Annotated in this window: 49 protein-coding genes and 4 pseudogenes (1 of these 53 running past the window's edge); 19 read left to right on the top strand and 34 right to left on the bottom strand. The window is 68.1% G+C overall.

Translation table 11 applies throughout. The annotated features are described in order from the left end of the window. Nucleotides 1–394 carry the final stretch of a homoserine O-acetyltransferase MetX gene (metX, locus tag QQX09_RS06200; RefSeq protein ID WP_301132322.1) on the top strand. The gene continues 830 nt to the left of window position 1, outside the view, so only the last 394 of its 1,224 coding nucleotides appear in the window; its start codon lies off the left edge, out of view; its stop codon occupies nt 392–394. Between the two features lie 4 nt (nt 395–398). Here metX and QQX09_RS06195 read toward each other — a convergent pair whose 3' ends face one another. Next, on the bottom strand, nt 399–941 hold the full coding sequence (locus QQX09_RS06195; RefSeq protein ID WP_301132315.1) for a hypothetical protein: 543 nt from the start codon (nt 939–941) through the stop codon (nt 399–401). Between the two features lie 526 nt (nt 942–1,467). Beyond that, nucleotides 1,468–2,334 (bottom strand): dTDP-4-dehydrorhamnose reductase, encoded by an 867-nt coding sequence (gene rfbD / locus QQX09_RS06190; RefSeq protein ID WP_301132309.1) that lies wholly within the window; start codon nt 2,332–2,334, stop codon nt 1,468–1,470. A 62-nt stretch (nt 2,335–2,396) separates the two neighbouring features. On the opposite strand from rfbD, the gene QQX09_RS06185 reads away from it, so the two are divergent. Genes QQX09_RS06185 through rfbA form a run of 3 tightly spaced genes read left to right on the top strand, consistent with a single transcriptional unit; the run spans nt 2,397 to nt 4,892 of the window. Continuing rightward, nucleotides 2,397–3,008, top strand: a complete 612-nt coding sequence (locus QQX09_RS06185; protein WP_301132304.1) for a dTDP-4-dehydrorhamnose 3,5-epimerase family protein — start codon at nt 2,397–2,399, stop codon at nt 3,006–3,008. Continuing rightward, nucleotides 3,005–3,997, top strand: a complete 993-nt coding sequence (gene rfbB / locus QQX09_RS06180) for a dTDP-glucose 4,6-dehydratase (RefSeq protein ID WP_301132296.1) — start codon at nt 3,005–3,007, stop codon at nt 3,995–3,997. Before QQX09_RS06185 ends, rfbB begins: the two co-directional genes overlap by 4 nt. A gap of 34 nt (nt 3,998–4,031) precedes the next feature. Then, a complete protein-coding gene (gene rfbA / locus QQX09_RS06175; protein WP_301132288.1) occupies nt 4,032–4,892 on the top strand; it encodes a glucose-1-phosphate thymidylyltransferase RfbA in 861 nt (286 codons plus the stop codon). Nucleotides 4,893–5,189: 297 nt separating this feature from the next. Here the strand turns inward: rfbA and QQX09_RS06170 are convergent, their stop codons facing one another. The 6 genes from QQX09_RS06170 to QQX09_RS06145 all read right to left on the bottom strand — a co-directional run bounded on the left by QQX09_RS06170 (nt 5,190) and on the right by QQX09_RS06145 (nt 10,509). Further along, complete coding sequence (locus QQX09_RS06170) at nt 5,190–5,738, bottom strand: hypothetical protein (RefSeq protein WP_301132269.1); 549 nt, start codon at nt 5,736–5,738, stop codon at nt 5,190–5,192. A 345-nt stretch (nt 5,739–6,083) separates the two neighbouring features. After that, on the bottom strand, nt 6,084–6,362 hold the full coding sequence (locus QQX09_RS06165; protein ID WP_301132265.1) for a PqqD family protein: 279 nt from the start codon (nt 6,360–6,362) through the stop codon (nt 6,084–6,086). Beyond that, nucleotides 6,359–7,318, bottom strand: coding sequence for a hypothetical protein (locus QQX09_RS06160; RefSeq protein WP_301132259.1), 960 nt, complete (start codon nt 7,316–7,318; stop codon nt 6,359–6,361). Before QQX09_RS06160 ends, QQX09_RS06165 begins: the two co-directional genes overlap by 4 nt. Next, on the bottom strand, nt 7,315–7,608 hold the full coding sequence (locus QQX09_RS06155; protein ID WP_301132252.1) for a hypothetical protein: 294 nt from the start codon (nt 7,606–7,608) through the stop codon (nt 7,315–7,317). The genes QQX09_RS06160 and QQX09_RS06155 overlap by 4 nt, the downstream gene beginning before the upstream one ends. Continuing rightward, a complete protein-coding gene (locus QQX09_RS06150) occupies nt 7,605–8,972 on the bottom strand; it encodes an arsenate reductase/protein-tyrosine-phosphatase family protein (RefSeq protein WP_301132248.1) in 1,368 nt (455 codons plus the stop codon). Before QQX09_RS06150 ends, QQX09_RS06155 begins: the two co-directional genes overlap by 4 nt. A gap of 31 nt (nt 8,973–9,003) precedes the next feature. Further along, nucleotides 9,004–10,509, bottom strand: a complete 1,506-nt coding sequence (locus QQX09_RS06145; protein ID WP_301132245.1) for a tyrosine-protein kinase domain-containing protein — start codon at nt 10,507–10,509, stop codon at nt 9,004–9,006. Between the two features lie 1,923 nt (nt 10,510–12,432). Between QQX09_RS06145 and QQX09_RS06140 the strand changes: the two genes are divergently transcribed. The 8 genes from QQX09_RS06140 (at nt 12,433) to QQX09_RS06105 (ending at nt 22,061) form a co-directional block, all read left to right on the top strand. Continuing rightward, nucleotides 12,433–13,194, top strand: coding sequence for a polysaccharide pyruvyl transferase family protein (locus QQX09_RS06140; protein ID WP_301132236.1), 762 nt, complete (start codon nt 12,433–12,435; stop codon nt 13,192–13,194). Then, on the top strand, nt 13,194–14,660 hold the full coding sequence (locus QQX09_RS06135; RefSeq protein ID WP_301132227.1) for a lipopolysaccharide biosynthesis protein: 1,467 nt from the start codon (nt 13,194–13,196) through the stop codon (nt 14,658–14,660). Before QQX09_RS06140 ends, QQX09_RS06135 begins: the two co-directional genes overlap by 1 nt. A 324-nt stretch (nt 14,661–14,984) precedes the next feature. Further along, complete coding sequence (locus QQX09_RS06130) at nt 14,985–16,124, top strand: glycosyltransferase (protein ID WP_301132217.1); 1,140 nt, start codon at nt 14,985–14,987, stop codon at nt 16,122–16,124. Between the two features lie 577 nt (nt 16,125–16,701). Beyond that, nucleotides 16,702–17,235 (top strand): glycosyltransferase family protein, encoded by a 534-nt coding sequence (locus QQX09_RS06125; RefSeq protein WP_301132206.1) that lies wholly within the window; start codon nt 16,702–16,704, stop codon nt 17,233–17,235. A 127-nt stretch (nt 17,236–17,362) separates the two neighbouring features. Continuing rightward, nucleotides 17,363–18,262, top strand: a complete 900-nt coding sequence (locus tag QQX09_RS06120) for a glycosyltransferase family 2 protein (protein WP_301132199.1) — start codon at nt 17,363–17,365, stop codon at nt 18,260–18,262. Further along, on the top strand, nt 18,259–19,404 hold the full coding sequence (locus QQX09_RS06115; RefSeq protein WP_301132189.1) for a glycosyltransferase: 1,146 nt from the start codon (nt 18,259–18,261) through the stop codon (nt 19,402–19,404). Before QQX09_RS06120 ends, QQX09_RS06115 begins: the two co-directional genes overlap by 4 nt. A 53-nt stretch (nt 19,405–19,457) precedes the next feature. Then, on the top strand, nt 19,458–20,609 hold the full coding sequence (locus tag QQX09_RS06110; protein ID WP_301132179.1) for a glycosyltransferase: 1,152 nt from the start codon (nt 19,458–19,460) through the stop codon (nt 20,607–20,609). A 126-nt stretch (nt 20,610–20,735) separates the two neighbouring features. Continuing rightward, on the top strand, nt 20,736–22,061 hold the full coding sequence (locus QQX09_RS06105; protein WP_301132169.1) for an O-antigen ligase family protein: 1,326 nt from the start codon (nt 20,736–20,738) through the stop codon (nt 22,059–22,061). Between the two features lie 139 nt (nt 22,062–22,200). Here the strand turns inward: QQX09_RS06105 and QQX09_RS06100 are convergent, their stop codons facing one another. The 4 genes and pseudogenes from QQX09_RS06100 to QQX09_RS06085 form a co-directional block, all read right to left on the bottom strand. Beyond that, nucleotides 22,201–22,479, bottom strand: coding sequence for a hypothetical protein (locus tag QQX09_RS06100; RefSeq protein ID WP_301132161.1), 279 nt, complete (start codon nt 22,477–22,479; stop codon nt 22,201–22,203). Nucleotides 22,480–22,557: 78 nt separating this feature from the next. Next, nucleotides 22,558–23,196 (bottom strand): acyltransferase family protein, encoded by a 639-nt coding sequence (locus tag QQX09_RS06095; RefSeq protein ID WP_301132151.1) that lies wholly within the window; start codon nt 23,194–23,196, stop codon nt 22,558–22,560. A gap of 32 nt (nt 23,197–23,228) precedes the next feature. Further along, complete coding sequence (locus QQX09_RS06090) at nt 23,229–23,357, bottom strand: hypothetical protein (RefSeq protein ID WP_301132141.1); 129 nt, start codon at nt 23,355–23,357, stop codon at nt 23,229–23,231. Nucleotides 23,358–23,459: 102 nt separating this feature from the next. Then, a pseudogene (locus QQX09_RS06085) lies at nt 23,460–24,634 on the bottom strand (IS3 family transposase). 216 nt (nt 24,635–24,850) lie between these two features. Between QQX09_RS06085 and QQX09_RS06080 the strand changes: the two are divergent. Continuing rightward, a complete protein-coding gene (locus QQX09_RS06080) occupies nt 24,851–25,813 on the top strand; it encodes a glycosyltransferase (protein ID WP_301132131.1) in 963 nt (320 codons plus the stop codon). Between the two features lie 123 nt (nt 25,814–25,936). Here QQX09_RS06080 and QQX09_RS06075 read toward each other — a convergent pair. The 3 pseudogenes from QQX09_RS06075 to QQX09_RS06065 form a co-directional block, all read right to left on the bottom strand. Next, nucleotides 25,937–26,209: pseudogene (locus QQX09_RS06075) on the bottom strand (integrase core domain-containing protein); the annotation flags it as partial. 4 nt (nt 26,210–26,213) lie between these two features. Then, nucleotides 26,214–27,563 (bottom strand): annotated as a pseudogene (locus QQX09_RS06070) (IS30 family transposase). A 196-nt stretch (nt 27,564–27,759) separates the two neighbouring features. Next, nucleotides 27,760–28,577 (bottom strand): annotated as a pseudogene (locus QQX09_RS06065) (IS3 family transposase); the annotation flags it as partial. On the opposite strand from QQX09_RS06065, the gene QQX09_RS06060 reads away from it, so the two are divergent. Continuing rightward, complete coding sequence (locus QQX09_RS06060; RefSeq protein WP_436969051.1) at nt 28,560–28,847, top strand: hypothetical protein; 288 nt, start codon at nt 28,560–28,562, stop codon at nt 28,845–28,847. The pseudogene QQX09_RS06065 and the gene QQX09_RS06060 sit on opposite strands and share 18 nt — an antisense overlap. A gap of 77 nt (nt 28,848–28,924) precedes the next feature. Here QQX09_RS06060 and QQX09_RS06055 read toward each other — a convergent pair whose 3' ends face one another. The 3 genes from QQX09_RS06055 to QQX09_RS06045 are packed head-to-tail and all read right to left on the bottom strand — an operon-like array spanning nt 28,925 to nt 32,776. Further along, nucleotides 28,925–29,431, bottom strand: coding sequence for a hypothetical protein (locus QQX09_RS06055; protein WP_301132122.1), 507 nt, complete (start codon nt 29,429–29,431; stop codon nt 28,925–28,927). A gap of 54 nt (nt 29,432–29,485) precedes the next feature. Then, complete coding sequence (locus QQX09_RS06050; protein ID WP_301132110.1) at nt 29,486–31,249, bottom strand: DUF4012 domain-containing protein; 1,764 nt, start codon at nt 31,247–31,249, stop codon at nt 29,486–29,488. Nucleotides 31,250–31,291: 42 nt separating this feature from the next. Then, a complete protein-coding gene (locus tag QQX09_RS06045; RefSeq protein WP_301132097.1) occupies nt 31,292–32,776 on the bottom strand; it encodes a sugar transferase in 1,485 nt (494 codons plus the stop codon). Between the two features lie 128 nt (nt 32,777–32,904). On the opposite strand from QQX09_RS06045, the gene QQX09_RS06040 reads away from it, so the two are divergent. The 3 genes from QQX09_RS06040 (at nt 32,905) to QQX09_RS06030 (ending at nt 36,397) form a co-directional block, all read left to right on the top strand. Then, the gene (locus tag QQX09_RS06040) at nt 32,905–34,278 is read left to right on the top strand and encodes a tyrosine-protein kinase domain-containing protein (RefSeq protein WP_301132090.1); all 1,374 of its coding nucleotides are present in this window, start codon (nt 32,905–32,907) and stop codon (nt 34,276–34,278) included. A gap of 95 nt (nt 34,279–34,373) precedes the next feature. Continuing rightward, complete coding sequence (gene gmd / locus QQX09_RS06035) at nt 34,374–35,405, top strand: GDP-mannose 4,6-dehydratase (protein WP_301132081.1); 1,032 nt, start codon at nt 34,374–34,376, stop codon at nt 35,403–35,405. After that, nucleotides 35,390–36,397, top strand: coding sequence for a GDP-L-fucose synthase family protein (locus tag QQX09_RS06030; protein ID WP_301132069.1), 1,008 nt, complete (start codon nt 35,390–35,392; stop codon nt 36,395–36,397). Before gmd ends, QQX09_RS06030 begins: the two co-directional genes overlap by 16 nt. On the opposite strand, the gene QQX09_RS06025 is transcribed toward QQX09_RS06030, so the two are convergent. The 6 genes from QQX09_RS06025 to QQX09_RS06000 all read right to left on the bottom strand — a co-directional run bounded on the left by QQX09_RS06025 (nt 36,398) and on the right by QQX09_RS06000 (nt 45,136). Further along, nucleotides 36,398–38,161 carry a DUF4012 domain-containing protein gene (locus tag QQX09_RS06025; RefSeq protein WP_301132061.1) on the bottom strand — a complete coding sequence of 588 codons (1,764 nt, stop codon included), beginning with the start codon at nt 38,159–38,161 and terminating at the stop codon, nt 36,398–36,400. Between the two features lie 32 nt (nt 38,162–38,193). After that, nucleotides 38,194–39,969, bottom strand: coding sequence for a tyrosine-protein kinase domain-containing protein (locus QQX09_RS06020; protein ID WP_301132052.1), 1,776 nt, complete (start codon nt 39,967–39,969; stop codon nt 38,194–38,196). A gap of 117 nt (nt 39,970–40,086) precedes the next feature. Then, entirely contained in the window at nt 40,087–41,640 is a 1,554-nt protein-coding gene (locus QQX09_RS06015; RefSeq protein ID WP_301132029.1) for a hypothetical protein, read from the bottom strand. Further along, complete coding sequence (locus tag QQX09_RS06010) at nt 41,637–42,761, bottom strand: polysaccharide pyruvyl transferase family protein (RefSeq protein ID WP_301132018.1); 1,125 nt, start codon at nt 42,759–42,761, stop codon at nt 41,637–41,639. Before QQX09_RS06010 ends, QQX09_RS06015 begins: the two co-directional genes overlap by 4 nt. A gap of 3 nt (nt 42,762–42,764) precedes the next feature. Next, the gene (locus tag QQX09_RS06005; RefSeq protein ID WP_301132008.1) at nt 42,765–44,042 is read right to left on the bottom strand and encodes a lipopolysaccharide biosynthesis protein; all 1,278 of its coding nucleotides are present in this window, start codon (nt 44,040–44,042) and stop codon (nt 42,765–42,767) included. Continuing rightward, nucleotides 44,039–45,136 carry a glycosyltransferase gene (locus tag QQX09_RS06000; protein WP_301131999.1) on the bottom strand — a complete coding sequence of 366 codons (1,098 nt, stop codon included), beginning with the start codon at nt 45,134–45,136 and terminating at the stop codon, nt 44,039–44,041. Before QQX09_RS06000 ends, QQX09_RS06005 begins: the two co-directional genes overlap by 4 nt. A gap of 185 nt (nt 45,137–45,321) precedes the next feature. Here QQX09_RS06000 and QQX09_RS05995 point away from each other — a divergent pair, with 185 nt between their 5' ends. After that, nucleotides 45,322–45,870 (top strand): arsenate-mycothiol transferase ArsC, encoded by a 549-nt coding sequence (locus tag QQX09_RS05995; protein WP_301131988.1) that lies wholly within the window; start codon nt 45,322–45,324, stop codon nt 45,868–45,870. Between the two features lie 12 nt (nt 45,871–45,882). Here the strand turns inward: QQX09_RS05995 and QQX09_RS05990 are convergent, their stop codons facing one another. The 10 genes from QQX09_RS05990 to QQX09_RS05945 all read right to left on the bottom strand — a co-directional run bounded on the left by QQX09_RS05990 (nt 45,883) and on the right by QQX09_RS05945 (nt 56,591). Beyond that, on the bottom strand, nt 45,883–46,998 hold the full coding sequence (locus QQX09_RS05990; RefSeq protein ID WP_301131978.1) for a glycosyltransferase: 1,116 nt from the start codon (nt 46,996–46,998) through the stop codon (nt 45,883–45,885). 71 nt (nt 46,999–47,069) lie between these two features. Continuing rightward, nucleotides 47,070–47,345, bottom strand: a complete 276-nt coding sequence (locus QQX09_RS05985) for a hypothetical protein (RefSeq protein ID WP_301131970.1) — start codon at nt 47,343–47,345, stop codon at nt 47,070–47,072. Nucleotides 47,346–47,603: 258 nt separating this feature from the next. Further along, on the bottom strand, nt 47,604–48,893 hold the full coding sequence (locus tag QQX09_RS05980) for a glycosyltransferase (RefSeq protein ID WP_301131962.1): 1,290 nt from the start codon (nt 48,891–48,893) through the stop codon (nt 47,604–47,606). A 31-nt stretch (nt 48,894–48,924) separates the two neighbouring features. Next, entirely contained in the window at nt 48,925–50,394 is a 1,470-nt protein-coding gene (locus QQX09_RS05975; RefSeq protein WP_301131956.1) for a sugar transferase, read from the bottom strand. A 56-nt stretch (nt 50,395–50,450) separates the two neighbouring features. Continuing rightward, the gene (locus tag QQX09_RS05970; RefSeq protein WP_301131949.1) at nt 50,451–50,723 is read right to left on the bottom strand and encodes a hypothetical protein; all 273 of its coding nucleotides are present in this window, start codon (nt 50,721–50,723) and stop codon (nt 50,451–50,453) included. Nucleotides 50,724–50,965: 242 nt separating this feature from the next. Continuing rightward, nucleotides 50,966–51,433 (bottom strand): CAP domain-containing protein, encoded by a 468-nt coding sequence (locus QQX09_RS05965; protein ID WP_301131945.1) that lies wholly within the window; start codon nt 51,431–51,433, stop codon nt 50,966–50,968. Next, nucleotides 51,433–51,969: a YdcF family protein gene (locus QQX09_RS05960; RefSeq protein ID WP_301131937.1), complete on the bottom strand. Its 537-nt coding sequence runs from the start codon at nt 51,967–51,969 to the stop codon at nt 51,433–51,435. Before QQX09_RS05960 ends, QQX09_RS05965 begins: the two co-directional genes overlap by 1 nt. 37 nt (nt 51,970–52,006) lie before the next feature. Next, nucleotides 52,007–52,564, bottom strand: coding sequence for an SGNH/GDSL hydrolase family protein (locus tag QQX09_RS05955; RefSeq protein ID WP_301131931.1), 558 nt, complete (start codon nt 52,562–52,564; stop codon nt 52,007–52,009). Further along, entirely contained in the window at nt 52,555–53,721 is a 1,167-nt protein-coding gene (locus tag QQX09_RS05950) for a Gfo/Idh/MocA family protein (protein WP_301131922.1), read from the bottom strand. The genes QQX09_RS05955 and QQX09_RS05950 overlap by 10 nt, the downstream gene beginning before the upstream one ends. After that, nucleotides 53,721–56,591 (bottom strand): FAD-binding and (Fe-S)-binding domain-containing protein, encoded by a 2,871-nt coding sequence (locus tag QQX09_RS05945; RefSeq protein WP_436969050.1) that lies wholly within the window; start codon nt 56,589–56,591, stop codon nt 53,721–53,723. The genes QQX09_RS05950 and QQX09_RS05945 overlap by 1 nt, the downstream gene beginning before the upstream one ends. Before the next feature lie 252 nt (nt 56,592–56,843). On the opposite strand from QQX09_RS05945, the gene QQX09_RS05940 reads away from it, so the two are divergent. Further along, on the top strand, nt 56,844–57,530 hold the full coding sequence (locus QQX09_RS05940; protein WP_301131905.1) for a hypothetical protein: 687 nt from the start codon (nt 56,844–56,846) through the stop codon (nt 57,528–57,530). Nucleotides 57,531–57,671 lie beyond the last annotated feature (141 nt).

Raw genomic sequence — 57,671 nt, 5'->3', positions numbered from 1 at the left:
CCAGGACGGCGACGTGCTGCGCCCGGAGGGGATCTTCGCGGTCGAGTCCTACCTCGACCACCATGCGGACAAGCTCGCGCGGCGCTTCGACGCGAACACGTACCTGCGGATGCTGCACGCGATCAACACCCACGACGTGGGCCGCGGCCGCGGCGGGGTCGAGGCGGCGCTGTCGCGGTACGAAGGTGAGGCGCTGTTGGTCGCGATCGACTCGGACCGGTTATATCCGTTGTCGGACTCGGAGCGCCTCGCCTCCGCGCTCCCCCGCTGCGAGGGCGTGACCCTGCTGCACTCGGACGTGGGGCACGACGGCTTCCTCGTCGAGGGATCCGGGCTGGACGATGCGGTGCGCGGGGTGCTCGCGAAGGTTGAGGCGCGTATGGCGACGCGATAGAGAACTAGACCCGGGCGGGCATCGTCTTCTCGGCCGCGAGCGAGACAGTGCCCGTCCCGGCGCCCGAGTTCCCGAGGAGCGCTGCGCTGACCTTGCGCTTGCCGTTGCTAAGCGCGCTCTGCCAGACAAGCGTGAACGAGGTGGACGCTCCTGAACCCGCGTTCATGCGCGGCCCGGAGTACACGACGTTGACCAACTTCGCGTTTTTGCCCGGAACCCGCGGGAGGATCCAATCTCCGGTAGGCGCGGTGGCTGAGATGAGCGTCGCCGATCCGCGGGGCACGGCGACCGTGACGGTGAAGCCCGTTTCGAGGTAGGACATCGCAGGTCCGGCGCCGATTGCGACCGCGACCTTGGCGCTCACCCCGTCGTTCGCTGCCTTGGACGCGACAAGGTCGAGCGTGACTTCCGGCACGTCCGTGACGCTCGCGGCCGCCGGCGGCGACGCGGTCGCGATCAGGATCGCAGGCGTCACCCACGCGGCACCCTGAATGATGCGCCGGCGCGAGAGGGAACCAGAAGTCGTGGCGGAGTTCTCGAGGGTCATGGGGGGTGACCTGTCTTCCTCAACGGGGCGGCGCCCCTCAGCGAGCACCGCGGAAGGTCAGATTACGGCGTCATCCTAGGAAGAGTACGAATATCGGGCGCCACTCACGGCGCCCATGACTTCCGCGCGTCATGCGCAGGCCGTCGTTCAGGTCACACCGAGCGGGTCGCCTGGGCGGCGGAGACAGAACTTCCGGGCGTCGTGCCGGAGGCATCGAATGTGGCCGTCACGTGAGCTGTAGCACTGGCCGCGACGATGGAGATCCGAATCGCGGTCGTTGCTGAAACGGAGGAGAGCGTGGTCGGGTCCGTGTCGTCGAATCAGCGCACACCATTGTCAACGCCGGTCGCGGGCGTCGCCGCGGTCCTGCCCACGCCGTAGCCTGACACGATCGACGCATCGCTCGCGCCGATCCCGAGCACGCCGTCGTTCATCTTTGTCGCAGCGACGGAGGAGCGAATCTTGACGCCGGATACTGATGCATTCGCTGCGACAGCGTGGGCAACCTCAGAAGCGACCCGCTAGTTCAGTCGTGCGGCGCAAGAACTGCGGGCGCTGCCAGGGCCCAGCGCTCGCGCCAATCCCCGATGGGGGCGACCCCCGCCGCGGTGGATGCATCATGACCAAGCACGGACCAGGCCGGACGCGGCGCCGGCCGCACGAACGCGGTCGAGTCCGTCGGGGACACGATGTCACCGAGGCCCGCCACCGTGACGATCTCACGCGCAAAGTCGCACCACGACCCGGCTCCGCTGGAGGTCCCGTGGTAGATCCCTCGGGGTGCATCGACCTCGAGCAGCGCAACGATGAAGGCCGCCAGGTCGCGCGTCCACGTCGGCTGACCGATCTGGTCATCTACCACCGTGAGCGCACCTCGCTCGGCGCCGGCCTTCGCAATGGTCTTGGGGAAACAGACGCCGTGGGCGCCGTAGAGCCACGCTGTGCGAACGATAAGCGCATCAGCACTGCTCGCCTCAACTGCCTCTTCGCCCGCGGCCTTGGTCCGGCCATAGGCCGACAGCGGCGCGCGCGACGCGTCCTCGGCGTAGGGCTCCGAGGCATCGCCCGCGAACACGTAGTCGGTGGAGACGTGAACGAGACGCGACCCGCGCGCTGCCGCGACCGCGGCGACGTTGCCCGCGCCGAGCCCGTTGATGGCGAGCGCGATTTCCTCGTCCGTTTCCGCGTGGTCGACCGCCGTGTACGCCGCGCAGTTGACGATCACATCGCATTCGGGCACAGCAACCTTGAGAGACGAGAGGTCCGTGATGTCCGCATCTGCACGATCAATCCCAAGAACAGTTGCCCCGTGCTCGGCGACTACCTCGGCGAGATCACGTCCCAGCATCCCGTGTGCTCCCGTGACAACCCAGACCTGTCCGTCGATACGCATGGTCATGAAGTGTAAGGCGCCTAGTACCATGTCGGGGGCAGTCGGCGCCCTGAGGGGGGAAAGTGGAATATAGAGAGTTGAGAGTGCCCGGAGCGTGGGAGATCAACACCCGGCACTTCGGAGATGACCGAGGCGTGTTCCTCGAGTGGTTCAAGGGAGCGCTCTTCGCAGGCGCGTCGGGACACGACTTCACGCTTGCCCAGGCCAACTGCTCGGTCTCGGCCGCAGGTGTGCTTCGCGGGATCCATTACGCCGACGTCCCGCCCGGTCAGGCCAAGTACGTGACGTGCGCGAAGGGCGCGGTGCTCGACGTGGTGGTGGACGTCCGCGTCGGCTCCCCCACCTATGGCCAATGGGACTCGGTGCTCCTCGATGACGTCGACCGCAAGGCGATCTACATCTCCGAGGGCCTCGGCCACGCATTCCTGTCCCTCGAGGACGGCTCGACCGTGATGTATCTGTGCTCCACGCCCTATTCGCCAGAGCGCGAGCACGAGGTGAGCCCGCTCGACCCCGCAATCGGCATCGCATGGCCGACCACTGCGCGCGACGGGAGCCCGCTCACCTACGAACTCTCCGTGAAGGACCAAGCCGCGCCGAGCCTTGCCGACGCTGCCGAGCGTGGCCTACTCCCCGACTTCGCGTCCACCACCAATTGGATCTCCTCGCTGTGAAGCTGCTTGTCACCGGCGGTGCCGGGTTCATCGGCGCCAACTTTGTGCGCCTCACCCTCGACACGCGCCCCGACGTCACCGTGACCGTGTTGGACCTGCTCACGTACGCGGGGAACTCGGCGTCCCTGCCGGACGACCCCCGGGTGACGCTCGTCAAGGGCGACATCGCCGATCCGGAGATGGTCGACACGCTCGTGGCGGAGGCGGACGCGGTGGTGCACTTCGCCGCGGAGTCGCACAACGACAACTCGCTCGACGACCCCTGGCCGTTCGTCCACACAAACCTTCTCGGCACCTACTACCTCATCGAGGCCGCCCGCCGCCGCCAGACGCGCTTCCATCACGTCTCGACCGACGAGGTCTACGGTGACCTGGAACTCGATGACCCCGCGAAGTTCACGCCGGAGACGCCGTACAACCCCTCGTCCCCGTACTCGTCGACCAAGGCCGGTTCGGACCTGCTCGTCCGCGCGTGGGTGCGCTCATTCGGCCTCGAGGCGACTATCTCGAACTGCTCGAACAACTACGGGCCTGCGCAGCACGTCGAGAAATTCATCCCGCGCCAGATCACCAACCTGATCGACGGCGTGAAGCCGAAGCTCTACGGCGCCGGGCTCAACGTCCGCGATTGGATCCACGTCGACGACCACAACCGCGCCGTGTGGGCCATCCTTGAGGGCGGCCGATCCGGCGAGACGTACCTCATCGGTGCCGACGGCGAGGTCGACAACAAGACCGTCGTGGAGACAATCCTCGAGCTGATGGGGCACGAGCCTACCGACTACGAGCACGTCGCCGACCGCCCGGGTCACGACCTCCGCTACGCGATCGATGCGACGAAGCTGCGCGAGGAGCTGGGCTGGGAGCCGATGTACGGCGACTTCCGTTCCGGCCTCGCCGCGACCGTCGATTGGTACCACGAGAACGAGGCATGGTGGCGGGCTCAGAAGCTCGAGACGGAGCTCAAGTACCAGCGCCTCGGGCGCTGACGCACGCGAAGAGACGAGAGAGGGCAGGACAGCGATGAAGGGCATCATCCTCGCCGGAGGCTCCGGCACCCGACTTCACCCCATCACGCTCGGCGTCAGCAAGCAGCTGGTGCCGGTCTACGACAAGCCGATGGTCTACTACCCGCTGTCGACGCTGATCCTCGCGGGGATCGACGACGTGCTCGTGATCACGACCCCGCACGACGCCGAGGCGTTTGAGCGCCTACTGGGCGACGGCTCGCAGTTCGGCATCTCGATCTCATACACCGCGCAGGCCGAGCCGAACGGACTCGCGCAGGCGTTCGTGCTGGGCGCGGACTTCATCGGCGACGACTCCGTCGCGCTCGTGCTGGGCGACAACATCTTCTACGGTGCAGGCCTTGGCAAGCAGCTTTCGCGTTTCGCCGAAATCGATGGCGGCTCGGTCTTCGCGTTCCAGGTCTCTGATCCGACCGCATACGGCGTGGTCGAGTTCGACGAGGCGGGCAAAGCGATCTCGTTCGAGGAGAAGCCGACAGCCCCGCGATCCAACTACGCCGTGCCCGGGCTCTACTTCTACGACAACGACGTGGTCGAAATCGCGCGCAACCTCGCGCCCTCCGCAAGGGGCGAGTACGAGATCACCGACGTCAACAAGGTCTACCTCGAGCGCGGCAAGCTCCAGGTCGAGGTATTGCCCCGCGGCACCGCCTGGCTCGACACCGGCACCTTCGACTCGCTCCTCGAGGCGGCGGAATTCGTCCACACCGTGCAGCACCGCCAGGGGCTGAGCATCGGCTCCCCGGAGGAGGTCGCGTGGCGTCGCGGCTTCCTCACCGACGACGGCCTGCGGTCTGCAGCCGTCAAGTACGCGAAGTCCGGCTACGGCACGTATCTCGCGAGCTTGCTGGACTGACCTCTTTGCAGCGGTCGACGACGTTCTCTCCGAGCCTGGGTCATGGGCGCCGGCATAGGACCCCTCGGCCCGTCGAGGCGAGCTTGCACAGCGAGGCGGGCGACGCCACTCGTGGACGGCCCCAAGCGTGCGAGCACGCTAGAGCCTCCTAGTCAGACGACGCGCTGTGCCGAATGCTCGTGGAGGCGGGAAACGCGCGGGAGTCCGTGAACGAGAGACGGAATCCCAACCGCTGTTGCCTCGCGTTGACCCGCCTGACGAGCACCTCACAACTAGCGGTCACCGCCGCAAACGATTCTAGGCCGACGGGTAGAGCGTCAGCGGACCGATCACGGTGTTGCTCGGACCCCAGGTCGCTCGCAAGGTCACCTTCGTGATCGTGCCGAGGTTGGTGAATGCCCAGGTGAGGGCTGACGCGCCACCGTCGTTGAGCGATCCAGTGAGCTTCATCGAGACTAGCGCGTTCGCAGAATGCTTGGCATTACCCTTGCCTTCGACGTTGTTTTCGATCTGCGTCGACCAGTCATCGCTCGTGTCCTCGCCCGCCACCGGGAAGTACTCGAACTTCTTGTCCGGGTCAGGCACCTTGTTTGTTTCGATCTGAATCTCGAGGGAGTCGACCGCGTAGGCACTCGCGTCGTCGGCACGCTGAACCGTCAGCCCGCCGCTCGCGGCATAGGTCGCGCTAACGGCGGAAACGGTAGGGGCAAACTGCCCCGAGCCGTTCGCCCCGGCCGGCGCCGCCGTGGCGATAAGGATCGCCGGCGTCGCCCACGCGGCACCCTGCACCAATCGACGGCGCGAGATTCCTGCGCTGTCGCTTGTGTTCGTCGACTCGATTGCCATCATTACCCCTCAAGATCGGCATACTCGTCCCTCAACGAGCACTCACGTCGTAGAGAATAACGGCAGAATGCACACGTGACTGCGGTTCTCGACGCACGAAATCGCGACGTCGCGACTCACGAGGCGTGCATCACGGCGTAGCCGAGCATCGCCCCCACGAGCGCGAGCGAAGCGATGATCGCCGAGCCGGGAATCCCGCTGTGTTCACGCAACAGCCAGTTGCGGTGCCCCATCGGCGTATAGGAACGGTGCCGTCTCTTCCGCATGAGTCCCCCCGGACGCTCATCGGTTCATTGGAAGGCTGCCGAGCACAACCCGGGCTGCCAAGGTGCCGCGCGGCGAGGTTCACCCCTCCAGCACAAGGCCCAGCTCCACCAGCTGCGCGACGAATGCCTTCACGTCGACAGCGACGACGTCGCGGGGCGCTTCGTAGGCCTCCGCGAGCTCGTCCGCGATCTTCTCCACGGTGCGCGTACCGTCGACCCGCGTCCAGATCTCGAACGACGAGCCCCTGAACAGGTGCGGCGCCTGCTGTTCCGCCAGATGCCGCAGATTGAGTACAACAGCGACATCGTCGCGGACGATCTCCGCGAGCCCGTCGGCCCGGGCGAGGTTCTCGCTCATCGCGGATCCTCGTTCAGCAACGAACCGTCGGTCACGCCGCTCCGCGCGAGAATGCGGCCCCACAGGACCCGCGGCGTCGCGCGGAATCCGCGACCAACCCGCACCAATCGACCGCGCACGGACGCCGCCCGCCCGAGAGGCGTCTCGGGGTGGGACTTGCGGAACGATGCGTCGGTCGGCCAGATCATCCGCGCCACCAGTCCGGGCCGGTCACGCCATCGCGCGCGAGACACTATCGGGAGCCACTGCGCGAGCATCTCGCCTCGCCCTCCCACGCGCGCTCGCCACGCGTCGAGGGCGGCATCGCGCCCGTGCGGCATCGGCGCGGGGAGCGACGTACCGAGCCGCGCAAGTACCGGCCGCGCGGTGTCGATAGCGCCTGTGGCGATCGCGAGCGCGACAATATCTGCGCGCGCGGCCGCGTCCAACGCGGGGATCACCCGGCTGACGAGACCACGCACCTCTGCCTCGTGCCGCGCGGTCTGCGCGGGCGTGCGCAGCGCGTGAAGCGCGGCCACCAGGAACGCGCCCGCGCGGTCGACCGTGTCGACCTCGAGTCCGGCGAGTATCAACGGCTCGCGGCGCGACCAGAGTTCGTCGAATACCGCTTGGACCGGAGCGAGGAACCCCGGGAACTGCACGTGCGCATCGATGTCGCACGGCCAGCCGTCGTGGATCAAGGCGATCGAATGCGACGCCTTCGGACCGGGCGCATCACCAATCGGGCGCTCATGCCACCCACATCGTCCGAGCGCCCCGATATATGCCGCGAAGCCGTCGGGTGAGATCAGCACGTCTGCGTCGGCGCTCAGCCGTTCGGGACGGAGCCCGTGCAGCGACGCACTCGGTCCCTTCACCACGAGCGCGCGCACAGCTTCCCGACGCGCGACGCCGATCGCGAGCGCATGCGCGAGCGGCACTGCTTCCACCAGGGCAAACGGCGCGCTGTCAGTCACTCTGCCGACTCCAACGTCATCACGCCGCGCGGCACGAGCGCGAGCACGACCTCGCGCGCCATGTCTCCGGCGTCCCCACCCTCCGGCTCACCGAAGGCACACACCAACCGCTCGGCCAGCGCCACCACAGTGATCCCATGTCGCGCCGCCAGGACTGCCTCCGCCGCAAGGGGCGAGAGCAACGTGACGTCGTTGCCTGCGAGCACGAGCATCTCACCGCCGCGCTCGAGTGCGTCGTCCCACGAGGACCGGACCACCGCATCGTCCCGAAGGCGGTAGGCGTCGCTCATCGCGCCCCCTCGAAGAGCGACGGCATGAGCGGGAGCAGGTCGCGCGCCTCGCGGTAGCGGATCCGCACGAGGCCACCAATGGACTCGACCAGGTCCGCGAGCGTGTGGAGCTGCAGCGGCAGGCGGGACAGGTACGACACCTGCTCGGCGAGGAACGCGAGTCCGTGCAGTAGCGGCAGCTCCTCGACCACCGGCAAGGACGGCGCATCCTGTACGCGTTCGACCAGAGCGAGCCGTGCCAGCCGCAGCCGTCCCGGCGGTGGCGGGAGGAGGTCGAGCGATTCGGGCCCCCACTGATCCTTCATCGGTCCGGCGGATTCGAGCACCGAGAGCGGCTTCGGGTACGGAAGCACCGTGCGTCCGACGTCGACCGCGAGGGTCTCGTCGGTGACATACGCGTAGTGCGCGCCGAGCGTGCGCGCGATCGTCGTCTTGCCGGTTCCGGACGGTGCGACAAAGCCCACGACGTCACCCGTGGGCGAGGCGAGCCCTGCGGCGTGGAGCATCACGAGCGAACCGACACGCTGCTCGATCGCGCGCACCGTGATGGCCGGCGAGAGATGGTGCAGTGCACGGTCGACGTCGGGATAGGCGAGCACACCCCGGGCGCGCGCTGCAGTTAGCACTTCGGGATCAGGACCGACCATGACGTCGACCCGCACGTCCGCGTCGCCGCGCTCGACGAGGCAGCGGCTCCAGGCACGCCGCCCCGCGTCGGACAACGCGTCGCCGCCCGCTCCCTCGCAATGCACTGCGACGGTCACGCCGAAAGCGTCGACCAGGAAGGCCCCCTCACCGCCCCCAGGCGGCGCCACGGGTGCAGACGACGTGGGCGCCGTCGCGGCCCAGATGTCAGCGATCCGATCGGCGGCCTCGTTAATCCGGGCACCCACGGCGTGCGCTCGCTCCTCGAGCGACTCCCACGGCGGCAGGTCCCAGTCGGTGGGCACGTCGCGTCCGGTGCGGAGCCGCTCGAGCACGGTGGGATGCTCGTGCAGTGGCGAGGCGAGGCCGAGCCCCTCGTAGAGGCGAGCCACTTCCGACATGGTGAACGAGCGGCCCAGGGTGCGGGGGTGGCGACGCACCAACTCATCACGCTCGTAGCCGGTGCCGACGACGAAGAGGTCCGTCGCCTCGACCATCGCCTCGCTGAGGGAGCGCGCGGCGAAACCCTGCGCGCTGCCGCCGTGCGCCTGGATCACCTCGCGCGCGAGATCCTGCATTGCGACACCGTCGTCGGCGTTCAGCCCGGCCGACGTGATGCGTATGCGGTCGCGGCCTACGCCGCGTGCCCACAGGTGCTTGCGCAGGAGCCGCTCCCCCGCCGCCGAGCGGCCGGTGTTGGTGGCGTCGACGATCAGCACGCGGAACGCGGCGTCCGACTCGCAGGGCATGTCAGGCCCGGGGACGGTCGACTGGCTCGACGATTTCGTCGCAGCCCGGCAGCGACAATGCGTCGTAGTGCTTGCCACGTCGGGCGACGGCATGCTGTGGCGTTGCGGGGACCGATGCGGCGCCGTCGTTCTTCCCGTGCTTCCGGTCATCGCCAGCCGTGTAGTCGTACGCGTAGGCGTCCTTGTGGGCACCCTTGCGCGGCATGGCGTCGACGATGATGCCGAGCGCGCGGCCGTTAACGCGATCGAGGTTCTGCAGCGCGCGGTCGAGCAGGTCGATGGTGGTCTTCCCGGACCGGGCCACCACCAACGCACCGTCGGTACGCGCGGTAAGGACCGCCGCATCGGTCACCGGGATGAGTGGCGGGGTGTCGATGAGAACGATCGCACCGGCAGGGAAGCTGTAGAGCAGTTTGTGCATCGCGTCGGAGGCGAGAAGCTCGGACGGGTTGGGCGGGATGGCGCCAGCGGCCATCACGTAGAAGTGGTCAGTCGAACCGTAGGACTGGAGCACGTCCTGCGCTCGCGCGCGGCCGACGAGGACATCGGTGAGGCCCGCGCCCTCGACGAGGCCGAGGTTCTTCGCCACTGACGGTCGGCGGAGGTCTGCGTCGATGAGCACCACGTCACGGCCGGACTCGGCGATCGCGTCGGCGAGCTTGATGATGCTGGTCGACTTGCCGTCACCGGGAAGGGAGCTCGTCACCACGATCACGCGGGGCGGGTTGTCGACGTCCATGAACTGGAGGTTGGTGCGGACCTGGCGGATCGCTTCGGTCATCGCGAAGTCGGACGGGCCGAGCGCGACGCCGCTTCTGGCGATCGCGTCGTCGAAGGGCAGTGCGCCAAGTACCGGGATGTCGAATTCTCGCTCGACGTCCTCGGGCTTGCGAAGGAGTCGGTCGAGGGTGGCCTTGACGAGTGAGTAGGCGATGCCCAGAGCAAGGCCGACGAGCAGGCCGAGCGCAACGGCGAGATTCACGTTGGGGCTGGAGGGTGCGCCGGGCAGGACAGCGCTGTCGAGGGTTTGAAGGCCGACGACGGACTGCGTGTCGCCATCCTCCGCGCCGGAGTTCTCGATGTCCGCGACGGCCTTCGTCATGCCGGAGATCCAGGCCTCGACGAGATCGCGCGCCTCCTCGGGACTGGACCCGTTGGCAGCGACTCGCAGCACCGCGGTGTCGAGCGGATTGCTGACCGTCACGCGCGAGACGAGCGTGTCCGGGCTCGAGTCGAGTCCGAGGTCCTCGATCGCGTATTCCGCCACCTTGCGTGACTTCGCGATGTCGAGGTAGCTCTTCACGCGCGACTTCGCGTAGTTGTCGCCGACAAGCGCGCTGCCGAGATCCTCGCTTGCACCAGTGGTGATGATCGCGGATCCGGTAGCCGTGTAGACCTTGGACTGGGTGAGCGTCCAACCGAAGGCGGCGGCGCCGCCGAGCGCCGTGATGAGCACGATCGCGACCCAGCGCGCGCGAAACACGCGCATGTAGTCCTGGAGGTCCATCCGTGCCCTCAATTCCGTGCCGGTCGTGGCGCAAGTCTACGGATGGGGGAGGTTGGCCGAATCCAGGCCGCTCCGAGCACCAATGAACCTGCGCCGGCACGGCTCTCGAGCTCGCTCGTGGGCCAAGGACGCTCCTGCCGCACCGCACAGGAGGCCAGGACGGCCCCAGGACCGGTTGAGGTTACGAAAACGATGCCGGGGCAGCCCCACCACGGTCCGCGCTACCTCGAGCGCGAACGATCAGGCGACGCGAGCGCCGCGGCGTAGGAAGTCCTCGACGGCCTCGATCGCCGAGACCGTCGGCTGGCTCACTGATGGCATCAGGGCGATGTTGAGCGTCCCGTCCGCCACGGCGATCGTGTTCGTCGTGGTGCACGCGCCGATCGGGCGACCTGGGCGTTGATGTCGAGTTCATTGATCTTGATCGCGCCACCCTCGAGAGCGAGCGAGAAGACACGCTTGCCGGTGTCTGCCGCGCCTCCACCTGTCACACCCCAGTAGATCTCCGTCGCAATAGTGGCGCGATCTCGCGAGGACGCTTCATCCGGGAGGCATGTCACATCACATTTCTCCGGCGGCGCTGGCTGCCCGTCGCGTCGTGAGGCGCGCCCCAACGTCGCCATTCAGCGTCGGCCCGCATCAGGAGCCCTTCCGAAAGTGCACTTCGACCGAGCGCATCGCCTTGCAGCGCCGCGGCTAGCTGTCCCGCCGGGATCGACTACGCACGCGCGCTGAGTAAGGGCCAATCCGCGTTACGGCACGATCTTCGGTTGCGACCTCAGCAACCAACACGTAGTTTCCCGGGACGGCATGTGGCAACAAGACTTGTGCTCGGACCGGGTGGCGCACCGTCAGCGTGCCCTCCCACTGCAACTGTGCGGAGCGTTCGCCCGCCGAAATGACGGACCAGCGCCCACGACCGCGCGTTCCGTCGACTCTCGTGGGCGGCACGCACCCCTCAGGATATGCGAGGGAAGCCACGATGCGAGTGAGGCGCGTTCCCGCGGGAGATCCAAGCCCAACAGATACGCCGATCTCAGCGATCTGGCGCGACACTCGACGACCGCGCTTCGTCACTGAGAAGGTCGCCAGCACCCGGAGTGCATCGACAAGCGGCCGAGGCGAAGCGTGGAACAAAACGCCATTCGCGGCGTGTTGCGAGCCGAGCCCGTCGCGCACCGTATTACCCTCATGACCCACTTCCAGGCCCCCCGCCTGGGTACCTATCCCCTTGGCCAGACTATGTGCCGGCTGTCGGCGAGACAAGCCCTGCAGATGGCGACTCGCAGCCCGCGCCGGCAAAGAGAACGCGCCCCAATCAGTCGGTGTCGGAACGAAGCGCTTCGAGCCCTGAAGTCGGACGCAGTCCAACCCGGACGACACGTCTGACCTCACGCAACCGGGGCGCGGGTGGCGCGGTGCCTGGCGAGGCCCATTCGGCCCTAGCGGTTGGCGGAGGAGGTCTGCTCCATCGACCCTCCTGCCTCCGGTTCCGATGGCGCCACGCTGGAACACCCAAACCCTCCACGTGGGCCGCGGTTTAGACGAGGGTGGCGCCACGCGGACGCGGAGGGCCGACCCGCGCAACTCGCTCGGGCAGACGGCGCCTCCGTGGCTACTCGGGACTGCTCGCCCATGCGCGGGTGCGTGGCAGCGCTCGTCGTTCCTCCGCTGCGCCAGCGGGCGAGGCGGCGCCGTCGTCAAGATACGGCAACCGAAGACCCCGATTGCCTAGCCATCGGTGCGTGTGTTCGGGGCCATCGCCAACCGCTCGGTGAACGCATGAACCTGAACAGCGCGCACCGCCCTAAGCGCAGAGCCGTACAATCGTTCCCCGATGCTTGGGCGAGGGCCCGGACTGGGGGTTGCAGCGTGCGTGTCGACGGCATTGAGGTAGTTCACTGGAATCCAAGAAGACCGCTCGTGCCTGGGCGACTTGGAAGGTTCGCAAAGCGGCCAGCACGCATCAACAACTTCGGCGACCTTCTCGGCCCGGCGGTGGTTCGCTCGCTGGTGCCGATCGGTTCCAAGGCATCTCGGCCGGCGCGAAGGCTCCTGACCGTCGGTTCGATCGCGCATTTCGCGCAGGATGGCGACGTGGTCTGGGGAACCGGCGTGAATGGGAAGATACCCATCACAGCGATCGTCGCGCGGGATCTCGACGTGCGCGCGGTGCGCGGACCTCGCACCGCTCAAGTCCTTTCGGACCTCGGCATCTCGGTCCCTGAAGTGTATGGAGACCCTGGCCTCCTTGCCCCGGGCGCTCTCGGGATCAAGCGAGCAACCGTCCCAGATGCGGTGGTTGCCGCGATCCCGAATCTGCATGACTTCGAGAAATGGCGCGATCGCGCGAGCGTGGTTGACCCGTGCCAACCCATCCGCTCGGTCATTGAGCAGATCGCAAAGGCGCGAGCAGTGGTGGCATCGTCCCTGCACGGGCTCGTGATCGCTGACGCGCTTGGCGTCCCGAGTGCTTGGGTCGCGTCGGCCAGTGAGCCGCGGTTCAAGTACCTCGACTACTACGAGGGCACCAATCAACACGGCATTGTCCGCCACTCCTCTTTGGATGAGGCCCTTGAGGCGCTGTCGAACGCCCCCCGGCCGCGCACCGACGGCGTGATCGCAGCTTTCCCGATCGACCTCTGGGAGCTGCCGCACGCCACCTCAGCCCACAAGGCGTACTGATGACGGCGCCCAGCCTCGCGTCCAGCGCATCGCGCGGAGCTAGCATCACGCTGGCTGGTCAGTTGTTGCGCACGGGAACGAGCACGATAGGGCTCGTCGTTCTCGCTCGCCTGTTGTCCCCGCAAGACTTCGGCCTGGTCGCGATGGTGGCCGCGGTCGTTGGCCTCGGTGAGGTCGTGCGAGACCTCGGCCTGTCGACGGCTTCCATTCAAGCGCGGCAACTCTCGGGCGGGCAGCGCTCAAATCTGTTCTGGTTGTCGACATCCATCGGCATCGCACTCAGCGTGATCATCGGGAGTTGCGCGTCCGCGATCGCCGGTACGTACGACGAACCGCGCCTTGCGGCGATTGTCCCTGTGCTCGCGGCCACGTTCACCCTCAACGCGCTGGGTGCTCAGCACCGCGCCCTAGCGAACAGAGAGATGGCCTTCGGCAAACTCGCCGTCATCGAGACTGCACCGCCGATCGTTGGCCTGTTGGTCGCATGCGTGCTAGCTGCCTTGGGCGCCAGCTACTGGTCACTCGTCGCGCAGCAGGTCACGATCGCTGCACTCGGGGCGATTCTCGCCTGGTTGCTCGTGCGCTGGCGACCGGGAATGTACGCACGCTCTGAGCGGATCGGCCATCTCTTGACTTTCGGGGGAAACCTCGTCGCTGTACAACTGCTCGGGTATTTGAGCAGAAGCATCGACACAGTCGTGATGGGCGTCAAGTTCGGCGCCAGTGCTCTGGGCATGTACGACCGCGCCTTCCAGCTCGTCATGCTTCCCTTGAATCAACTGAATGCTCCGGCGACGCGGGTCGCGCTACCGGTGCTGTCGACCCTGCAGGATGATGCGCGAAGATACGCGCGCTACGTCGAGCACGGGCAGAGAATGTTGCTCTACCCAATTCTGGCAATCCTCGGGCTGATGTCCGCAGTTGCGCCTGACCTTATCGAGGCGGTCCTTGGCTCTCAGTGGTCCCCCGCCTCGACATACATGCGAATTCTTATCGTCGGCGCGGCGGCCCAGGCGGCCAGCTACGCCACCTACTGGATCTTTCTCAGTCACGGTCGCACCGCATCGAACCTGAAGTTCGCTCTCGCAACGCGCCCTATCGTGATTGGCAGCATCGTTCTCGGGTCGCTCGTGGGCCCTCTTGGTATCCCCGCAGGCTACTCGATCGGACTGCTGATTCTCTGGCCGATCGGTTATGCCTGGGTACGGTCATATCAAGGCGTCGACGCCAGCAGGCTGCTGCGCTCCGGCGCCATCGGAATCGCCGTCTATCTTCCGGCCGCGGGAGTTGGCGCGGTTGTCTCGGAGGTCATCAATCCCGGCGAATCGCCTTGGGTGGGCTTGGCCATCGGCATGACGAGCTATGCAGCTGTGGCGGTGGCATCCGTTGCCCTGGTCCCGGAGGCTCGCGAAACGTGGCGCGACCTTGGAAGGCGAGCCTTCGCAGTCCTTCGGCGCAGCAGGTGAACTCCCTCGAACGCGACGACTGATGGCGGTGCACCACAATGCCACGGACCCCTCGAACCCACAGACCAAGCGAGCGCCCTGGGCTCCGCGGCGAAGCACAACTGCTCACTCAGGTAGGCTTCCGCCATGGGGGTTTGCGCGGGCGACGCTATCGCTATGATGAGCCCCGAAGTCAAGTGCCGGCCCAGGTGAGAACGCGCTCAAAGTAGTCTCCGCCCGGCATGGTGCAGGCGACTGGCCACTCCTCGGTTCGCCCGCGGCCGCAAGGCTCTCGCCCATCGCATTCCGATTCGGCCACCTATGTAACTTAGAAAGGTCTGCCTCTTGCCATCTGTCGCTGTAATTGGCACTCGCGGGTACCCGAGCTACTACGGTGGTTTCGAAACCGCCGTCAGGAACCTTGCCCCCCACCTTGCCGACCAGGGCTGGGACGTGACTGTATACGGCCGGCACGAGTCTACGAAGTCGAGCGACCCAACGCGCGATCCACGCATTCGAAGCATCGACACGTGGGGCATGAACACCAAGTCGCTCTCGACGCTCTCGTATGGCTTCTCCTCCACACTTCACACCTTGCGAGCGCGACCGGATGTCGCGCTCGTCATGAACTGCGCAAATGGATACTGGCTCCCCCTGCTTCGGCTTGCCAAGATTCCTACCGTCGTGAATGTCGACGGGATCGAGTGGGAACGCGCGAAATGGGGGCGGATCGCGAAGCGGGTGTTCCGCACGGGCGCCAAGTTGACGGCGAAATACGGAACAACGCTCGTTTTCGATGCCCGCGAGATCGCCAGCCGCTGGGGTAGCGAGTTCCGCCGTGAAGGTGAGTACATCCCGTACGGCGGAGAGTTCACCGACCTGGATCTGCCTTTGGAGCCGGGGCTCACACATCGAGGATACGTGCTCATGGTGGCACGCTTCGTGCCCGAGAATACGGTCTCCGAGTTCCTCGAAGCCGCCGCGCAGATCGCGGACGTTGCCGATGTCGTGATTGTCGGGTCATCTGGATTTGGCGGCATGCTCGACGCCCGGGCGAAAGACTTGGCTTCTTCAAACCCGCGCGTCCACTGGCTCGGCCATATCAATGACGATTCACGACTACACAGCCTGTGGCAGCACGCGGGCGTGTACTTTCATGGCCACTCGGTGGGAGGCACGAACCCCGCGCTCGTACAAGCCATGGCGCTCGGCGCTCCGACTCTTGCCAGGGACACTCCCTTCAACCGCGAAGTCCTCGGCGACGGTGGCGTCTTCGTTCAACCAAAACCCACCGAAATCGCTGCGGCCGCCAAGACGCTGATCGCCGACGGGCCTCGTCTCGACCAGATGAGCAAGCGTGCGGCAACCCGAGCTCTCGAGCACTACACGTGGCAGCACGTGAACGAACGCTATGCTGATGCGCTAAGCGATTGCGGCCACCTCGAGTCGACGCGGCTCCAGTCGAGCCGTAGCCACAGGCCGTAGACGAATATGCCCTTCATACGAACGCAACGTCGCGGGTCGCCACCGCCTTAGAACGCCTCATCGGGAAAGAATGCAGATACAACACATTCGAGTGCTCTTCAGTTTCGGAGAGCCACACGAGCAGTCGAACCCATTCCTGCCATTGTTCCTCGGTAGCCTGCCTAGCGACGTCAACGGCCAAACCTTCACTTGGCGAAGGGCACTGCTGGGACGTTACGACGTCTTTCATTTCCACTGGCCCGAGCACTGGTTCCAGCAGACGAAGGGCTGGAGGCGTCCAGTACGACGGGCCTTGATTGAGTTGGTCTTGGCCAGGTTGTGGATCACTGGAACACCGGTGTTGTATACAGCTCACAACACCGCGCCGCATGAGAAACTCTCTCGAGGTGACTCGCGCGCGCTCCAGCGGGTGCTGCGCCGAGCCAATGTCTGGATAGCACTGAATCCATTCACTCCCGTTCCTCGGGAAGTGCACGCCGTCCACATTCCACACGGACACTATCGCGATTGGTACCGCGTGCCGAGTTCAAGGACGCAAGCGCGCGAAGGCCGCGGGGGCCTACTCTTCTTTGGCCTCGTGCGTCCGTACAAGGGCGTTGAGAACCTTCTCCAGGAGTTCATCCTTGCGCAGGGCGAGAATTCCTTGAGTCTCCGGGTGATCGGCGCTCCGCAGACTAGGGCTCTAGCCGAACGTCTCCACCAGATCGCGGGCGATGAGCCGAGCATTCGTCTTGAGTTGGAGCGCGTGAACGACGACGCTCTCGCGACCGCAATCGTGGACAGCGAACTTGTCGTTCTCCCCTACAGGGATATTCACAACTCTGGAGCGGCGCTATTGGCTCTGTCGCTCGACAGGCCGATCCTAGTTCCGTCCAACGACGTGACCATCGCCTGGCGTCAAGAATTCGGCGACGACTACGTTCACTTGTATGCGGCGGAACTGACCGCGGATGATCTTGCCGCCGCAGTAGCGCGGGTCAGGTCCACGGATTGGGCATCGATCGGGCCAGTGTCAATGGACCATCGGGACTGGCCTTCGATAGGACAGGCTCACCGAGAGGCGTATCTGCAGGCACTCGGGGACAAAGACTCCGTAGATCTAGAACTCTGACGCGGGAACACTGATCGCGAGCACTTGGCAGTTCAGGCGGCCTTGCGGTACCGAGCGTACCCGCGTTTCATTGACGCCGACTTAGCGCAAAACAGAGGAGAGCACGAGTGCGAACGGCCGGGCAGCGATGCTGAGAATCGAGCGACCAATCACCAAGCGTGTGTCGCGAAAGGTCTACCACCTAGGCGCTGCACGCCTCGCGCCCAGGCAGGCACGATTGCTTGAATCGCAGAATCACGAAAGCAGCATCCCAGTCGTTGGCGACTCGCCGGTCGCGGTCTCGATGACAACGCACGGCGCACGGATAAATTCTGTGCACCTCGCGCTTGAATCCATCGCGGCAGGCGACTCGCGGCCATCGCGACTCATCCTGTGGCTCGACGACCCCAAGGCGTTTGAAAATCTGCCGCCGGCGATCAAGCGTCTGCAGGCACGCGGGCTCGAGGTGCGTCTCACCGCGAACTACGGCCCGCACACGAAGTACTGGCCACTTGTCTCGGGCGAGGCAGGAATGCCCGAACACGCATTCGTCGCAACCGCTGACGACGACGTTGTTCTTCCCCGCTTCTGGCTTCGTAGGCTTCTCAAGCACGCGAATGCGGCGGAACTCACCTGCTATCGGGCCCACGTCGTCGGGTTCTCGGATGCCGGCGAACTGCTTCCGTACAACACATGGCGCGAGTGTTGGACTTCTGCACCAAGCTACGCCAACTTGCCCACCGGTGTCTCGGGCGTTCTCTATCCGCCTCGCATGCAGGCGGCGCTGAGGAACTTCGGCACGGCGTTCACCCAGCTCGCGCCCAAGGCAGACGACGTCTGGCTGCATTACGTCAGCGTTGAAGCCGGCCTGCCAACGCGACAAGTTCACGGTCTCCCGCTGGAGTTCCCGCTTACACCTGACTCGCAAGAAGACGGCCTGTACCTGTCAAACGTTCAGCAGTCTCGGAATGACATCCAGATCGCGAACACGTATGGGCATACGACGATTCGCCGGATCAAAGACGCGTTGAGCGAGGCAAACGCATGAAGATCACGTTCCTGAGCAACGTGCCGTTGGGTTCCACGTTTCGGCTTGGAAGCCACCATCTGAGCCGAGAGCTGGCGAGGTCAGGGCACGATGTAGTGCATCTGTCTACTCCGCTTTCACTCGTCGAACGTGCCCTCAATCGCGAAGTGATGGGACGCAATCTGGCTCGAGCAACCGCGCCGCTGGGCGATGCACACCGGCGACTACTCGACGGGGGCTATCGGGACGACGCGGGCGTGTGGCACGACGTGCCACGGCCCATCGCCCCGATCCGACTCATGCGGCGTTCACGTTCCGTTCAACTTTGGTTGCGCCAGGGCCACGGCCGAGGCACTGATGTCGCCATCATCGACCAACTGTTCCTAGCCGAAGCACTCGTCGGGTTTCGAGGCACGGTGATATACCGGTCGACCGACATGCAGACATCGCCGCGCGGAGCGCGGCTGGAACAACAGGTGCTCAGCCGTGCCGACGGCGTAGTGTGGTGTTCACCAGTCATCGCCCCGGATGCACATGCAGGCGCCACCGGGAAGCCACAACTCGTCCTAGAAAACGGCGTCGACGACTCCTTCTTCGGCAACAACGCCGTGGCACGCCGGACGGGTTTCGTGTATGTGGGCGCACTGGACCGTCGGTTCGACTGGCACTTGGTAATAGCATTGGCCAGAAGGCACCCGAATACTCCATTCGGTTTGGCAGGTCCCGTCACAAGTCCGCCACGCGAACGGCTGCCGGGCAACATCACACTGCTCGGGCCGGTACCTTACGACGACGTCCCGCGGCTTCTCCAGTCGTACTCAATCGGGCTGCTTCCGTTGACCGACGATCCTATGAACGCTGCCCGAAGCCCCATGAAGTACTTCGAGTACCTCGCGTCGGGGCTTCAGGTGCTGGCGTCGCAAACGCCAGGACTCGCCGCGCGACCGCACGTTCAAGGCGTCAGACTTTACGATGGGCACGCCGGCGCGTTTGCGGGCGCTGAGGAACTGCTAAGTCTCGCGAGTCCCAATTTGACGGGGCAAGTACACGCGCGCATGTATAGATGGCAACGGCGTGCACGCGAACTTGAGCAGTTCGTCGAAAGCGTGGTCTCGGGGACCGCGCGGCGCGGTGAAGATGCGAACCCTGAACCAAAGGACTAGGCAGTTCTGTCGGCGCGCGGACCGCTCGCGCTTCACACGAGAGAGGGTTGGACATGACCATTGAGACGGCACTACTTGCCTACCCCATGCACGGTCAGCACAAGCTTTCAAACGAGGGCTACCGTACTCGGGACGGCCACCTGATCGAGTGGTTTGGAAACAGGTTGGACGGCCGTGGCACCGTGACGGTGGTATCTCGCCCCGAGCCTGCCGTGCTCCTACCATGGCGCCGCTATCCTGCGAGGACCGTAGCGCCGAACACCAAGCCGGTCACCATTGTGAGCCGCCGGATTCCGTCGCTTCGCGACCGACAGAAATGGTGGGTCGACTCCCTCAACGCGTATCACCGCGGCAACCCCGTGATAGATACGCCCGTGGTCACCTGGAACCCCTTTCTCTCGCTATCCTCGGCATGGCAGGCAATTGTGCGCTCGCGTCAGCCAGTTGCGTTTGACCTCTTGGACGACTGGACGATTCATCACGCGTTCGAAGGAGTGCGAGGGGACGTCGATCGCGCCTACCGCGTGCTCTTCGAGCATGCATCTTCCGTCACCGCGAACGCGGAAGGAACGGTGGAGCTCGCCCAGAGGTACGGAAGAGACGACGTAGCCTTATTGACGAACGGTTGTGACCCGGACCGATTCAGCGCGTTGTCTGCCGCGACTGGGGCGATGACCGTCGGGTATGTTGGGAAGATCGGACGTCGCCTAGATCTGGCGCTGATCGTGCGTGCGGCGTGCGAACTCCCGCAGGTGCGATTCCTTTTCGCTGGTCCCGTTCTCGACCGAGAATATGCGGGCCCCATGAAGGCGTGTGCGAACATTGAGATGCTCGGTGATGTCCACTACGACGACGTTCCTTCGTTGCTTAGTACTCTCGACATCGGTTGGGTTCCACATCGCGTGGGCACGGGGGAAGTAGGCGGCGACGTGATCAAGACATACGAGTACCGCGCCGCTGGCCTACCTGTACTCACCACCCCCGTGACTGGAGCGTCGAGCCGCGGCCTAGATCAGGTGACCGTACTCGGCGCGACTGATCATGTGGCGTGGCTCGCAGCACTTGAGGCGACGGGGCCACGCGTCCCGCGAGCCATCAGCACGCTGCCGGACGATGTGCGCTGGTCTGAAAAGGCTGACTTTATCCTTGGCAAGCTTGGCCTTGAGCCACCTGTCCAACGTTCGAGGCATCAGCAACCGGACTGAGAGGCAAGGCTTGGCAATTAGGATTCGCCTTGCGATTCGTGCCACGCGTTTGGCCACGGCCGGGGGCACTACTGTTGATCCACGCCCCGACAGATTCCTGAAACTCGACTTATGGCGGAGGTCTCATTGAGCGCACTGATCTGGGCGGCTCTCGCTACGGGCTTCATTGCGCTGTTTCTTCCGGCGCGCCCGCCCGTCCGTGCGGGTGCGGCACTTCTAGTAGCGCTCGTAGTGATGGCAGTTTTCCCACGCACTGGCGGGCGCGAATCGGTCGGTCTGACCGCTACATACGCGGTGGTGTCGGCCATCGGTATGGTGGGGGTTCTCTCCTTCCGACGGCAAGTGATACCGTGGTTGTTCATCCCGTTATCCGCATACCTCGCATTCGGTTTGGCTTTCGTATGGCCGTCGAGTTCAGCGGTCCGGGGGGGGACTGTCAATATACTCTTCGCCATTCTTGCGTGGAGCGCAGGCGCGTTGCTTGGGGACAGTTTCAGAAAGTATGCAGAATTCAGACGCTTCACCGTAGCCATCATTGCATTCATAATCTATCTTCAGGCCGCGATCTGCGTACTCCAGATCATTGGAATTCCCATCTTCGAAACGACGGGGCAAACAGCGATCCTTGAAGGCGGCAGAGCAAGTGGGACGTTCGCCCACCCGTCCGTGATCGGCAAGATCTTCGTTCTCTGCCTCGTGCTCTTGTTGCCTGCGACGAAGTCCAAGGACGTGATGAGTCGTCGTCTCGCGTCTGCTGGCGTCGCCTTCGGCCTTCTCGCAATCATCCTCTCAATGAGCCGCGCGAATATGGTCGGAGCCGCCGCAATGATTCTGGCCTGGTCGCTCTTCCAGTCCCGCGATGGGCTCACTCCTCGCAGGTTTGCGCTTCCAGTGATCGCTGGCCTGTTGGGGCTACTGTTCCTCAACTCGATTCTCGGACGGTTCGACCAGGACTCGGGCGAACGCGCACACTTCATGGAGGTCGCGCAACAACAGTTTGCGCGCACGCCGGTCTTTGGCGTCGGACCAGGTCGTTACATCGAAGCGGTTGGCTCCTACGATGCGCTGACCGCGCAAGGCTGGCCCGTGCACAACACCTTCATGCTTGAGTTGGTCGAGCTCGGATTGGTTGGCGCCATTCTGTTCTTCCTGCCCTTCGTCGCCGTCGCAGTTCACGCGATGAGCCGCCTGCGTTCGTGGAGCGACGGAGATGACCATGCACGTGCGCTCATCGCATTCCTCCCCGCACTCGTTGTCATCGGGTGGACTGGCTGGGGACTTCTGGCACCATCGACTCTGGCTTTCGTGAGTTTCGTCTATGCGTTTTCCCGCGCACAGTTTGTACGCAACTCGGACTCCGGAACCCGGCAATCGCCCGGCGCACGCGCCGCGCGATCTCGGTACCGGCACCGACGACAGTCTGGAGTCGGCCCCGCTGCGGCGGCCATGTGAGCGACGTCAATAGATGACGAGGAGCCGCGGTCACTGACGGCGCTCGCCGAATGTCCCCAGAGTTGCTCGGTGAAGTACCCCAGGTCGCGCGACAGCGGCAAGCGGAGGCGTTTCTAACTGGAAATAGTGTTGGGCGCTGTCAGCCCTGCTGGACCCCGGCGGGCCTCCGAGCTGAGCGTTGTTGCGGAGCGCCGGTGACCCATTGCGATGCTGGCGTGCGCAACGCGATCACGCCGAATGCCCAGGGGAACAGGAGCGCCGCGGCAAACACGACGGGCCACCCAATGTCGAACCGCTCGAGCGCCCAGAGCACAACCGGATGCGCGAGCACCACGGCGAACCCGGTTGTCGCAAGTGTCACCACCGCCGCCGAAGCCCTTTCGCTCAGCGCCGCAGCGGCAGGTTTGGCGACGAGCACAAGCCCCCACGACATCGCGGACGCGACAAGCGCGCTCGCAACCGGCGTACCCCAATCGCCCTGTTTGAGGCCGACCGGCTATACAGCGTCCAGCATTGTGAGCGCAACCCCCGTCACAAACATGCCGGCGCCCAGCCATGCTCGAGCCGAACCGATTCGCGGCTCGTAAGCACGGGTGACCTGACCGAGGGCAACGAACACGACCGCCAACAGCGACGTGCCGAGCGCGAGCGGCGTCTGCGAGAGGGGCGCGCCGACGAACGGAGCCACCAGAAGCGCAGCCACCACAAAGATCCCGCGCGCCCACTGCGGTGCGAGTTCCAGGACGCGCCACAGCAGCGCGGTCCCGAATAGCGCGAACACGAACCAGAATGTCGTGAAAGGCCGCACTGCGTAGTAGCCGCCGTAGACCGGCGCGAGCAGCAGGTCAGGGCTGTGGCCGGAGAGTGTCGCTCCTGCGAGGAATAGTGCATACGTGGCCGAGAACCAGAACAGGTAGGGCTTGAGCAGGGTCCGCGTGCGCCTGGCCGCTTCGTCGCGAATCGCTCTTTGCGGCTTCCACAGGTAGCCGGTGAGAAAGAAGAACACAGGCACGTGCCAGATGAACAGTGCGGAAGTCCAACTTCCGAGCGGTATGCAGTGCCCTGCGACGATTGCCATAATGCCCAGAACCCGCACCAAATCGATACCCGCGTTACGCTCCCCCATAGCAGTCATGGATGAGATGGTATCGGTGCACGTCGTCGGCTTCAGTAGTACCAAAGGTCGGACTGCGCCCAGGAGAACTGTGCCGTCCGGCGCGACGCACCGTAGATCACGATTGCGAGGTCGAGTGTGGTGGGGTCGCGGAAGTCTGTCACCAGGTCGGCCACAGCCACGACGTTCCCGCCTTCGAGGAAGTAGGCCGCCTGTGCCTCGCGGACCCACGGGCGGGGACTGCCCCGGCTTAGGTTGACATCCTGACCTGCCCCAGGGTCTGGCTACCTGATCACGTGTGTCGTGCGGGCGGGGATGGCGTGCATTTCTGACTGTAGTTCGAAGTCGATGGGCGTGAGGTAGCCGATGCTGGGGTGGCGCCGGGCGCGGTTGTGCCAGATCTCGATGTGCTCGAAGCTCGCGTTCGCGAGCTCGATTCTGGTGTTCCAGGTCTGACGGTCAAGCAGCTCGATCTGCATGGATGACCAGAAGGACTCGATCATCGTGTTGTCGAGCCCGTCGCCGACGGATCCGACTTATGGCATGAGGCCTGCGGCGCGGATGCGGTTGCCGAATGCCCACGAGGTGAACTGGGCTCCGTGGTCGGCGTGAACGATGCCGCCGGGGGCGGGATCGCGGGTCTTGATGGCCATGTCGAGGGCGTTCAGGACGAGGCGGGTGTCGGCGCTGGAGTCGATGGACCAGCCGACGATCTTGCGGCTGAAGGCGTCCAGGACGCAGCAGCAGGACAGCCAGCCCGCACGGGTCCAATGTTGCGTGATGTCGGTGACCCACAGCTCGTTGGGCTTCATCCGATGGAACTTGCGGTTGACGAGGTCGTCCGCGGTGACGACGCCGCGCAGCCTCTTGATCCGCGTCGGTCCTGGCAGTCCGTAGATGCCTTCCAGGCCCATGAGGTCGCCGACGAGGTGCTCGCTGACCTTGACGTTCATCCCCATCGTCAGCTCCGCATGCACGCGACGGTAGCCATACGTACCGCGGGAGGCGGTGTGGAACTCGCGAATGAGACCGGTGAGCTATTCACGGCGCATCTGCGTGGGCGAGGTCGGGCGATGCTTGTAGCGGTAGTAGCCGGGCTTGGACACACCCAGGATCCGGCAGCAGGTGAGCACGGGGTGTCCGGCGGCGACGAGGACGTCGATCACCGGATGGATCCTTTTGGGTGGGGCTTGTCCTCACCCAGCAGTTTGGATGCGACCTTGAGGACCTCGACCTCACGTTCGAGCTCACGGATGCGCTTCCGCGCTCCCTTCAGCTCGGCGCTCTCAGTCATCGACCGGCCGACGATCTCGCCGTGGTCGATACGATCCTGGCGCACCCAGTTGCGCAAGCAGGTCGTGCTGATGCCGAGGCTGAGGGCGACCTCGGTGGCCGGACGGCCGGCTCTCACGAGCGCGACGGCTCGATGACGGAACTCTTGCGGATAGGCCTTGGGCATGGTCCGGACTCCTCGAGATCGAGCCTGGCCGACACACTGCCACTGGTAACCGAACCCTGGGGCAGGTCATCCAAGGCATCCAGAGCGCATCAGTCCACTAGGCTAAGTTCGCGCGTCGGCAACTACGAAGTGCGATGCTTTCGCAAGCTTCTTTTGGCGGTTTGCGCTTAGTGATGATTTGCTTGTCTGTGGGCCAGTGATGGAGAGGCGGCACGAATGGTGGAGTCCGGCACCCGTGAAGTTCACGTTGGCCGTGATGATTCTTTCGATCATTTGGTGATCACTCGATTCAGCGTGAAAATGGACGATATTGATGGGCCAGCCGATAGGGAACGTTGGCTTCATGAACGCATGGAATTGCTGCGCAAGTATCCTTTGCCTTCACTTCAGCGCCAGACTTCAATGAATTATACGTGGGTCCTGTTGCTCGATGAAGATAATCCCGACTGGTGTCGGAAGGAACTTGCGGAACTAGAGGGGCAAAACGACTTTCTTAGAGTGCACTACATTTCCGCGCCATTCACACCCGAAGTCTGTTCGGCGGTAGTGGCGCACTACTCAAAAGGCAATGCTCTGATCACGACTCGGCTGGATAGCGATGACGCCCTCGCTGAGAATTATATCGACGAGGTGCAAGCACGATTTGATAGCCAAGAGCTCTGCGTCGTCAATTTCTTACACGGAATACAGGTCTCGGATGGGAAGGTGTACAGGCGCGATTATCCTTTGAACCCCTTTGTGTCACTGTATGAAATGAACTTCGCCGGGCTTCCTCCAAAGACAGTCTTCATGGACCAGCATCCGCGACTTGGCGCACATGCGCAAGTCGTTGATGTCGAGACGTCCGAGGCTATGTGGATGCAGGTGGTGCACGGCGGCAACGTGGCAAACAGGGTTGTCGGATGGAGGCTCGGCGCTGGCGCTATGCTCCCGCAATTTCCGCCGTTTTATACTTCAGATAGTGGATTAGTTGGCATCGTGCGTGACCGATTGGCATATTTGGCGGCAAGAGGTGGACGTGGCGTACGGAGGGCGGCTAACCTCGTTTCGAGTTGGCCGCAGATTCGAAAATACCGGCGCGACAGGCGTTGCGGGAGGTATTATCCCTCCAAGCGTTCATCAAATTCGGGCGGTTGTCGAGCAGCGCATCAAACTGGCTCTTCACAGATGAGGCTCTAGTGGCGACTCGGCGGTGAGTGGTCGGGGGTAGGGGTCAAGGTCCCCCAGGATGGAATTTCTCACACTGGGGTCTGCCCCAAGATCGGTTGACCGGGGTGGTGAGGCCGCGAGTGCCAGGCGTTGGGTAGCGTAAACGGCCTCGAACCCGATGGGCGTCATCCGGCCAAGACGTGCTTGCCGGCGGCGTCGGTGGTGGGTCTTCTCGATCCAGGTGATGATCGCGAGGCGTAACTCCTCGCGGGACTCCCACCGTTTGCGGTTGAGGACGTTCTTCTGGAGCAGCGAGAAGAACGACTCCATCGCGGCGTTGTCGCCGGCAGAACCGACGCGGCCCATCGAGCCGCGGATCCCGTGAGCGTTAAGTGCCACCACGAAACGCCTGGAGCGGAACTGGGCGAGTTCAACCGGTCGAAGCAACACCTGGTTGTTGAACTGACTGTAGTTGTTCCTCGAAGACCTCGGCCGGTGTCTTCCAGCCGAGGACCTTCCGAGGTCGGTTGTTGACCGCCAGGGCGACTGCCTCAAGTTCGTCCGCCGACCAGCGGGACAGATCGGTTCCCTTCGGGAAGTACTGGCGGAGGACCCCGTTGGTGTTCTCGTTCGTGGGCCGCTGCCACGGCGAGTGCGGGTCCGCGAAGTACACCTTCGTGCCCGTCTCGAATGCGAACTGGGCGTGCCCGGACAGTTCCTTCCCGCGATCCCAGGTCAGGGTCTTGCGCAGCTGCTCGGGCAGCGTCGTCAGCGACGCCGATAGGGCGGCATTCATCGCGATCGCGCCGTAGCCACCCAGCGATGGACCGTTCTTCACCTACGGCTTCTCGCCCCAGCCGTCCATGCGGGGAAGGTGGACCAACAGGACGGTGCGGCTCTTGCGCTCGACGAGGGTGCCGATCGCCGAGCGACCCGTCCCGATGATCAGGTCGCCCTCCCAGTGCCCGGGTACGGCACGGTCGGCGGCCTCGGCCGGCCGTTCGGACAAGACCACGTCGGCGGTGACGTGACCCTCGGCCTTGTTCCGGGTGCGCTGGCGCGGCTGGCGCAATGCTCGCCCCGTGCGCAGGCACGTGACGAGCTCACGTTTGAGCGCGCCGCGGCCTTCGATGAACAGCGACTGGTAGATCACTTCGGGGCTGATGCGCATGGACTCATCATCGGGGAAGTCGACCTTGAGCCGGTGCGAGATCTGCTCAGGGCTCCACGCCAACGCCCACCGTCGATCGGCCCGATGGGGCTTGTTCAGCCCCTTCCATGGCGGTGGTGTCGAACCGTCCACGGCCATGCCGTCGGGACGGCGCACCTTTCCCGACAAGCGCTCCTGCACGTACGCGCGCAGGCGCGGGTTGACGACGAGTTTCGCGCTCTTGGGGCGCTTCGCGGCCTGCTGGGCCTTCCACTGCGCCACCAGCGCCCGATACTCGCTCTTGCCGCTACGCGTGGCCGCGTTGCGGCGCAGTTCGCGCGAGATCGTCGACGGATCGCGTCCCAGCCGGCGGGCGATGTCACGCACCCCGACCTTCTGCACGTGGAGCAACGCGATCTCCTCGCGCTCGGCGAACGACAAATACCGGCCCGAGGGCTCGGCCAGACTGATCGGCGGCATGCCGCCAGCGTGGCGAAACCAGCGCATCCCGACCGGCACAGACACGCCGACCTTCAGCGCCGCTTCAGCCGAGGTGATGCCCGTCGCGATCAGTCGCCAGAACTGCCGCTGGACCGCTCGCGAGGGCTCGGGCCGCCCGGGCGAGCGCATCGGCGGACGCAACGCTCGATCCGCTCGCCACTGTCGGCGAGCATCCTTGGGCACATCGCTCGTCTTCGCATCCCAATGCTTCGTTGCCACTGCCGTACACCTCCCACACGAGGTGTTGCGACGACCAGTTGAATCCGCCCTGGCTACCCCTTTAAGAGTGGCACGTCAGATCGCTCAGATCAGCACCCATGAGGGCGCGCCGGGCGACGGCCTGCTCGAGCGCCGCGACCGCCAGCGAGGACTTCTTCCGGCTATCGATGGAGTAGCCCACGATACGGTTCGAGAAGACGTCCTTGATCGCGCACAGGTACAGCTTGCCGTCGCCGGTCCAGTGCTCGGTGATGTCGGTCAGCCACACGCGGTCCGGGGCGTCGGCGGTGAAGACGCGCTGGACTTGGTCGTCGTGGACGGGCGGACCGGCCTTCTTGCCCGAGCCCCTGCGACGGTGCACGGCAGCTATGATGCCCGCTTCCTTGCACAGCGAGTGGACCGTGTTGCGTGACACCTCGAGGCCGAGCGCTTGGAGCTCGTCGGCGATGAACCGGTAGCCGAACTCGGGATCGTCGGCATGGACGTCGAGGGCGGCGTTGATCAGGTAACGCCGCTCGTAGTCGGCCGCCGTGAGCGGGTTGGCCTTCCACTTGTAGAAAGCCTGCTTGGAAGAGCCCAGCACCCGGCAGGTCACCGCGACGGGGACGCCGTCGGCGGCAAGGTCAAGGACCAGCGGGTACGTCATTTTGGGGAGATCGACTTGGCGAAGTACGCCGCGGCCCTCCTGAGGATCTCGACCTCTTCTTCGAGCTGACGGTTGCGCTTCTTCAACTCACGCATCTGGGCCGATTCCTCTGCCACGACGCCGGGACGGACGCCGTCCTCGACGTCGGCCTTCTTCAACCAGTTGCGCAGGCACGACTCGGTGATGCCGAAGTCCTTCGCAATCTGCGCGATCGAGCCGCCCTGACGGGCGACCGCGACGACATCACGACGGAACTCCGCGTGATAGGGCTTGGGCACGGGAAACATCCTTCCAGCACGGACCGAGATCCGTGGCGGTCAGAGTCAACCGATGCTGGGGCAGACCCGATCGCCGAGACCATCGCTACCGTCACCGGCTTCCACGGCACCACCGAGTGGGACACCACCAAGCCCGACGGCACCCCGCAAAAGCTCCTCGACGTCTCCCACCTCGCAGGGCTCGGCTGGACCGCGCAGATCACGCTCGAGGAAGGCCTGCGCTGCACCTACGCCTGGTACCTCGACAACGCCGCACACATCCGCGGCTGATCAAGGCGTTCGCCCGGCAGAGCGCAAAGAAATGGCCGCCACACCTGTCGGTGCGGCGGCCCCTCTCTCGTGAAGAGCTAGTTGGCCGCGGCGCGGCGTCGCGCCGCCACGAACACGGTCGCGGCGCCCGCGACCAGCAGCACACCCGCGCCCGCGGCGAGACCGACGTTCTCGAAGCCCGTACCCGAGAGCTCGTCGCCCGTGGTCGTCGACGCGGACGAGACAACCTCGATCGAGGCGGTGTCAACCGCCTCGCCGTCGATGATCGCGGTGATGCCCATGGTGCCCGTGCTGCTCGGCGCTGTGATCGTGAACGACGCGACGTTGCCAGAAACCGTCTTCGCCGCCGAGGTCACGGTGCCCGCGATCGAGGCGTCCTCGCCCGCAGTGGTGACCTGGAGCGCGACCTTGGACCCGTCAGCCGCGCCGACCGTGCAGCCCACAGTGTTGGTGACGTCAACCTGCGAGGCGTCGCAGGTGAGCGAGTCACCGGCGTCGGGGTAGGTGTCGGCGGCGAAGGCCGCGGACGGTACGAGGACCGCCGCGCCAGCCAGCGCAACGGTCGCGATCGTGCGTGCAATCATTGATGCCTCCCAGCACTAGGCGCCCTCAGCAGCGCCCGAAGATTCCACAAGATGTTAACAGCCGTCGAGTAGATCATCGGACCTGGTGCTGTAAACATTAGGTTTCGGTCCAGGGGTGACGACGAGGTCGAGCTCCCGCAATCCGGACACATTGGCCGCGACCTCGAAGACGAGGCCCGTAGACTCACCGGGCAGCAGCGCGACGCGCGCAGAAGCGATCGATCTCCCGCCGAGCGTCTCAGGGTTGATCCCCGAGGGCTCGCCGTCCCGCTCGAGGGAGGTCACCCCCATTCCGGTCGCGGGGAACAGCCGGACGTTCGCATGGAACTCGCCGTCCGGGTAGTTCGCCGCACCCGTAGCGACGTAATCCGGCAGCCCGTCGACGTCGCCCGCGAAGGTGTGGGCGAGCGTCACCGTCACGGTCTGGCCGGCGAGGCTGCCGTCGGTGCACAGATGGTCGACCACGTCGGTGTGAACGTCGACGTAGTAGCCGATCTTGGCGCCAGAGCCGTCGTTCACGAAGACACCCAGAGCGGAGCCACCCTCGAGGAACGCTCCGCCGACCGCCGTGCTGGCCAGCAGCGCCTGCTCCGCGGAATCCGCGGACCACGCCATGAATCGTGCCTCGTCGATCGCACGCTCGATGCCGCTCACCGCCCGCGCCTGCCCGCCCACGAGCCGCCCGAAGAGCTCGGCCGAGGCGCGAACGAAGAAAGCGTCCTGGTCGCGAGGTTCGGGGTATTCCAGGTACGAGTCGCGGAGCATGATCTCGGCGAGATTGTCACCGGTGATGGAGAACGGGCCCACCTCGGTTGCGGGAGCGCCTACAAGCATGTAGCCAAGCGCCACCGGGTCGATCGAGAGGATGCCGTCAGCAACCTCGCCATACTCGGCCGCCCAGAACTCGCTCATGAGCTGTGCGGATCGGGGGTACTCCGGCGTGAAGTTCACGTTCTGCGGATAGACCGCCATGCGCCGCCCGAAGATGCGTAGCTCGTCCTCCGTGAGCGTGACGGGCTCTGTGCGGTCGATCATCGAGTTCGCGGTCGCGTAGCGCTCCAACGAGACCACACCGTCGTCAACTGTCACCTCGAGGACGGCGCCGGGAATCCCGCCGGTCGTCCTGGGCTCCGCATTGTTCTGCACCATCACCAGATAGGTCCGCACGTCCTCGCCGCCCAGCATGGTCGGGAGCACCTCGGCCGCGACGTGCGCGCCGTTGACGAGTTCGCTGACGGTCGCCAGCTGGTCCGCCAGGTCGAGGAACGGATCGCGCACGGCGGAGACGGTGCCTTCGAGATCCGTCGTCTCGAGGTTATGGACCTGGTCGGCGAGTACTTCCGCTGCGTCGGAGAGCGTCGCCCGGTAGGGCTCGAGCAGGTAGGGATCGATGCGACCGTCGACGAACTCCGGGGCCTCCAATGCAGACAGGTCACCCAGAGAGGCGAGAGGACTCAGTGCCCCTTCCGCGACCTCATCGACGGCAGCCCCTGCCCGCTGGAGTGGAACCGCTTGATCCCCCACCCACGGCAGGTGCGCGGCCAGCCACCACTGGGGCCCGTCGGTTGCAGCCGCGAACGTTCGCGCGGCAGACTCAAGTGCGGCCGCCTCGGCGACGAGCGTGGTTGCGTCGCGCTCGCCGATCGCCGACTGCGCTGCCGCCGCGTGCGTGGCAAGTTCGTCCTTCGCACGGAGCAACCGGTAGCCGTCCCACGCGAGGGCAGCCGCCGCGATGACGAACGCCGCGACGGAAACGGCCCCCAGCCAGCGCCAGAGGCGACGAGGCGTGCGCGAGGACGAGTGTCGTTGGGGGGCCACCGCGCTAGTGTGCCATCGAGCGTGCCGCGCTCGGTCGCACGGTCAGTATGCGCCGCGCCCGAACAGGATCGCGCCGACCGTGCGGAGCACGATGATGGCGTCGCCGGCGAGGCTCCAGTTCTCGGTGTAGTAGAGGTCGAGGCGGACGCTCTCGTCCCAGGACAGGTCGCTGCGGCCGCTCACCTGCCACAGCCCGGTGATGCCCGGCTTCACCAACTGGCGACGCGCGACGCGCGCATCGTCCCACTGGTCGACCTCGGACCGGAGCGGCGGGCGCGGGCCGACGATGGACATGTCGCCCTTGAGGACATTGATGAGCTGCGGCACCTCATCGACGCTGAAGCGCCGCAGTAGCCGGCCGATCGATGTGACGCGCGGGTCATCCTTCATCTTGAACAGCACCTCGTTGCCCTCGGCGCGCTGGCGCTCGCGCAGCTCCTCGAGCCGCTTTTCCGCATCGACGTACATGGAGCGGAACTTCAACATCGCGAATGGCTCGTGGTCACGACCGATGCGCTCCTGGCGGAAGAACACCGGGCCCGGGCTGGTGATCTTGATGAGCGCGGCGACGACGAGCATGGGAAGCGCGCCCAGCGCGAGGAGGGTGAACGCGGCCAGACGGTCGCCAATCTCCTTGAGGTAGTACTTGCCGCCCTCGAAGCGGGGGATGTCCACGTGAAGGAGCGGCAGACCCTCGACAGGGCTCATCGACACCCGAGGGCCGGCCACGTCGACCATCGCGGGCGCCACGATCAGTCCGATATCGGTGCCCTCCAGCTCCCAACCGAGTTGACGTGACTCCCTCAGCGACATTGCGTCGGTACCAGACAGCAGCACGTACTCCGCGTCCTCCCGCTTCGCGACTTCCGCGGCCTCATCGAGAGTGCCCAGGAGCGGGACGTCCTGCATGTCCTCGTCGACGAAGCGGTGACCGGCCGGCAGGCATGCGCCGATCACGGAGTAGCCGGCTCGGGGCGAGCGCTGAATGCGGCGGATCAACTGTTGCGAGGTGAGCATCGGTCCCACGACGATGACCTGCGCCAGCAGCTCGCCGCGGTCACGCTGCGTGTGCATCCACGCACGCCACGCGGCCCGGTAGACCGCCAGCGCGATCGTTCCCAGAGGAATGGCGAAGAGCAGATACCCGCGGCTGACATGCCACTGGGTCAGGAAGCCGACGATCGCGACGATCGTGAAGGTGTGCCACGAGGCGAGCAGCACCCGCTGGAACTCCTGAGGCCCGTGTCCGAGCACGAGGGCCTCACGCGACCGGGTCCAGCCCAGCTGCAGCACCCAGAGCGCGGCGACGATCACGGTGACCTGCCAGTAGGCGGGAGAGTCGTCCCCGGTGACGCCGACGAACGGATCCCACCCGAAGCGGACCGCGTGGGCGCCAACCATGACGAGCGCGACCACGACCACGTCCGTGAGGAACAGCCGAGCCTCGTACTTGCGCGCCCACCCGCGCGTGCCGAACATCCTCTGCTTCGAAGCGCGCCGAAGCGCCTCGCCCCCCATGGCCTTCATGGCGGTCAGGGTACCTGCTCGAGAGTCGCCGCAACCGCAGGCGTGCAGCGTTCGGGGATGGCCGTGGCAAGATTGGTCCGTCGTGGGGGGTGCGCCCTCGCGTGCGGGATTCGACACCAGGGAGACACGTGGAGCTACAGGACTACCTCCGGATTCTTCGCAAGAACTGGATCCTGATCCTCCTGCTGACGGTCCTCGGTACGAGCGCCGGCTTCGCCTACTCGATGGTGTCGACCCCGAGCTACTCCGCCTCGTCAAAGGTCTTCGTATCGACGTCAGGCGGCTCTTCCGTTTCCGAACTGGCCGTCGGTAGCAGCTTCACCCAGCAGCGCGTCAAGACCTACGCCGACCTCATCTCCACCTCGGCGGTCCTCCAGCCCACGATCGAGTCGCTGCACCTCGACATGAGCGTCGCGCAGCTCCGCGGGAAGATCTCCGCGTCGACGCCGCTCAACACCTCGGTGATCGACATCTCGGTGTCGGACTCCGACCCCGTGTTCGCCGCCTCGCTTGCCACGGAAGCCGCGAACCAGCTCATCGGCGTGGTCGAGGACATCGAGACCACCGACGCCTCCGAGGGCTCACCCGTGAGCCTCGCGGTTGTGCAGGAGGCCGAGGTCCCCCAGTACCCGATCACTCCCAACAAGACCCTCAACACCGCGCTCGGCCTGCTGCTCGGACTCGCGCTCGGCGTCGGCATTGCGCTGCTTCGCGCGACGCTCGACACCCGCATCCGCGGCGAGCGCGACCTCGAGCGCCTCACCGATGCTCCCGTGCTCGGCGGCATCGTCTTCGATCCCAAGGCGAAGCAGCGCCCGCTCATCGTCCACGAGGACGCCCGCAGCCCCCGCGCCGAGTCCTTCCGCACGCTGCGCACCAACCTTCAGTTCCTCGATACAGAGCGAGAGACCCGCAGCTTCGTCATCACCTCGTCGGTTCCGTCGGAGGGCAAGTCCACGACGGCTGCCAACCTCGCCATCACTCTCGCCGATGCGGGGGCGCGCGTGCTGCTGGTCGGCGCGGACCTCCGCCGCCCCAAGATGGCCAAGTACATGGGCATCGAGGCCTCCGTCGGGCTCACCGATGTGCTCATCGGGCGTCTCGACCTCGAGCAGGCGATCCAGCGTTGGGGCCACAGCGAGCTCCACCTCCTGCCGTCCGGCTCGATCCCGCCGAACCCGTCCGAGCTGCTCGGCTCCTCCCGCATGGACGAGCTCATCAAGCAGCTCGATGCCCGCTTCGACGTCGTCCTCTACGACGCGCCGCCGCTCCTTCCTGTCACGGACGCCGCGGTCCTGGCGAAACTCGTGGGCGGAGCGGTCCTCATCGTCGCCGCAGGTAGGACCCATGCGCCGCAGCTCGACAGCGCGCTCCAGTCGCTCGAGACCGTCGGCGCCCATGTCTCCGGCCTCGTGCTCTCGATGCTTCCGTCACGCGGGCCCGACGCGTACGGCTACGGCCGCTACGGCTACGTGTACGAAGAGGAGCGCTCCGGCAAGTAGCGTCCCCGCGCCCCCTTCCCTCGATTCGGACATTCTGGCTATAGTCCGCAATAGGAGCGCAATCAGGCTCCCACGCTGAGGCTTGAGGGGGAATCATGCCGAAGAAGGCCTTCATCACGGGCATCACCGGCCAGGACGGCTCATATCTTGCAGAATTGCTGCTGAGCAAGGGGTACGAGGTGCACGGCCTGATCCGCCGGTCCTCGTCGTTCAACACGCAGCGCATCGATCACCTGTACGTCGACCCGCACGACCCGGAGGCGAGGCTCTTCCTCCACTACGGCGACCTGTCGGACGGCGCCCGCCTGGTGTCGCTGCTCGCGGAGATCAACCCGGACGAGGTCTACAACCTCGCGGCGCAGTCGCACGTGCGGGTGAGCTTCGACGAGCCCGAGCACACCGGCGACACCACCGGCATCGGTTCCATCCGCCTGCTCGAGGCGTGCCGCATGGCCGGCATCGACACCCGCTTCTACCAAGCCTCGTCCTCGGAGATGTTCGGCGCGTCGCCGCCGCCGCAGGACGAGAACACGCCCTTCTACCCGCGCAGTCCGTACGGCGCCGCCAAGGTCTACTCGTACTGGGTCACCAAGAACTACCGCGAGGCGTACGGGATGTTCGCCGTCAACGGCATCCTGTTCAACCACGAGTCGCCGCGCCGCGGCGAGACGTTCGTCACCCGCAAGATCACGCGGGCGGCCGCGCACATCAAGGCGGGCCTGCAGGACGAGCTCTGGCTGGGCAACCTCGACTCCGTCCGCGACTGGGGCTACGCCGCCGAGTACGTCGAGGGCATGTGGCGCATGCTCCAGGCCGACGAGCCTGACGACTTCGTGCTGGCGACAGGCGTGGGCATCACCGTCCGCGACTTCCTCGAGGAGTCCTTCGCCCGCGTCAACCTCGACTGGCAAGAATATGTGCGGTTCGACCCGCGCTATCTGCGCCCCACCGAGGTGGACGCGCTCATCGGCGACGCCTCCAAGGCCGAGGAGAAGCTCGGATGGAAGGCGACCGTCGACGGCCGCGCGCTCGCGCGTCTCATGGTCGACGCGGACCTCGAGTCCATCGGCTACGAGGCCAAGCCCTGGCACGACGTGGTCGACCTCCAGTCATGGCGAGCGGCCTGACCGCCTCCCCGGTGGTCGCGATCGACGGCGTCGAGTTCAACCCGGCGCCGCTTGACCGTGACGCGACGTTCTACGTCGCGGGGCATCGCGGCCTCGTCGGCAGCGCCATCGTGCGCCGCCTGGAAAGCGCGGGCTTCACCAACATCGTGGGCCGCGCCTCGTCCGAGCTCGACCTCAAGGACCGCGACGCGACCGTCGCGTTCTTCGCCGAGACCAAGCCCCGCTACGTGGTGCTCGCCGCGGCGAAGGTGGGCGGCATCCTCGCGAACAACACGTACCCAGTCGACTTCCTGTCCGACAACATCCGCATCCAGACGAATGTCATCGACGCCGCCATCGCGCACGACGTCGAGCGGCTGCTGTTCCTGGGCTCGTCCTGCATCTACCCCAAGTTCGCGCCACAGCCCATCCCCGAGGACAGCCTCCTCACCGGTCACCTCGAGCCCACCAACGACGCGTACGCCATCGCGAAGATCGCCGGCATCCTCCACATCCAGGCCGCTCGCCGCCAGTACGGCAAGGCGTGGATCTCGGCGATGCCGACGAACCTCTACGGCCCGAACGACAACTTCTCCCCCAAGGGAAGCCACGTCCTGCCGGCGCTGATCCGCCGCTACGACGAGGCCGCCAAGTCCGGCGCGGAGTCCGTCACCAACTGGGGCACCGGGTCGCCGCGCCGCGAGTTCCTGCACTCCGACGACATGGCCGACGCGTGCCTGCACCTGCTCGAAAACTACGACGGGCCCACCCAGGTCAATGTCGGCACGGGCACCGACGTCACCATCAAGGAGATCGCCGAGACCATCGCCGGCGTCACCGGCTTCGAGGGCGTCACCGAGTGGGACACCACAAAGCCCGACGGCACCCCGCAGAAACTCCTCGACGTCTCGCACCTCGCGGAGCTCGGCTGGACCGCGCAGATCTCCCTCGAGGAGGGCCTACGCCGCACCCACGCCTGGTACCTGGAGAACGCCGCACACCTGCGCGGCTGATCAGCACCCCTCGGCAGGCTCGGCCGCGCGCGTGATCTGATCCGCGTGCGGGCCGGGCGTGAGGATCACGCCCGGCGGTACCAGCCCGTCCTCGGACGCCCGGATCTGGTACGTCAGCGTCACGCTCTCGCCCGGCTCGAGCGAGACCCTCTTCTGCGACATCTCCCGGCCGTCGTGGACATCGCCCACGGCCGTGGACTCGACTCCGTCCTCGAGCATCCCCACCAGCGTCGTGCCGATCGCCGGGTAGACCACCACGTTCGCCTCGAACACGCCCTCAGGCACGTAGACGCCGCCTCCGCTGACGTAGTCCGGAAGGTCCTTCACCTTCCCGTCGAACTCATGCGACAGCGTGACCGCGACCTCCTCGCCCACCAGCGAGCCATCGGTGCACACGTACTCGGTCACGTCCACCCGGGTGCGGACGTAGTAGCCGATCTTCGACCCCGACCCGTCGTTGAGGAACACACCCAGGTCGCCCTCGTCCTCGAGGAAGGCCCCCGCGATCGGGGTCTCCGCGAGCAACTCCTGCTCCCCCGCATCGGCCGACCACACGAGGAACCGCCGTGCGTCGATCGCCCTCTCGAGCCCCGAGAGCGTGGCCGCCTCCCCGGAGACGATGCGGCCGAACAGCTCACCCGACGTGCGGGCGAAGAAGGCGTCCTGCGCGTTCGGGTCGTCGTACCTGAAATACGCGTGGTTGAGCATCGTGGCCGCGAGGTTGTCCGACTCGATGGTGAACTCCCCGGTCTCCAGCGGCGGGGCCCCCTCGAGCATCCACCCGAGCGCCACCGGGTCGATCGACACCACCCCGTCGGGCCGGTCCCCGTACTCGAGCTCCCAGAAGTCGGACATGATCTCCGCCGTGCGGGGGAACTCCGGCGTGAAATTCGCGTCATGGGGGAACTCCGCCATCCGCTCGCTGAAGATCCGCTCCTCGTCCTCGGTGATGGTTGCCCGCCCCTCGTCCGGGATGAGGCGACGCGCCGCGATCTGACGACCCATCGTCATGCGCCCGTCGTCGACCTCGAGCTCGATGATGGCGCCGGGCAGCCCTCCGGTGGTGCGGGGCTCCGCGTTGTTCTGCACCATCACCAGGTACGAGCGCTCCCCCTCACCGCCGAGCAGCCCCGGCAGCAGCTCGGCGGTCACGCGCGCGCCGTCCACCAGGTCCGCGAGCGTCGCGAGCTGCTCCTCCAGCTGCTCGTACTGGGCACCCAGCCGGGGGTCCGTGCCGGACAGGTCCACGGCCGCGAGCACCTCGCCCTGCGCGGACAGCGTGGCGTACGCCTGCTCGAGCGCCGGCCGCGCCTCCTCGAGCACGAACGGGTCGATGCGGCCGTCCTCGATGGGCGGCGCCTCCAGCACGTCCAGGTCGTCGAGCTCCGCGAGCGGCCGCAACGCGTCCTCGGCCACCGCCCGCACCGCCGCGCCGGCCGTCATGAGCGGCACCGCCTGATCCTTCACCCACGGCACCTGGGAGGCCACCCACCAGTGCGGACCGTGCGTCGCATCGTCGAAGGCGAGCGCGGCCTCCTCCGCTCCGGACACCTCGGCTCGCAGCTGCGCCGGGTCCCGCGCCTCGAGCGCGTCCCGCGCCCCGCCGGCATGCGCGATGAGGTCGTCGGCCGCACCCTGCAGCCGCCACGCGTCGAAGGCGAACAGCGCGATGAGACCCGCCATCGCGAGCATCACCCCGCCCGCGACCAGCCACGGCCAGCGACGGCGCCGGCGTGGTGGCGCGGCCACCGGCTCGTCCGCCATGTGCTCTCACCCCTCAGCGATCAGCCCGCGGCTCACTTCCGTGCGACGTGCAGCTCCTCATCGTCCGCCTCGAGCAGCACGATCTCGACCGCACCCTCGACCTCGTCGGGTTCCAGGTTGGGCACCTCCCCGACCGGCGCCTCGGAGTCCTCGGCGCGATCCTCCGCCCGCTCCTCCGGCTCGTCGTGCACGGGCGGCACCGACGCACGTCGCGACCCGCGGCCGGACCTCCCCGTCGACGCGGAGTCCTCGGTCGCCGGAGACTCGACGACCTCGGGCGCCACGTCGAGCGGGAGCGCCTCGGGCGATGCGACGGCCTCGTGGCTGTCGGCGGCGGCGCTGTCCTCCTCGTCGGCATCCGGCGCCGCGGTCTCGGCGCGCGCACCGGCTGCACCATCCGGCGTTCCGGCTGCCGGGCGACCGTCGGCGGGCGTCGTCGCGACGGGCGTCCCGGCACCGTACGGCGCCGCGTAGCGACCGTAGACGCCCGAGCCCTTGCCCGGGCGCGGCACCTTGGTGAGGACGATTCCGGACACCGGCGCGCTCACGGTCTTGAGCGCCCCGATGGCGCTCTCGAGCTGGTAGTTGGTGGTCGAGCCCGTCGCGACGATGACGAGCGCGCCTCCCACGAGACGCGCGAGGACGGCCGCATCGGCGACCGGATTGACCGGCGGCGTGTCGTAGAGGACCACGTCGAAGCGCTCGTCGAGCTCGCGGATGAGCGACTGCATGCGCCCGCTCGCGAGCAGCTCCGCCGGGTTGGGCGGGATGCGTCCCGCCGCGAGCACCTGGAGGCCGTTGGCGCCCCAGGTCTGCAGCGCATCGTCCAGGCTCGCGTTGCCGACGAGCACGTCGGTGAGCCCCACCTCGGCCTCGAGCCCCAGGTAGCTGCTCACCTTCGGCAGGCGCAGATCGGCCTCGACCACGAGCACGCGCGCATCGGTCTCGGCGACCGCGAGCGCAAGGTTGACCGTGGTCGTCGACTTGCCCTCGGAGGGCACCGACGACGTCACCACGAAGCTGCGTGCCTCCCGGTCCGCGTCGAGGAACTGGAGGTTCGCGCGCAGGATGCGGAAGCTCTCCGAGGCGGCGGAGCGGGGGTCGTCCACCACCACGAGGTGGCGCCTCCGGAACGTCGGGTCGTTGGGGATCCCGCCGAGCACGGTCGCCCGGGTGATCCGCTGCGCCTCACGCTCGTTACGGATGCGCGTGTCGAACTTGGCCCGCGCGAGGGCGATGGTCGCGCCCGCGACCAGGCCGAGCACCAGCCCGAGCGCGACGTTGAGCTTGGGTCGCGGCGACGTCGGGACCGCGGGGACGTCGGCCTCCTGCACCACCGACAGCAGCACCGGCGAGCCCTCGCCCGGCGTGGTGGTCTCGATGGTCTCCACCGTGTCGATGAGGCTGCGCGCCGTGGCCGTGGCGAGCGCGGCCGCGAACTCCGGGTCCCCGTCGGTGGCCGTGATGTCGATGACGGTGGTGTTGAGCGGCGTCGACGCGGACACGTGGCTGCGCAGGCTCACGGAGGTCTCGTCGAGGCCTAGCTCCTCCACCACCGGGTCGAGCACCGCGGACGTCTCCACCAGGTCCGCGTAGGTCTTCACCCGCTGCTGGGTGAACGTGTTGCCCTGGGCGAGCTCCGCGACGGTCGTGGTGCCCGTGGTCGACACGAACACCTTCGACGAGGCCGCATAGGACGGTTCGATCAGCGCAGAGAACACCAGCCCCGTGGCGGCGCCGGCCGCGGCGAAGGCGATGATCAGGATCCAGTACTGACGAAGGATCCTCCAGTAGTCCTGCAGTTCCACTTGCTCCCCCAAGCTCGTGTGGCGGGGCCCCCTCATGGCCCCGCGCGCAACTGTCCGACATAACGCTGTCTCCTGATGACAGTACCCGCGGGTCCGCCGCCTTCCAAGAGATATGCGTCACTTGGGCGAAGGCCCAGGTGCCCACTCCCATTGCACCCCGGAGGGACGATGCGCACGCCCCGGGTCCTCGGCCTCCGCCTCGCGTACCTGCGCCCGCCGGTCGTGCCGCACCAGGACCTCGACGAGCACCGAGACGAGCACCGCGGCCTGGAGGTAGATGGCGAGCTGGTTCGCGGGGTTGCCGCGCGTGATCTGGATGGTGAAGCCGGCCAGCATGAACAGCGAGGACAGCCTCCACCCATGGGCCCGGTACAGCGCTGGCACGAAGCGCTGCGAGAACGCGCCGATGGCGATCAGGCCGCCCACGACGCCGACGAGGCCCATGTCGTAGTACAGCGTGCCGACGAGGCTGGGCACCGGGCAGTACAGCTCCGCGCACGTGCCGCCGAACATGCGGATGAGCAGCTCGTTGCTCCACAGCTCGGTGGGCAGCAGGTTGTGCGGCAGCAGCGCGAGGGCCACGTCGCCGACCGTGCCGCGCCCCAGCCCGAGCGGGAGCGTCTGGCCCAGCTCGCGCGACAGGTACGAGACGTAGTTGAACATCTCCGTGTCGTACGAGAGGAAGAAGGAGTCGAGCGTGCCCCTCACGCCCTCGGCCTGCATGTAGTCCCACAGGGCGCCGACGAAGTCGGTGGACTCGGTGCGGGAGCCGGCGCTGCGGATGAAGGGCACCGCGGCGAGGATCATGAAGGCCAGCCCCGCGACCGGGAAGGCCCAGAACGGCAGGCGCCGCTGCCGCGACGTCGCGAGCGTGCCCAGCACCGCGACCACCAGCGTGGGCACGAGGAAGCGTCGGTTGCCGAGCGTCATCGGCGGGACGGTGCACAGCGCGATCGCGATCCAGTATCCGAGCACGAGGTGGCGCGGTGGCCGCGCGACGCGCTCGACCACGAAACGCGCGATCGCGACCACGCCCGCCGCGACCACCGGCAGGCCGAAGACGATCGCCGGCATCCCCTTGACTCCGAGGTTCGCCTCCTCGGAGCGCCCCGCGAAGAGCACCGCGAGGTAGCCCACACCGCCGCCGTAGTAGATCATCGCGAGGAACCAGACCCCCACGAGGCCGATCGACGCCGCGATCCCCGATCGCAGCAGACGGGACGATGCGGGCGGCACCGGCACCTGCGGTTCCTCGCCCGCGTCGTCGGGCGCCTCGTCGATCTCGGCCGTCTCGCCCGGCCCGGCCGCCGCATCGCCCGCCCGCGCATCGTCCCCCGGCGTCGCGAGCCATGCGGGAAGGGCACCCTCGCTGCCGGCGCCGTCGCGGGGCTCGCGCTTCTTCAGCATCGCCGCGATGGCGCGGCCCCCGGCGAGCGAGCACACCGCGATGAAGCCCAGCAGCTCCGCGCCGGGCACCCCCTCGGCGATGCTGATCCCGTAGAAGTCGAAGTCCTCCGGGGCGGCCATGAGCAGCGGACGCACACCGAAGATGGTGAGCAGCGTCGCCATCAGCATGGAGAACGGGCTCACCAGGTAGGCGAGCCGCATGCGCGTCTCGAGGCCGATCGCGCCGAGCCCGACCAGCAGCGAGAAGATGGGCCAGACCGTCATGGGCTCGCCGCCTCGGCTGCAGCGACCTCGGCGGCCGTCGGGTCGAGGAGCGCGCGAAGCTCGGCGCGGGCGCCATGCAGGCGTGCATGCGCCGCCTCGATGTCGGCGCGCACCGGCCGCGCCTTCGCGAGGGTCTCGCGCGCGGTGGACGCGTCCGCGTCGCGCGCGAGGAGCGTGAGGTCCATGACCGGCTGAAGGGTGGCGGGCAGCTTGTCCCAGTCGGCGTCCTTGAGGGCGATCGGCGTCGCCCCGCACGTGGAGCCGAGCACGACGGCGTGCAGCCGGTCGCTGACGATGAGCGCCGACTCCCGGTAGACCCGCGCGACCTCGTCGAGCTGCGCGGCGTGGCCGGCGCCGTCCCAGCCGACGTGGACTCCACCGAGCTCGCGCGAGAGCCGCGCGTGGCGCTCGTCGTCGCGGCCCACCTGGGTGACGAACGCGAGCTCGAGGCCCGTCTCGGCGCACCAGTCCCGCGCGGCCTCGAGCATCCCGCGGGGCTCGTCCTTCCCGCTGCGCAGCGAGAACGCGACGTAGCGGCGTCGCGTGCCGGCGGCATCTCCGCCGGCACGATCGGCCTCGCCGAAGCCGAGGTCGGGCTCGAAGCGGACGTCCGCGCCCAGCGCCTCGCTCGAGGCGAGGTCCCGCAGGCACGCGAAGCGCGCGTGCGTGACGAGCGCCCGGTTGAGGAGACGATGCGGGCGGTTGAGGTCCCGGTACGCGCGGCCGAGGACCACCGCGCCCCCCGACGACATCCGCGCGACGGTCGCGTTGGCGAGGTTGACGAAGGACTTCCCCACGCCCGACAGCGTGGGCGGCGCGAAGTACGGCCCCGGCGCGAAGAAGAGGAACACGCGCGAGCGCAGCGCCTCGCGCAGCAGGTCGCGCTGGAAGTCGACCGAGCTGCGGTAGAGCCGCGCGCCCGCGGGGATCCGGCAGGCTTCGAGGTAGGACTCCGGCATCGCGCCCACGAAGATCCGCAGGTCGATCGCCAGGTCGCCGATCCACGCGAGCATCTCGCGCCGGATGAGGATGTCGCCCAGGTTGTCCGTCTGCGCGTTGACGCTGGCGAACACCGCGGTGCGCGCACGGCGCGCCGCACGGGGAGCGGAACGATCGGTCATCGGCTACTCCTTCGTCCTCAGCGTGGCGGCCAGCAGGAACGCGGCCTGGAGGGCGAAGGACAGGGTGAGGCCCGCGCTGGCTCCCGGCGCCTCCCACGCTAGTACTCCGATCGCGACGAATACCAGGCAGCTCGTCGATCCGATGAGCGCGCCCCACGCGGTCGCGCGCGGGTGCCCCCGACCCTGCAGGGCGGCGGCGAGGAGCGACGCCGCCGCGGCGAGCGGGAGGCCCAGCAGCGCGATCTGCACCGGCACCACCGCGGTGGTGTACTGCTGACCGAACAGCCACGGCACCCACAGTGCGGCCGTGGCGGCGCCGATCCCGAACACCACCGCCGATCCCACGACCACCAGCCCGACCAGGGAGAGGAAGCGTCGCGTGCTGCGGTGGTTCCCCTTGGCGACGCTCGGCAGCAGCGCCTGCGCGAGCGAGGTGGGCAGGATCCGCAGAGGCGTCATGAGGCGGCTGGTGAGGCCGTAGGCGGCGCCGGGCACGGGCCCGCCGAGCGTGGTGACGATGAGCGCATCGAGGTTGCGGAACTGCGTGCTGACGGAGTTCGCGTAGTAGGGCCGAGCATGCCGCGCGATCTCGGGAAGCCGCGGCGCCGCCTCGAGCGTCGTCTCCCCGGCCGCGCGGCGAACCGAGTCGCGGCGCGCGAGCGCGGCGCCCAGCATGTTCCCCGCGAGCGTGCCGAGGGCGTAGGCCCACGCGCCGTCCATCCCGACGAGGACGAGCAGGGCCACCGCGACGAGGATCGCGACGCGCCGGATCACGAGGACGCGGGCGCTGGCGTGCGCCTCGCCGTCGGCGACCGCGAGACCCATCCGCCCCTCGGCGTTCTTCTCCGCGGCCGCGCCGAGCACGAGGACCACCAGCCACCATTGGTGCGCACCGGCCACCAGGATCCAGGCCGCCGCCGCGATCGCGACGGCGACGCCGAGGGCCGAGGACGTGACATCGATCCCGCGCAGGCACGCGCGGATGAAGCCCGGATCGGCGCCCGCGGCGCGCTCGCGCAGCACGAGCGTGGAGATACCGAGGTCCGCGACGGCCTGCGCGAAGACCAGCAGCCCGGCCGCCGCGGCGATGAGCGCGATGGTGGGCTCGTCGGTGGTGCGTGCCGCGATGACCAGCACCGCGGCCTGGACCGCGGCGGCCGCGATCCGACCTCCGCCGATCCACCCGAACTGGCGCACGAGGTGCATGGCCCGACCATACTTGCGCGGCTCGCCGGCGGGCTCGGGCGGCGCACCAGGCTCGATGCGGTCGGGGCTGGTCACGGACGCCCCGCGAGCACCTCGCGCACCACGCGGGCGAAGTTCGAGGCGACGGTCTCGATCGTCGGGGGCGGCTCGACGGCGCCGACGCCGTCGGGGTGCTCCCGGAGCGACGCGAGGGCTGCGTCCGCGAAGTCCGCGGGATCGTCGGGAAGGAACTTCACGGAGTCGCCCTTGAGGAACTCGAGCTCCGGCGCGTGGAAGGGGAACTCGGTCGTGTGGACCGGCAGCTCGAGCGCCAGCGCGTCGACCGCGACGAGCCCGACCCGGCCGGGCATCCAGATGGCGCCGCACATGGTCGCGACGGCCCCGATCGAGGTCCGGTCGATGCGGCCAAGATAGCCGACGGCGCCGCCGTCGCCTGCGCGCTCCTCGACCTCGGGCCTCATCTCCCCGTCGCCGACGACGAGAAGCGAGGTCCGCGGCTCCTGCGCGTGCAGCGCCTCGGCCGCGTCGAGCATGAAGTCGATGCGCTTGGGCCGGTCGAGGCCTCCGACGTAGAGGAGGTGCGGGCCCGTGCCCCAGGCCTCGGAGACGTGACGTGCGACCTCGTCCTCGAGCCCGCGCGCGCGACCCGCGAGCAGGTCCGACACGTCGACCGCGTTGCCGATCGCCGTCACGTGGTCCGGGTCCTGGTGAAGCTCGTCGACGAGGTAGTCGCGGCCGCCCTCGGTGTAGGTCATGGCATGGTCGACCCGCCTCACCATGAGCCGCTTCGCGGACTCGACGGCGCGGCGGTTCGCGACCACGTAGGGACGCCCGTGGCCCCACAGCACGACGCGCGAGGCGCCGTGCGCGCGGCGGCTCCATCCGAGCTCGTTCTTGATGTCGAGCTCGGTGACGAGCAGGTCGGGCGACTCGAGCTCCTCGGGCAGGCGCCTCACCCCGACGTCCCGCCCCTTGACGGACACCGTGCGGTGGCGGATCTCGTGCGCCCAGGGCGCGACCGCCTGGTCCGCGCGCGCCGCCTGCGCCCCACCCGGCGAACCTGCCGCCACGGCGAACGAGATGCCGTCCGCCTCGAGCTCGCGCGCGACCGCGTCGAACAGCGGCACCCGGTACGCCGGCACGTACGGCTGCGTCACCACCACCTGCATCGTGTCCCCCGCTCCCCCATGCGGCCCCGGCTCGCGCCGGGCATCGGCGGGCCCGACGCACCCCCGATGCGCGTCAGCCTACGTCCGCGGGCGCGCGACGCATAGGCCCAGGTCCGCGTGGGCGCGCCGCCGCAGCGGCTATCCTGCGGGGACGGCTCGCGCCAGGCCCGACCCCAAGGAGCACCGTGCCCACCATCCTCACCGTCTGTACGGGGAACATCTGCCGCTCGCCCGCGGCCGAGCTGCTGCTCGCCGAGGCGCTGCGCGACGTCGCCGACGTGGCGAGCGCGGGCACGCACGCGCTCGTCGGCCACGGGATCCCGGCGCCGATGCTCAGCGAGCTCGAGGCCGATGCGATCGACGGCGGCACGCACGCGGGACGGCTGCTCACCGAGGCGGTGATGCGCGACTCCGACCTGGTGATCACGATGACCGCCGAGCATCGTCAGCTCGCGGTGCGGACCGGACCGTTCGCGCTCAAGCGCACCTTCACCCTGGCCGAGCTCGCGGCGGCGGCCGGCACGGGCGCGGCCCTCGAGGGCGCTACCGCGCACGAGCGCCTTGCCGACATCCCGCGTGCCGTCGCGGCGCATCGTCACGTGCTCGCGGGCTACGAGCTCGCGGACGTCCCCGACCCGTACCGGCGGGACCAGGACGCCTACCACGAGGCGTACACGCTGATCCGCGGCGCGGTCGCGGAGATCGCGGCCTGGGTGCTGGACTCCAGCGACTGACATCGCACGCGCCTAGCGCGAGGTGGTCTGCGGAGACGCGACCATCTCCTCGATCTGCTGGGCCGCGTGCTCCCAGGTCCAGCGGGCTCGCGCGTAGTCGCGAAGCGTCGCGGCGGCGTCCGCCCCGTCGTCGCTCGCTGCCGCGCGGAGGGCCTTGGCCAGGACGGCAGAATCCTGCGGGAATGTACGCGCGGCGCCGTCGTGCTCCGCGTCCAGCATCGCGACCACCCGGTCGCTCGACACCACCGCCATGCCCGCGGATGCGGCCTCGGCCACCGCGATACCGAAGCTCTCGTCGTCGCTTGCGAGGATGAAGACCCGCTGGCGGGCGAGCAGCTCGCGACGCTCACGCTCCTCGACCGCGCCGACGAAGTCGACGTGCGCGGCGATCCCGAGGCGCGCGGCCAGTTCGCGCGGGTCGTAGGGCAGGCCGGGCTCGATGGGCCCCGCGACGGTGAGCCGGTGGCCCTGCTCCCACAACCGCGAACCTGCGTACGCCTCGATCGCGAGGTCGACGCGCTTCTTGCGCGCGACGCGGCTGAGGAACAGCACGCCGCGACGCTCGGGCCACGGGGTGTCGATCAGGTGGAGCGCCGGGTCCACGCCGAGCGCCATGTCGGTGACGCGCTCGAAGCCGCGCTCGCGCAGGTAGCCCGCGTCGCGCCCGGAGTCCGCGACCACCCGGTGCGCGTCCTTCATGAGCGGGACCAGCAGCAGGCGGTCCCAGGCCGAGTTGAGCGCCGGGTTGTTCGGCGCATGGTTGGGGGTCCACACGCCGTGCGGGGCGACGAGGTAGGGGACGTCCGCGCGGCGCGCGGCGCGCATCGCCTCGATGATGATGAGCCCGTAGACGCCGTGGAGGTGCACGACATCCGCGCGCGCGACCTCCTCGCGCAGGACACCCCTCATGCCCCGGCCGTAGCAGAGGCGCCCCGGCCCGACGAGCGGGAGGATGCGGGCCCGCGCACCCTCGACCTCGCGGTCGGCGGGCGTCTCCGCGCCCATGTCGGTCGCGACGATGGTGACCTCGTGGCCGCGTTCGCGCTGCACGGGGAGCAGCCCGCGCAACAGGGTGGTGGGCCCGCCGAGCTTCCGGCTGGTTCCCAGGGCGACGTGCAGGATCCTCAAGTTCCAGCTCCCTCAGCTAGTCGGAGGCGCGGTCGAACCAGGCTCGACCCGTGTCGCAGCGCAGGTTCCCGCTACGACACATCCTTGGGCGACGTCCGGCGTGCGGCCACGACCACGGTCGCAGCACCCGCGAGGAGCAGCGCGCCAGCACCGATCGCCATCTCTGTGCCGCCGAAGCCCGTGGTCGACAGGGTCTCCGCGGACGTGGTGGTCGTGGTGGTGGTCGGCGTCGTGGTGGTGGCGCTCTTCACGGTGACCGAGGTCGGGGTCTTGGTCGACGTCGCGGCCGGCGTCTGCGTCTTCGTGGGCGTCGACGTCTCCTCCGGAGTCGAGGTCTCGCCGGGCACCGGACCGCCCTGCGGCTCGGGCGCGACGTAGGCGCTTGCGGCAACGGGGATCAGTGCGATTCCCCCAGCCAGAACAGCAACTGCAACAGTGCGACGGATCATCACGCCACTTCCCCCTCATCAGGGTTCCGGTCCCCCCGACCGGCCCAATCTCGACATTAGCACCGGGCATCCCTTTTGTCGCCATTCTGGCGCTTTGTCCGCCTGCTCGTGCACGATGCATGCGCGAGCCCGGCGCCGCGCCACGTCGAAGCGCCCTCAGGCGCGCGCGGGCGGCACCGCCATGGACGGCGCCGACGCCTCTCGCGGCGCGGCGATCGCGGCATCGAGGATCGCCTCGAAGCGGTCGACGGCGGCGTCCTTCGACAGCTGCTCGCGGCGATAGCGCTGGCCTGCCGCGCCATAGGCGGCGGCACGCTCGGGATCGGCGCCGACCTCCTCGACCGCCGCCAGCAGCGCGGCGCCGTCGCCAGACGGCACCACGACCCCGGCGCCCGCGCGGCGCACCTCCTCGGCGCTCGCCCCTCCGGGGTCGACGGAGGCGACCACGGGCCGCCCGGACGTGAAGTACGAGGTGAGCTTGCTCGGGACCGACATCTCCGCGACGCCCGGACGCTCGTTGACCACGAGCACGTCCGCCGCCGCCAGCGCATCACGGAAGGTCTCGTCGTCGAGCGTGCCGACGAAGTCGATCGCGTCGACGCCGGTCGCGGCTGCCTCGAGCCGCTCACGGTCCGAGCCGTTGCCCACCATCACGAAGCGCACCGCGGAGCCGTGCCGATCCGCGAGCGCGGCTGCCTCGACCACGGTGTCCAGGCCCTGCTTGACGCCCATGTTGCCGGCGTGGACCGCGACGACCGCGTCGGCGCTCCAGCCGAGCCGGGCGCGCGCCTTCGCCCGATCCGGCAGGGGCACGTCCTCCAGGTGAGTCCAGTTGCGCACGATGTCGATCCGCGCCGGGTCGATCCCGTAGTCCCGTTCGACGGCATGCGCGAAGCGCTCATGGATCGCCACCACGCGCGTGGCCCGCGTGAGGACCCAGCGCTCGACGGCGCGGACGACCCGCGTGGCGGCACCCCCGCCGCCGCCCGTCTCCGACAGCCCCACCCCGTAGAGGTCCTGGATCCAGACGAGCACGGGCGTGCGGCGATCGAGGAGGGTCGCACGAAGCATGACGACGGCCGTGGCGAAGAGCGCGGGCGAGACGAGGATGCGCGCCTGGGCCGGGGCCCACCGGCGCATCGACGCACGGACCCCGAAGCTGGTCTCGGACAGCAGCCGCATGACGGACGTGGGCCGGCGCGGCACGAAGTGACGCAGGCGTGCGAGGCGGACCCCCGCATCGTCCTCGCGCACCGTCCACCCGCCGTGCCCGGGGTAGATGCGCCACCCCGGATAGAAGGGGTGCGCCGCGACCGCGGAGACGGTGCGGCCGCGTCGTGCGAGCTCGCGTGCGAGCGACGTCGAGTACGGCGCGTTGCCCGTGGGCTCCGGCGCGTAGTGGACGCTGACGATCTCCACGTCGGCGCCCGCATCAGGCTCGCGCATGCGGGCCCCCTCCCTCAGCGATGCGGACCGTTCAGTACGCGCCCGACTTCCCTACCACCGCCCAGAACGTCCTCAGCAGGATGACGACGTCCCCGCCGAGCGACCAGTTCTCCGCGTAGTACGCGTCGAGCTCCATCGACGCCTCGGGCGTGAGCGAGGAGCGCCCGCTCACCTGCCAGAGGCCCGTCATGCCGGGCTTGACGAGAAGCCTCCGCTGTTCAAGGTCTCCGTACTGCTCGACCTCGGCCGCGATCTGTGGGCGCGGACCCACGAGCGACATGTCGCCCTTGAGCACGTTGATGATCTGGGGAAGCTCGTCGATCGAGTAGCGGCGCATGAAGGCGCCGAAGCGGGTGACGCGCGGGTCGTTCTTGGGCTTGTAGAACATCCCGACGCCGTCGCCGCACACCTCCTGGAGGCGCGCCTCGGCACCGACCTCCATCGACCGGAACTTGAGCATCGCGAACGGCTTGCCGTCCTTGCCGATGCGCTCCTGGCGGAAGAAGACGGGCCCGCGGCTGGTGAGCTTCACGAGCGCGGCCACGATGAGCATCGGGATCGCCGCGATCGACAGCAGCACCGCAGCGCCCACCCGGTCGACGGCATCCTTGAGCGAGTAGCGCGCACCGGAGAAGGCGGCGGAGTCCACGAAGAGGAGAGGGACGCCCTCGTGACGCGACATGAGCACGCGCGGACCGGCGACGTCCGAGATCCCGGGCGCGACGATGAGCGTGACATCGGTGCCCTCGAGCGCCCAGCCGAGACGGCGGGCCTCACCCATGGACACCGCGTCGTTGGCGGTGAGGATGATCGCGCCGGCATCGTGGCGCTGCACCAGCTCGGCCGCATCCTCGATGGGGCCGAGCACGGGCACGTCCTCGAGGTCCGCCTCGAGGCCCGCGCTGGAGGGGTCCGCCAGGCAGACGCCGACGACCTGGTACGCGGACTCGTGATTGCGGCGCAGGCGGCGCACCAGCTGCTCCGAGGTGCGGCGCGGCCCGGCGACGATCACGGGCGTGCGACAACGCCCGACGTCGCGCTGCTTGTTGAGCCATGCGCGCCACACTCGCCGATAGCCCAGCAGGACGAGCGTGCCGAGCGGCAGCGCGAACAGGAGGTAGCCGCGGCTGAAGCCCCACTGCGTGAAGAAGCCGACGATCGCCACGATCGCGACCGTGCGCATGCCCGCGCTGACGACGCGCTGATACTCCTGCGGGCCCTCGCCCAGGATGCGCGAGTCACGCGAGCGCAGCCACCCGAGCTCGAAGATCCACAGCGCGGAGATCGCCACCGTGATCCACCAGTGATGGATCCCGACGGTGCCGAGGTGGGACGCGAGCGGCACCCACCCGAACTGCACGCCGTGCGCGATCACCATGGTCATCGCGACGACGAAGACGTCGGTGAGCACGATGCGCCGCTCGAGCGGCTTCGCCCACGCGCGCGACCCCTTGCGGACCGCCGCCCCGGCCTTCGTGGATGCGGATACTGCTAGCGCCATGGAAGTCCCCCCGCTGTCCCGTGCGCCCGCGAGGCCTCAGCGACCCCGCCTGCCCGTCACGCGTCCTTGGTGGTGCGTCGTGCGGCGATCATGACGGTCGCGGCACCGGCGACGAGCAGAGCGCCCGCACCGATCGCCATCTCGGTCCCGCCGAAGCCGGTGATCGAGAGCGATTCGGTGGACGTGTTGCCCGTGGTCGTCGTGGTGCCGGCGTTGAGAACCGACGTCGTCGTGGTCGAGCCCGTCGTCGTCTTCTTGGTCTCGACGGCGGTGGTCTTCTGCGTCGTCGGCGTCTCGGTGTCCGTCGGCGTCGACGTCTCCTCAGGCACCGTGCCCCCCTGCGGGTTGGGCGCGACGTACGCGAAAGCGGTGGCGGGGACAAGCGCGATCCCCCCAGCAAGAACTGCAACTGCAATGGTGCGACGAATCATGACGTCACTTCCCCCTCGTGCCCCTCACACGAGCGCGGCCCCCCGACCGGCTCGTTCTCGACAGTAGCACCAGATGTCCGCTTTGTCGTCGTTTTTCCCTCTCGCGTTGTTTGTGCCGCGGGAATCGTGCGAACCAGGGACTATGAGGGCTCGGGACCTTCGAAGAGCTGCGAGCAGGCGCGCACGCCGGAGTCGCCGCCGTCGGGGTTCGGGGCGGCCGCCACACAGGCCACCGCGCCGATGGTGAACTCGGAGTCGAGGATGTTCGCGCGATGCCCCGCGGAGCCCATCCACAGGTCGACGACGTCGGCCGCAGAAAGGTCCGTCCGCGAGAGGTTCTCCCCCGCCTTCGCCCCCTCGTGGCACGACGAGACGAGCACCTCGTGCTCGAGCTCGGCGGAGTCGACAAACGGGGCGGCGCGCTCCGCCGCCTTGTCCGCGAGGCAATCGCTCCACGTCAGTGGCGCGAGCCCCGCCTCCTCGCGCTGCGCGTTCGAGAGGTCGAACATCTCGCGGGCGAGCTCCTCGGGCGGGGTCGGCGGTGTCGAACAGCCGGCAAGCGCCGATGCGGCGAACACTCCCGCCAGGAGCGCGACGCCGGCGCGCATCAGCACCCGTCCTCCAGCCCCACCTTGATGAGCGCGGCGGTCTGATAGAGGTACTGATAGGCCCAGACGAAGGGCGACATCGTCTCGTGCGAGTCGAGGTACGCGAGGTCGCCGTCCCAGCATCGCTCCATGATGACCCGCGTGCGGGTGAGGTGCGGAGCCATCGTGACAACCCCCACCGCGTCCCAGCCGTTCTCCTCGATGAGGTCACGCATCCAGCGCGCCTCGCCGCGCGTGGTGAACGGGTCCGGCATCGAGCAGTAGACGGTGAAGTCCTGGGGCTCCTCGCACACCGCGGTCGCCTCGTCCCAGCGTCGCCGGATGTCGGGGTCATCGTCGAGCGACACGATGATCGTGTCGGTGAGACCGTCGGCGACCATCTCCTCGGCGAGCTCCATGCGCGCCTCGGTGGGCGGACCGATGACGTATACCGCGTCGACGGCGCGCGGCTCGTCGTGCGCGGGGAAGACGTACAGCGGCAGACCCGCGACGAACGCGACCGCGCCCACCACGAGCATCACGATGACGATCTTCATCCCCCGGCCCACGGCGGAACACTAACCCGTCGACGTGTCAGGCAGATGACGGGCGGTCCAGGCGAAGCGCCCGACCCACCTTCTCCCCCACGAGCCGCGCCGCGCGTGCCGTGTAGTGGACGCCGTCGTTCGACATCCCCGCCGCCCAGCCGTCGCCGTCGCGCACGGGTGCCGGAGCGTCCACGAACTCCCAGCCCTCGGCCTCCGCGAGCGCGCGCAGCCACGCGTTGTACACGGGCGTCGTCGGGCCGAGCTCGGGCTCGAGCGGCGGGATCGCGAGCAGGATCACGCGCGGCGGCGGCCCCACGATCCGCGCGATGTCCCGCAGCGCGCCCGCCGTCTCGTCGAAGGGCAGCCCCCAGGCGAGGTCGTTCGTGCCGAGCGCGAGGATGAGCACGTCCGCCTCGACCGCCGAAGCCCGCGAGCGCTGGTGCAGCGACGTCGCGCCCGGGACGGCCGTGCCGCCCGCGAGCACCGCATCGTCCCCCAGGGCCGTATAGAGGTACGACGACCGGTCGAGTCCCTCCGCCGTGAATGCCGGCGAGAAGCCCACCGACAGGGAGTCCCCGACGACCGCGACCCGCGTCACCCCCACGGCTCGTCCGCGACCACCGCGTCCGCCCCACTGTGCGCGGATTTCACGATCGCGAGCGACAGCGCGTGATCCCACAGTCCCTGTGCGAGCGGGTACGGCTCGGGGCCCTCGCCGCGCGCCCAGCGGCCGGTGTCGAGCAGGATCTGCGCGACCGCGAGGTCGTCCTCCGACATCCGGCTCCCGTGCCAGGCGTTGCGGTAGACGACGGACCCGTCGAAGCTCGTGTGCCACAGCGCGTTGCCCTCGAGGTTGAGGTCCACGCCGGTGCGGCGATGCTCGAGCCGGCCCGCGACCGGGCCGTCGGCGGTCATGCGCAGGACGGAGTCGGCGGCGATCTCGCCGTGCGAGCCGCGGATGACGATCCGGCGGTGCAGGTACGGGTTCCACCACTGGTTGTCGACGAAGTCGTACAGCCCGAAGCGTCCGTCGCCGAGGTCGAGCGTCGCGATCGTGGTGGTGCGCGGCTCGGCCGGCGGCACCGCGACGGCCCCGCCCGGCACCGCGGCCTCCTCGCCGGCGCCACGACCGACCCACCCGTCGGGCGTGAGCGGATCCACCATCGGCGCGGTGAACGTGCGCGCGTTCACCCGCACCCCGGCGCCGGTCACGGGCGAGCCCGCGCCGAGCATCGTCCGGATGAGCGAGACCGCGTGATAGAGGTGCGTCGACGACACCTCGACTGTGTGCGGCGCCCCGATCACGCCCCTCTCGAGCAGCGCGATCCGCGCGGCGTGGCCGGGCATGCGCGTGTACTGCTCGGCGACCTGCACGAGCCCGGAGGACCCGACCGACGCCCACAGAGAACGCATCCCGTCGAGGTCGGGCGCGGGCGGCGTCTCCGCGAGCACCGGCACCCCCGCCTCCACCACGGAACGGATCACGCCCGGGCTCGCCTCCCACGGCACCGCGACCACGACGAAGTCGGGCCGCAGGCTCAGCGCCTGCTCGAGCCCGTCGACCGGCAGGTGGTCGTGCAGGTGCGCCGAGAACGGCGCGGCGGCCGCGCGGGTCTCGCGCAGCGCATCGTGCGCCCGGCCGGGGCTGCGCCCGACGATCGCGACCGGCTCGAGCACCTCCGGCGCCATCGCCGCGAGGCGCAGCATGAACCGCGTCCGCCAGCCCGTGCCGACGATCGCGAAGCGCACCGGCCCGTCCATCAGCGCGGCTCCATCCTCTCGACCAGCAGCTGCGCGAGGTGCCGGCCCTGGACGCCGGCGAGGTCGTCGGCCTGCGTCCGGCACGAGACCCCGTCGGCGAGATACACGGACCCGGCGGGCGCCGACCGCAGCGCCGGCAGCAGCGAGTTCTCCGCCACCTTGAGTGACGTCTCGTAGTGGCCCTTCTCCGTGCCCCAGTTCCCCGCGAGGCCGCAGCAGCCCGCGGTCTCGGTCACGGACGCGCCGGCGCGCGCGAGCAGCTCCCGATCCGCGGCGTAGCCCATCACCGAGTACTGGTGGCAGTGCGGCTGCACCACGGCCTCGACGTCGTCCAGCGACGGGATGCGCCAGCCGTCGCGCGGCTTGACCGGCGCGCGTCCGGTGAGCACCTCAGCCAGCGTGTAGGTGGACGATGCGACGGCACCGGCGCGCGGATCGTCCGGCAGGAGCTCGGTGAGGTCGCCGCGGAGGACCCCCATGCACGACGGCTCGACGCCGACGATCGGCACCCCGTTAACCGCCCACGGCCCGAGCACGCCGAGCAGGTGGGACAGGTGCTTCTTGGCGCCGTCGAGCTGGCCGGTCGAGATCCACGTGACGCCGCAGCACGCGTCGCCCGCGACCACGACGACGTCGATCCCGGCATCCTCGAGCACGGAGACGATCGCGGTGGGGATCTCGGGGTCGAGGCCGTCGGTGAACGAGTCGGCCCACAGGACCACGAGGTTGTCGAGTCGCGTCGCCTTGTCCGGGTTCGCGCGGCGGGCCCTCGCGACGGCGGAGCGCCGGAACGGCACCTTGAACTCGGGCAGGCGGCGGCGCTTGTCCATGCCGGCAATCGGGACCACGAGGCGCTGGATCCAGTCCGGCTTCAGAACCGCGGAGATCAGCCGCGGCGCCAGCCCCACGATCTTGAGCCAGCGCGGCAGCCACCCGATCGAGTAATGGGTCATCGGCCTGACCCGCCCCTTGTAGGTCCGGTGCAGCACCTCGGACTTGTACGCCGCCATGTCGACGCCGCTGGGGCAGTCGGACGAGCACGCCTTGCACGACAGGCACAGGTCGAGGCTCTCGAGCACCTCGGGCGAGCTCAGCCCGCCGATGAGCGTGCCGTTGAGCGCGTCTTGCAGCACGCGGGCGCGGCCGCGGGTGACGTCCTTCTCGTCGCCGGTCGCCTGGTAGCTGGGGCACATGAAGCCGGATCCGCCGCCGATCGAGTCCGCGCGGCACTTGCCCACCCCCGTGCAGCGGTGGACGGCCTCGGCGAGGTCGCCGTGGTCGTGCTCGAGCGCGAGGCCGACGGCCGGGGTGCGCTTCGCGGAGGGCCGGCGCAGGTGGGCGTCCAGCGGGTCGGGGTCGACGATGACGCCCGGGTTGAGCAGGTTCTCGGGGTCGAACAGGTGCTTGACGCCCTTGAACAGCGCGACGGCCTCCTCGGAGTACATGGTCGACAGCAGCTCGGAGCGGGCGCGGCCGTCGCCGTGCTCGCCGGACAGCGATCCCCCGTGCTCCGCGACCAGCGCGGCGGCATCCTCCATGAAGGCGCGCAGCGGGCGGCCGTCCTCCTGCAGCGGGATCCCGAGGCGCACGTGGATGCAGCCGTCGCCGAAGTGGCCGAACGGCTGGCCGACCACGCCGTGGCGGTCCATGAGCGCGTCGAAGTCGCGCAGGTAGGCGCCCAGCCTCTCGGGCGGGACGGCGGCGTCCTCCCAGCCCGGCCAGGCCTCCTGGTTCTCGGGGGTGCGGCCGGAGAGCCCGGCGCCGTCGGCGCGGATGGCCCACAGCCGCGCGGCCTCCTTGGGGTCGGCGACCTCGCGCCACGCGTCGGTGCCGGAGTCCGCCGCGAGCGCGGCCAGCGTGGCGCGCGCCTCCTCCTCGGTCTCGCCGCCGACCTCGACGAACAGCCAGCCCGCGCCGTGCGGGAGGTCGGGCACGGGACCGGTCGCGCCCGCGACGCGCGCGACGAGGCGGGCGTCGAGGCCCTCCACGGCCTGGGGACGATGCGCGAGCATGGGGACCACCGCATCGGCCGCCGCCGGCATGTCCGAGTAGCCGAACGCCGCGGTGAGCCGCACGGGCGGCACGTCGACGAGGCGCACGGTCGCCTCGAGGACCGTGGCGAGCGTGCCCTCGGAGCCGACGAGGAAGGTCGCGAGGTCCGCGCCGAGCTCGGGCAGCAGGTGCTCGAGCGAGTAGCCGCTCACCTGGCGCGAGAAGCGGCCGAACTCGGTGCGGATGAGCGCGAGGTTGGCCTCGACCAGCTCGGCCAGGCCGGGCACCTCGCCCAGCCCGCGCGGGCCGGCGGAGAGGCGACGGCCCAGGCCGTCGACGGCGTCGAGCGCGAGCACGTTGTCGGCGGTGCGGCCAAAGGCGACGGCGTGCGGGCCGCAGGCGTTGTTGCCGATCATGCCGCCGAGCGTCGCGCGCGTGGAGGTCGACGGGTCGGGGCCGAAGCGCAGCCCGGCGGAGGCGACGGCCGCCTGCAGGTCGGACAGCACCACGCCGGGCTGGACGCGCGCGGTCTTGGCCTCGAGGTCGACGTCGAGGATGCGGGTCAGGTGGCGGCTCGTGTCGAGCACGAGGCCCGGCCCGATCGCGTTGCCCGCGACCGAGGTGCCGCCGCCGCGCATCGTCACCGGGACGCGGGCGTCGCGGGCGACGGCCAGCGCGGCCAGGAGGTCGTCGGCGTCGCGCGGATAGGCGACCACGGCGGGCGGGATGCGGTAGTTCGACGCGTCGGTCGAGTACTCCGCGCGGCGGCGGGCCGAGGCGTCCACCTCGCCGTCGATGGCGCGCGCGAGGGCGGCCGCGAGGTCCGCGGCGTCGGCCGGGGCGGGTGTCTGGGGCGCCGTCGTCGTCACGCGCGCCATTCTTCCACCCCCGCCCCCGTGCGCTGCCAGGGACGTCGGGCCCGGTCGGTCCGCCGCATCGTCCCCGGTCACGGGCATGGAAATACCGTCGCAACTGTTGCACACGTGACGAATGGGACGCACGATGAGACATAGCCCGAGGGAGGCCTCATGAAGCCGTTGCGCGCACTCGCTTTGTCCGCCGTGGTCGCGCTGGTCGTGGCCGCAACCGCAGCCGTCGCAGGCAATGCCAGCCGGACGAACGATCCGGGAGTGGAGCTCTCGAACAGCGTCATCAACGTGTCGTGCAACAACCCCATGAACCTCGCCATCACGTACGGGACGCCCGACAACCCCGACGACGGCGGCAACTCGTGGCTGTACTCCTGGTACTTCGACATCTACATCGACGGCGAGTACCTCACCACGCTGGAGGACGACGGCTCGGACGGCGACCTGCGCGGCTTCCACGACGAGATCCCCGCGAGCGAGCTCCCGGGCGTCAACTACACCTGGTACATCGACGTCCGCTACGGCACGGGCGAGGCCGAGGAGACCTTCCCCATGGCCTTCAGCGGCGAGGTGATCTGCACGCAGGAGGTGACCCCGGCAGAGCCGACGTTCACCGACCCGTGCGGCCCCGACAACGCCTACTGGACCGTGCCGGAACCGGGCGAGGGCTACACGTACGAGGAGTCGACGGACGGCGACCTGCTCGTGGTCACGGCCTACGCGTCGGACGGCTACAGCTTCGCCGACAACGCCACGACGATGACGTGGAGCGCCGCCGACTCCGGCGAGGAGTGCCCCACCACGCCCACCCCGGAGCCCACCGAGACCTCGACCTCGACCCCCGAACCCACGACGTCGCCCACCGACGACACGGACACCGACACCGGCGTGATCGACGACAGCACCGGCGCCTCGCCGGTCCCGACGACGCCGCTCTACGCCGGATAACAGGAGCTTCGCCGCCTTCTCGTGCGGCGCAGCTGCGTCGTCACACGCGCCCCATCCGTCACCTGCGTATCCGCGCTCCGCACCCGCCACGGCTATTTCCCGGCCCGCGCGCCACGCCGCGACCCCGGCGAGACGATCGGA

Source organism: Demequina litoralis, from assembly GCF_030418455.1.
In the GTDB taxonomy this organism is placed as follows: domain Bacteria; phylum Actinomycetota; class Actinomycetes; order Actinomycetales; family Demequinaceae; genus Demequina; species Demequina litoralis.
This window is presented reverse-complemented; position numbering and strand designations above follow the sequence as displayed.

Excerpts from the sequence above, each read along its gene's own strand:
- QQX09_RS06195 (WP_301132315.1), bottom strand. The coding sequence starts at position 941 with ATGACCCTCGAGAACTCCGCCACGACTTCTGGTTCCCTCTCGCGCCGG.
- rfbD (WP_301132309.1), bottom strand. The coding sequence starts at position 2,334 with ATGCGTATCGACGGACAGGTCTGGGTTGTCACGGGAGCACACGGGATG.
- rfbA (WP_301132288.1), top strand. The coding sequence starts at position 4,032 with ATGAAGGGCATCATCCTCGCCGGAGGCTCCGGCACCCGACTTCACCCC.
- QQX09_RS06170 (WP_301132269.1), bottom strand. The coding sequence starts at position 5,738 with ATGGCAATCGAGTCGACGAACACAAGCGACAGCGCAGGAATCTCGCGC.
- QQX09_RS06165 (WP_301132265.1), bottom strand. The coding sequence starts at position 6,362 with ATGAGCGAGAACCTCGCCCGGGCCGACGGGCTCGCGGAGATCGTCCGC.
- QQX09_RS06155 (WP_301132252.1), bottom strand. The coding sequence starts at position 7,608 with ATGAGCGACGCCTACCGCCTTCGGGACGATGCGGTGGTCCGGTCCTCG.
- QQX09_RS06145 (WP_301132245.1), bottom strand. The coding sequence starts at position 10,509 with ATGGACCTCCAGGACTACATGCGCGTGTTTCGCGCGCGCTGGGTCGCG.
- QQX09_RS06135 (WP_301132227.1), top strand. The coding sequence starts at position 13,194 with ATGACGGCGCCCAGCCTCGCGTCCAGCGCATCGCGCGGAGCTAGCATC.
- QQX09_RS06120 (WP_301132199.1), top strand. The coding sequence starts at position 17,363 with ATGCTGAGAATCGAGCGACCAATCACCAAGCGTGTGTCGCGAAAGGTC.
- QQX09_RS06115 (WP_301132189.1), top strand. The coding sequence starts at position 18,259 with ATGAAGATCACGTTCCTGAGCAACGTGCCGTTGGGTTCCACGTTTCGG.
- QQX09_RS06110 (WP_301132179.1), top strand. The coding sequence starts at position 19,458 with ATGACCATTGAGACGGCACTACTTGCCTACCCCATGCACGGTCAGCAC.
- QQX09_RS06095 (WP_301132151.1), bottom strand. The coding sequence starts at position 23,196 with ATGACTGCTATGGGGGAGCGTAACGCGGGTATCGATTTGGTGCGGGTT.
- QQX09_RS06080 (WP_301132131.1), top strand. The coding sequence starts at position 24,851 with ATGGTGGAGTCCGGCACCCGTGAAGTTCACGTTGGCCGTGATGATTCT.
- QQX09_RS06055 (WP_301132122.1), bottom strand. The coding sequence starts at position 29,431 with ATGATTGCACGCACGATCGCGACCGTTGCGCTGGCTGGCGCGGCGGTC.
- QQX09_RS06045 (WP_301132097.1), bottom strand. The coding sequence starts at position 32,776 with ATGAAGGCCATGGGGGGCGAGGCGCTTCGGCGCGCTTCGAAGCAGAGG.
- gmd (WP_301132081.1), top strand. The coding sequence starts at position 34,374 with ATGCCGAAGAAGGCCTTCATCACGGGCATCACCGGCCAGGACGGCTCA.
- QQX09_RS06030 (WP_301132069.1), top strand. The coding sequence starts at position 35,390 with ATGGCGAGCGGCCTGACCGCCTCCCCGGTGGTCGCGATCGACGGCGTC.
- QQX09_RS06025 (WP_301132061.1), bottom strand. The coding sequence starts at position 38,161 with ATGGCGGACGAGCCGGTGGCCGCGCCACCACGCCGGCGCCGTCGCTGG.
- QQX09_RS06015 (WP_301132029.1), bottom strand. The coding sequence starts at position 41,640 with ATGACGGTCTGGCCCATCTTCTCGCTGCTGGTCGGGCTCGGCGCGATC.
- QQX09_RS06010 (WP_301132018.1), bottom strand. The coding sequence starts at position 42,761 with ATGACCGATCGTTCCGCTCCCCGTGCGGCGCGCCGTGCGCGCACCGCG.
- QQX09_RS06000 (WP_301131999.1), bottom strand. The coding sequence starts at position 45,136 with ATGCAGGTGGTGGTGACGCAGCCGTACGTGCCGGCGTACCGGGTGCCG.
- QQX09_RS05980 (WP_301131962.1), bottom strand. The coding sequence starts at position 48,893 with ATGCGCGAGCCTGATGCGGGCGCCGACGTGGAGATCGTCAGCGTCCAC.
- QQX09_RS05975 (WP_301131956.1), bottom strand. The coding sequence starts at position 50,394 with ATGGCGCTAGCAGTATCCGCATCCACGAAGGCCGGGGCGGCGGTCCGC.
- QQX09_RS05965 (WP_301131945.1), bottom strand. The coding sequence starts at position 51,433 with ATGCGCGCCGGCGTCGCGCTCCTGGCGGGAGTGTTCGCCGCATCGGCG.
- QQX09_RS05960 (WP_301131937.1), bottom strand. The coding sequence starts at position 51,969 with ATGAAGATCGTCATCGTGATGCTCGTGGTGGGCGCGGTCGCGTTCGTC.
- QQX09_RS05950 (WP_301131922.1), bottom strand. The coding sequence starts at position 53,721 with ATGGACGGGCCGGTGCGCTTCGCGATCGTCGGCACGGGCTGGCGGACG.
- QQX09_RS05945 (WP_436969050.1), bottom strand. The coding sequence starts at position 56,591 with ATGGCGCGCGTGACGACGACGGCGCCCCAGACACCCGCCCCGGCCGAC.